Annotated in this window: 52 protein-coding genes, 1 tRNA gene and 3 pseudogenes (2 of these 56 cut by a window edge); 28 read left to right on the top strand and 28 right to left on the bottom strand. The window is 69.7% G+C overall.

From position 1 onward, the window contains the following. A protein-coding gene (locus StrepF001_RS27155) for a GNAT family N-acetyltransferase (RefSeq protein WP_129800849.1) crosses the window boundary here: on the top strand, positions 1–490 show its 3' portion. Its footprint begins 50 nt before the window's first position; only the last 490 of its 540 coding nucleotides appear in the window; the start codon falls outside the window, past its left edge; its stop codon occupies positions 488–490. A 45-nt stretch (positions 491–535) separates the two neighbouring features. Here StrepF001_RS27155 and StrepF001_RS27160 read toward each other — a convergent pair whose 3' ends face one another. Together StrepF001_RS27160 and StrepF001_RS27165 are read right to left on the bottom strand one after the other, a co-directional pair. After that, complete coding sequence (locus StrepF001_RS27160; protein WP_129800850.1) at positions 536–709, bottom strand: zinc-binding dehydrogenase; 174 nt, start codon at positions 707–709, stop codon at positions 536–538. Between the two features lie 187 nt (positions 710–896). Beyond that, positions 897–971: transfer RNA gene (locus tag StrepF001_RS27165), tRNA-Val, on the bottom strand. A 227-nt stretch (positions 972–1,198) separates the two neighbouring features. On the opposite strand from StrepF001_RS27165, the gene StrepF001_RS27170 reads away from it, so the two are divergent. The 4 genes from StrepF001_RS27170 to StrepF001_RS27185 all read left to right on the top strand — a co-directional run bounded on the left by StrepF001_RS27170 (position 1,199) and on the right by StrepF001_RS27185 (position 4,446). Continuing rightward, complete coding sequence (locus StrepF001_RS27170; RefSeq protein WP_129800851.1) at positions 1,199–2,035, top strand: DUF4097 family beta strand repeat-containing protein; 837 nt, start codon at positions 1,199–1,201, stop codon at positions 2,033–2,035. A gap of 74 nt (positions 2,036–2,109) precedes the next feature. Beyond that, positions 2,110–3,504 carry a hypothetical protein gene (locus StrepF001_RS27175; protein ID WP_129800852.1) on the top strand — a complete coding sequence of 465 codons (1,395 nt, stop codon included), beginning with the start codon at positions 2,110–2,112 and terminating at the stop codon, positions 3,502–3,504. A gap of 129 nt (positions 3,505–3,633) precedes the next feature. Further along, entirely contained in the window at positions 3,634–4,218 is a 585-nt protein-coding gene (locus tag StrepF001_RS27180; protein WP_129800853.1) for a DUF4383 domain-containing protein, read from the top strand. Between the two features lie 9 nt (positions 4,219–4,227). Beyond that, a complete protein-coding gene (locus tag StrepF001_RS27185) occupies positions 4,228–4,446 on the top strand; it encodes a zinc ribbon domain-containing protein (RefSeq protein ID WP_129800854.1) in 219 nt (72 codons plus the stop codon). A gap of 96 nt (positions 4,447–4,542) precedes the next feature. Here the strand turns inward: StrepF001_RS27185 and StrepF001_RS27190 are convergent, their stop codons facing one another. The 3 genes from StrepF001_RS27190 to StrepF001_RS27200 form a co-directional block, all read right to left on the bottom strand. Then, entirely contained in the window at positions 4,543–5,355 is an 813-nt protein-coding gene (locus StrepF001_RS27190) for an HAD family hydrolase (protein WP_129800855.1), read from the bottom strand. Further along, positions 5,355–7,832 carry a phosphoribosyltransferase gene (locus StrepF001_RS27195; protein ID WP_129800856.1) on the bottom strand — a complete coding sequence of 826 codons (2,478 nt, stop codon included), beginning with the start codon at positions 7,830–7,832 and terminating at the stop codon, positions 5,355–5,357. Before StrepF001_RS27195 ends, StrepF001_RS27190 begins: the two co-directional genes overlap by 1 nt. A gap of 139 nt (positions 7,833–7,971) precedes the next feature. Continuing rightward, entirely contained in the window at positions 7,972–9,141 is a 1,170-nt protein-coding gene (locus StrepF001_RS27200; RefSeq protein ID WP_129800857.1) for an HpcH/HpaI aldolase/citrate lyase family protein, read from the bottom strand. A 206-nt stretch (positions 9,142–9,347) separates the two neighbouring features. On the opposite strand from StrepF001_RS27200, the gene StrepF001_RS27205 reads away from it, so the two are divergent. Further along, positions 9,348–10,241, top strand: a complete 894-nt coding sequence (locus StrepF001_RS27205; protein WP_129800858.1) for a TerD family protein — start codon at positions 9,348–9,350, stop codon at positions 10,239–10,241. Between the two features lie 180 nt (positions 10,242–10,421). Here the strand turns inward: StrepF001_RS27205 and StrepF001_RS48320 are convergent. From StrepF001_RS48320 to StrepF001_RS27235, 6 genes and pseudogenes are all read right to left on the bottom strand, one after another. Next, positions 10,422–11,129 (bottom strand): annotated as a pseudogene (locus tag StrepF001_RS48320) (Tellurium resistance); the annotation flags it as partial. A gap of 121 nt (positions 11,130–11,250) precedes the next feature. Further along, on the bottom strand, positions 11,251–12,393 hold the full coding sequence (locus tag StrepF001_RS27215; RefSeq protein ID WP_129800859.1) for a DUF475 domain-containing protein: 1,143 nt from the start codon (positions 12,391–12,393) through the stop codon (positions 11,251–11,253). A gap of 125 nt (positions 12,394–12,518) precedes the next feature. Continuing rightward, positions 12,519–13,094: a TerD family protein gene (locus StrepF001_RS27220; protein WP_129800860.1), complete on the bottom strand. Its 576-nt coding sequence runs from the start codon at positions 13,092–13,094 to the stop codon at positions 12,519–12,521. 107 nt (positions 13,095–13,201) lie between these two features. After that, a complete protein-coding gene (locus StrepF001_RS27225) occupies positions 13,202–13,777 on the bottom strand; it encodes a calcium homeostasis/redox stress adaptation protein (protein ID WP_129800861.1) in 576 nt (191 codons plus the stop codon). Positions 13,778–13,891: 114 nt separating this feature from the next. Further along, a complete protein-coding gene (locus StrepF001_RS27230) occupies positions 13,892–14,350 on the bottom strand; it encodes a peroxiredoxin (RefSeq protein WP_129800862.1) in 459 nt (152 codons plus the stop codon). A 141-nt stretch (positions 14,351–14,491) separates the two neighbouring features. Beyond that, positions 14,492–14,929 (bottom strand): DUF3052 domain-containing protein, encoded by a 438-nt coding sequence (locus tag StrepF001_RS27235; RefSeq protein WP_165396382.1) that lies wholly within the window; start codon positions 14,927–14,929, stop codon positions 14,492–14,494. Positions 14,930–15,317: 388 nt separating this feature from the next. Here StrepF001_RS27235 and aceE point away from each other — a divergent pair, with 388 nt between their 5' ends. Next, on the top strand, positions 15,318–18,065 hold the full coding sequence (gene aceE, locus StrepF001_RS27245) for a pyruvate dehydrogenase (acetyl-transferring), homodimeric type (RefSeq protein ID WP_129800864.1): 2,748 nt from the start codon (positions 15,318–15,320) through the stop codon (positions 18,063–18,065). A 96-nt stretch (positions 18,066–18,161) separates the two neighbouring features. Beyond that, positions 18,162–18,923, top strand: a complete 762-nt coding sequence (locus StrepF001_RS27250; protein WP_129800865.1) for a potassium channel family protein — start codon at positions 18,162–18,164, stop codon at positions 18,921–18,923. 66 nt (positions 18,924–18,989) lie between these two features. Here the strand turns inward: StrepF001_RS27250 and StrepF001_RS27255 are convergent, their stop codons facing one another. Both StrepF001_RS27255 and StrepF001_RS27260 read right to left on the bottom strand, forming a co-directional pair. Then, positions 18,990–19,334 (bottom strand): small hydrophobic protein, encoded by a 345-nt coding sequence (locus StrepF001_RS27255; protein WP_129800866.1) that lies wholly within the window; start codon positions 19,332–19,334, stop codon positions 18,990–18,992. A gap of 270 nt (positions 19,335–19,604) precedes the next feature. Beyond that, on the bottom strand, positions 19,605–21,224 hold the full coding sequence (locus StrepF001_RS27260) for an MFS transporter (protein WP_129800867.1): 1,620 nt from the start codon (positions 21,222–21,224) through the stop codon (positions 19,605–19,607). 122 nt (positions 21,225–21,346) lie between these two features. On the opposite strand from StrepF001_RS27260, the gene StrepF001_RS27265 reads away from it, so the two are divergent. From StrepF001_RS27265 to StrepF001_RS27275, 3 genes are all read left to right on the top strand, one after another. Beyond that, complete coding sequence (locus tag StrepF001_RS27265) at positions 21,347–22,012, top strand: TetR family transcriptional regulator (protein ID WP_129800963.1); 666 nt, start codon at positions 21,347–21,349, stop codon at positions 22,010–22,012. Between the two features lie 70 nt (positions 22,013–22,082). After that, entirely contained in the window at positions 22,083–23,300 is a 1,218-nt protein-coding gene (locus StrepF001_RS27270) for an alpha/beta hydrolase (protein WP_129800868.1), read from the top strand. Positions 23,301–23,367: 67 nt separating this feature from the next. Continuing rightward, a complete protein-coding gene (locus StrepF001_RS27275; RefSeq protein WP_129800869.1) occupies positions 23,368–24,213 on the top strand; it encodes a DUF4429 domain-containing protein in 846 nt (281 codons plus the stop codon). Positions 24,214–24,291: 78 nt separating this feature from the next. Here StrepF001_RS27275 and StrepF001_RS27280 read toward each other — a convergent pair whose 3' ends face one another. Together StrepF001_RS27280 and StrepF001_RS27285 are read right to left on the bottom strand one after the other, a co-directional pair. After that, the gene (locus StrepF001_RS27280) at positions 24,292–25,308 is read right to left on the bottom strand and encodes an aldo/keto reductase (RefSeq protein ID WP_129800870.1); all 1,017 of its coding nucleotides are present in this window, start codon (positions 25,306–25,308) and stop codon (positions 24,292–24,294) included. After that, entirely contained in the window at positions 25,305–25,802 is a 498-nt protein-coding gene (locus StrepF001_RS27285; RefSeq protein WP_165396383.1) for a MerR family transcriptional regulator, read from the bottom strand. The genes StrepF001_RS27280 and StrepF001_RS27285 overlap by 4 nt, the downstream gene beginning before the upstream one ends. A gap of 97 nt (positions 25,803–25,899) precedes the next feature. On the opposite strand from StrepF001_RS27285, the gene StrepF001_RS27290 reads away from it, so the two are divergent. Continuing rightward, complete coding sequence (locus StrepF001_RS27290) at positions 25,900–26,370, top strand: GNAT family N-acetyltransferase (RefSeq protein ID WP_129800872.1); 471 nt, start codon at positions 25,900–25,902, stop codon at positions 26,368–26,370. Positions 26,371–26,390: 20 nt separating this feature from the next. Beyond that, positions 26,391–27,206: pseudogene (locus StrepF001_RS27295) on the top strand (serine hydrolase domain-containing protein); the annotation flags it as partial. A gap of 137 nt (positions 27,207–27,343) precedes the next feature. On the opposite strand, the gene StrepF001_RS27300 reads toward StrepF001_RS27295, so the two are convergent. Beyond that, entirely contained in the window at positions 27,344–27,994 is a 651-nt protein-coding gene (locus StrepF001_RS27300) for a pirin family protein (protein ID WP_129800964.1), read from the bottom strand. A gap of 74 nt (positions 27,995–28,068) precedes the next feature. Here StrepF001_RS27300 and fasR point away from each other — a divergent pair, with 74 nt between their 5' ends. From fasR to StrepF001_RS27325, 5 genes are all read left to right on the top strand, one after another. Then, the gene (gene fasR, locus StrepF001_RS27305; RefSeq protein WP_129800873.1) at positions 28,069–29,274 is read left to right on the top strand and encodes a fatty acid biosynthesis transcriptional regulator FasR; all 1,206 of its coding nucleotides are present in this window, start codon (positions 28,069–28,071) and stop codon (positions 29,272–29,274) included. An 89-nt stretch (positions 29,275–29,363) separates the two neighbouring features. Continuing rightward, positions 29,364–30,299 (top strand): ACP S-malonyltransferase, encoded by a 936-nt coding sequence (locus StrepF001_RS27310; RefSeq protein ID WP_129800874.1) that lies wholly within the window; start codon positions 29,364–29,366, stop codon positions 30,297–30,299. Positions 30,300–30,321: 22 nt separating this feature from the next. After that, on the top strand, positions 30,322–31,323 hold the full coding sequence (locus StrepF001_RS27315) for a ketoacyl-ACP synthase III (protein ID WP_129800875.1): 1,002 nt from the start codon (positions 30,322–30,324) through the stop codon (positions 31,321–31,323). Positions 31,324–31,428: 105 nt separating this feature from the next. Further along, positions 31,429–31,677 (top strand): acyl carrier protein, encoded by a 249-nt coding sequence (locus tag StrepF001_RS27320; RefSeq protein ID WP_129800876.1) that lies wholly within the window; start codon positions 31,429–31,431, stop codon positions 31,675–31,677. Positions 31,678–31,762: 85 nt separating this feature from the next. Further along, entirely contained in the window at positions 31,763–33,034 is a 1,272-nt protein-coding gene (locus tag StrepF001_RS27325; RefSeq protein WP_129800877.1) for a beta-ketoacyl-[acyl-carrier-protein] synthase family protein, read from the top strand. A 70-nt stretch (positions 33,035–33,104) separates the two neighbouring features. On the opposite strand, the gene StrepF001_RS27330 is transcribed toward StrepF001_RS27325, so the two are convergent. Further along, positions 33,105–33,599, bottom strand: a complete 495-nt coding sequence (locus StrepF001_RS27330) for a DUF3145 domain-containing protein (RefSeq protein ID WP_129800878.1) — start codon at positions 33,597–33,599, stop codon at positions 33,105–33,107. Positions 33,600–33,884: 285 nt separating this feature from the next. On the opposite strand from StrepF001_RS27330, the gene StrepF001_RS27335 reads away from it, so the two are divergent. Both StrepF001_RS27335 and StrepF001_RS27340 read left to right on the top strand, forming a co-directional pair. Continuing rightward, positions 33,885–34,778: an SGNH/GDSL hydrolase family protein gene (locus tag StrepF001_RS27335; RefSeq protein ID WP_129800879.1), complete on the top strand. Its 894-nt coding sequence runs from the start codon at positions 33,885–33,887 to the stop codon at positions 34,776–34,778. Positions 34,779–34,793: 15 nt separating this feature from the next. Beyond that, entirely contained in the window at positions 34,794–35,762 is a 969-nt protein-coding gene (locus tag StrepF001_RS27340; protein ID WP_129800880.1) for an aldose epimerase family protein, read from the top strand. 68 nt (positions 35,763–35,830) lie between these two features. On the opposite strand, the gene StrepF001_RS27345 is transcribed toward StrepF001_RS27340, so the two are convergent. Next, entirely contained in the window at positions 35,831–38,275 is a 2,445-nt protein-coding gene (locus tag StrepF001_RS27345; RefSeq protein WP_129800881.1) for a glycoside hydrolase family 3 C-terminal domain-containing protein, read from the bottom strand. A 104-nt stretch (positions 38,276–38,379) separates the two neighbouring features. Between StrepF001_RS27345 and StrepF001_RS27350 the strand changes: the two genes are divergently transcribed. Together StrepF001_RS27350 and StrepF001_RS27355 are read left to right on the top strand one after the other, a co-directional pair. Then, entirely contained in the window at positions 38,380–38,955 is a 576-nt protein-coding gene (locus StrepF001_RS27350; protein ID WP_129800965.1) for a TetR/AcrR family transcriptional regulator, read from the top strand. A gap of 111 nt (positions 38,956–39,066) precedes the next feature. Continuing rightward, positions 39,067–40,317 (top strand): pyroglutamyl peptidase, encoded by a 1,251-nt coding sequence (locus StrepF001_RS27355; RefSeq protein ID WP_129800882.1) that lies wholly within the window; start codon positions 39,067–39,069, stop codon positions 40,315–40,317. Positions 40,318–40,327: 10 nt separating this feature from the next. Here the strand turns inward: StrepF001_RS27355 and StrepF001_RS27360 are convergent, their stop codons facing one another. Together StrepF001_RS27360 and StrepF001_RS27365 are read right to left on the bottom strand one after the other, a co-directional pair. Beyond that, the gene (locus StrepF001_RS27360) at positions 40,328–41,125 is read right to left on the bottom strand and encodes an EI24 domain-containing protein (RefSeq protein ID WP_129800883.1); all 798 of its coding nucleotides are present in this window, start codon (positions 41,123–41,125) and stop codon (positions 40,328–40,330) included. A 191-nt stretch (positions 41,126–41,316) separates the two neighbouring features. After that, complete coding sequence (locus StrepF001_RS27365) at positions 41,317–42,180, bottom strand: hypothetical protein (protein ID WP_129800884.1); 864 nt, start codon at positions 42,178–42,180, stop codon at positions 41,317–41,319. 360 nt (positions 42,181–42,540) lie between these two features. On the opposite strand from StrepF001_RS27365, the gene StrepF001_RS27370 reads away from it, so the two are divergent. Then, entirely contained in the window at positions 42,541–43,689 is a 1,149-nt protein-coding gene (locus StrepF001_RS27370) for a serine hydrolase domain-containing protein (protein ID WP_129800885.1), read from the top strand. 109 nt (positions 43,690–43,798) lie between these two features. On the opposite strand, the gene StrepF001_RS27375 is transcribed toward StrepF001_RS27370, so the two are convergent. Further along, positions 43,799–44,821 (bottom strand): NADP-dependent oxidoreductase, encoded by a 1,023-nt coding sequence (locus StrepF001_RS27375; protein ID WP_129800886.1) that lies wholly within the window; start codon positions 44,819–44,821, stop codon positions 43,799–43,801. A 120-nt stretch (positions 44,822–44,941) separates the two neighbouring features. On the opposite strand from StrepF001_RS27375, the gene StrepF001_RS27380 reads away from it, so the two are divergent. Further along, positions 44,942–45,391, top strand: coding sequence for a MarR family transcriptional regulator (locus tag StrepF001_RS27380; protein ID WP_129800887.1), 450 nt, complete (start codon positions 44,942–44,944; stop codon positions 45,389–45,391). A 127-nt stretch (positions 45,392–45,518) separates the two neighbouring features. Here StrepF001_RS27380 and StrepF001_RS27385 read toward each other — a convergent pair whose 3' ends face one another. Beyond that, positions 45,519–45,989, bottom strand: a complete 471-nt coding sequence (locus StrepF001_RS27385; RefSeq protein WP_129800888.1) for an NUDIX domain-containing protein — start codon at positions 45,987–45,989, stop codon at positions 45,519–45,521. A gap of 139 nt (positions 45,990–46,128) precedes the next feature. Beyond that, positions 46,129–46,539, bottom strand: coding sequence for a DUF6228 family protein (locus tag StrepF001_RS27390; RefSeq protein ID WP_129800966.1), 411 nt, complete (start codon positions 46,537–46,539; stop codon positions 46,129–46,131). Between the two features lie 1,428 nt (positions 46,540–47,967). Here StrepF001_RS27390 and ltrA point away from each other — a divergent pair. Both ltrA and StrepF001_RS48325 read left to right on the top strand, forming a co-directional pair. Further along, positions 47,968–49,386, top strand: a complete 1,419-nt coding sequence (gene ltrA / locus StrepF001_RS27400; protein ID WP_129798244.1) for a group II intron reverse transcriptase/maturase — start codon at positions 47,968–47,970, stop codon at positions 49,384–49,386. A gap of 812 nt (positions 49,387–50,198) precedes the next feature. Next, positions 50,199–50,324: pseudogene (locus tag StrepF001_RS48325) on the top strand (IS5/IS1182 family transposase); the annotation flags it as partial. Between the two features lie 168 nt (positions 50,325–50,492). Here StrepF001_RS48325 and StrepF001_RS27405 read toward each other — a convergent pair. Both StrepF001_RS27405 and StrepF001_RS27410 read right to left on the bottom strand, forming a co-directional pair. After that, positions 50,493–50,954 carry a pyridoxamine 5'-phosphate oxidase family protein gene (locus StrepF001_RS27405; RefSeq protein ID WP_129800889.1) on the bottom strand — a complete coding sequence of 154 codons (462 nt, stop codon included), beginning with the start codon at positions 50,952–50,954 and terminating at the stop codon, positions 50,493–50,495. A gap of 134 nt (positions 50,955–51,088) precedes the next feature. Then, positions 51,089–52,315: an IS701 family transposase gene (locus StrepF001_RS27410; RefSeq protein WP_129800890.1), complete on the bottom strand. Its 1,227-nt coding sequence runs from the start codon at positions 52,313–52,315 to the stop codon at positions 51,089–51,091. Positions 52,316–52,480: 165 nt separating this feature from the next. On the opposite strand from StrepF001_RS27410, the gene StrepF001_RS27415 reads away from it, so the two are divergent. Further along, complete coding sequence (locus StrepF001_RS27415) at positions 52,481–52,885, top strand: type II toxin-antitoxin system PemK/MazF family toxin (protein ID WP_129800891.1); 405 nt, start codon at positions 52,481–52,483, stop codon at positions 52,883–52,885. Between the two features lie 457 nt (positions 52,886–53,342). Here StrepF001_RS27415 and StrepF001_RS27420 read toward each other — a convergent pair whose 3' ends face one another. Together StrepF001_RS27420 and StrepF001_RS27425 are read right to left on the bottom strand one after the other, a co-directional pair. Then, positions 53,343–54,122, bottom strand: a complete 780-nt coding sequence (locus StrepF001_RS27420) for a GntR family transcriptional regulator (RefSeq protein ID WP_129800892.1) — start codon at positions 54,120–54,122, stop codon at positions 53,343–53,345. Next, a complete protein-coding gene (locus StrepF001_RS27425; RefSeq protein ID WP_129800893.1) occupies positions 54,119–54,661 on the bottom strand; it encodes a UTRA domain-containing protein in 543 nt (180 codons plus the stop codon). The genes StrepF001_RS27420 and StrepF001_RS27425 overlap by 4 nt, the downstream gene beginning before the upstream one ends. Positions 54,662–54,816: 155 nt before the next feature. On the opposite strand from StrepF001_RS27425, the gene StrepF001_RS27430 reads away from it, so the two are divergent. Further along, positions 54,817–55,248 (top strand): ATP-binding protein, encoded by a 432-nt coding sequence (locus StrepF001_RS27430; protein WP_129800894.1) that lies wholly within the window; start codon positions 54,817–54,819, stop codon positions 55,246–55,248. A gap of 108 nt (positions 55,249–55,356) precedes the next feature. Here StrepF001_RS27430 and StrepF001_RS27435 read toward each other — a convergent pair whose 3' ends face one another. Next, positions 55,357–55,890: the 3' portion of a hypothetical protein gene (locus StrepF001_RS27435; RefSeq protein ID WP_129800895.1), read on the bottom strand. It continues 216 nt past the right edge of the window; 534 of the gene's 750 nt are visible here — the last part of the coding sequence; its start codon lies beyond the right edge, outside the window; its stop codon occupies positions 55,357–55,359.

Raw genomic sequence — 55,890 nt, forward strand, 5'->3', positions numbered from 1 at the left:
ACGGCTCGTGCTCCGCGAGTCCGAGGCCCGGGACCGTGCGGCGTTCATCGAGCTGCACGCCTCGCCGGAGGTGCATACCTACCTGGGCGGCCCCCGGCCGCGTGACGAGCTTGAGCGCGAGATGCCCGAGGTGCCCGGGCGGTGGCCGGGGAGTTTCGTCGTCGATCTCGACGGGGCAATGATCGGCCAGATCCTGCTCAGGAGAGCAACGGAGCACCGTCGCCCGGCTGCCGTGGGGAAGGCCGATCTCGGCTACCTGTTCCTGCCGCGGGCGTGGGGATTCGGGTACGCCGCCGAGGCGTGCGCGGCGGCACTCGACTGGTTCGACGGCGTCCTTCCCGGCGAGCCGGTGGTGCTCGCCACCCAGACCGCCAACGTCGCCTCGATGCGCCTCGCGGCAAAGCTGGGGTTCACCGAGGTGGAGCGGTTCGAGGCATGGGACGCCGAGCAGTGGCTCGGCATGCGGTCCCCGGTCACGCCGTCCGGTTGAACCAGGCGGTCTCGTTCGGATCACCGTTCAGTCGACGCCGGTGCTCTACAGGGTCACGAGGATCTTGCCGGTGTGCGTGTCGGACTCCATCAGCCGGTGCGCGTCGGCGACGCGGTCCAGCCCCTCGAAGGTCTCGGCGATCACGGGCGCCGGCGTGCCGTCGGCCAGTCCCGAGCCGATGTACGCGGCGGCGCGCCCTCGGAAGTCGGCATGCTCCACGAGAGGGCCGTCGTGGCCCTGTCCACCCGTGACGGCAGGGCCACGGCACGGTCATCATCCGCAACGCCGACGGTCACGGTCCTTCTGGCGCGTAAGTGGCACGGCAGCCCGGCTCCGCCGAGAAAGACCGAGGCCCAGGTCTCCGGGTTCACACCCGCTGACCTGGGCCTTCGTCGTGTCCTGCAACTGGTGGGCGCGGACGGTTTCGAACCGCCGACATCCGCCTTGTAAGGGCGGCGCTCTACCGCTGAGCTACGCGCCCAGGACGAGTCGACAGCCTACCTTGCCCAGGGCACTGTCCTGCAAACGCGTATCGCGGGGCAGGCGACCCCGTGGGGGCGTCCCGGGCGGGGGATAACCCCACCCCGGATTCGGGAGTGGTCCGGATCCCCCGGATGAGGCCCGGTGCCTACGGTCGAGGAGTCGCCTTCCCGGCACCCACAGGCCGGGACCGGGGCGTCTCGCAGTCCGTCTCAGGGGGAGATCCTCATGGCCCGTACCGTTTCCGTTTCCGTTGGCGCTCGTGCGGCCGCTGTCGTCGGCGCCGTCATGGTCGTCGTCGCGGGGGTCGCCGGCTGCGGGGCGTCCGCCGGGGAGGACACGGACCCCGAGCAGCGGTCGTTCTCGCTGCGGGGTTCCACGCTCACCGTCGACTCCGACGACTCCGCCCTCGAGATCGTCGCCGCGGACGACAACCCGGCGGGCCGTATCGAGGTCACCCGGTGGTTCGAGGGCTCGGTCGTTGCGGGCAGCGATCCGAAGGTGACCTGGTCCATGGAGAACGACCGGCTGGTGCTGCGGCTGAAGTGCTCCGGGTTCATCGCCGACTGCTCGGCCAAGCACCGCATCGAGGTGCCGCGCGGCGTCGACGTCAAGGTCGAGAACGGGGACGGCAGCGTACGGGCCCGCGGCTTCGAGGACGCCCTGAACATCCGTACGGGCGACGGCTCGGTCCGGGTCGAGAAGACGACCGCGGCGCTGAAGGTGCGCAGTGGCGACGGGTCCGTGCACGTCAGTGGCGCCACCGGACCGGTGGAGCTGCGTACCGCCGACGGCTCCGTCCGCGCCGACGTCAGCTCCCGCGAGGTCCGCACCCACACCGGCGACGGCTCGGTCCGGCTCGAACTGGGCGCCGTACCGGACCTGGTGGAGTCCAGCAGCGGCGACGGCTCCGTCACCGTCTCGCTGCCCCCGGCCACGTACCGCGTGAGCACCGAGACCGGCGACGGCGCGGTCGATGTGTCCGTGCCCCGCGACGACTCCAGCGACCATGTGGTGTCCGCCCGCACCGGCGACGGCAAAATCACGGTCCGGACTGCGAACTAACAGGCCCGTGTGTTCGTCCTTAACCGGTGGGAGAATGACACCGGGCAGGGCGGATGACAACACGGGAGAGGGATGTGACGGCGACACCACCTCAGCCGGAATCGCCGTCGATGCCGCGCGCGCACCGCCCTGGGCAGGTGTCCGCCGCGGTCCGTGACGCCCTCACCCTCATGAGCCTGCCCCTGGTCGCCGCCCTCGCGCTGCCGGCCGCGTTCGCCGGTGGCGGCACCCGGCGGTGGTTCGGCGGGCGTGCCGAGAGTCAGCGTGCCGAGGCGCAGGCCGCCAAGGACGCCGCCGCGGCCGCCTTCTACGAGCTCGACACCGCCCAGCGTGATCTGCGGATCTCGATCGAGACGATCGCAGCCGTCGACGACTCCCCCGCCGCCCGCCGCGCCGCCGCCGACTTCGAGGCCCTCGGCCACCGCATCGACGAGGCCAGCCACCGCTACATCGAAGCCGTCGACGCCCACGACCTCGACCGCGACGATCTGGAGGCCTCGGCCGCCGGCCGTGCCCGCACCGAACTGACCCGGGCCAAGGACGAACTCGGCCGGGTCAAGCAGGACCTGGACCGGTTCGCGGACGGGCTCGGTCCGCTGCTCGGCAAGGCCGAGACCCAGCTCGCCCGGCTGGCGCCCGCCGTCGAACGCGCCCGGCAGTCGCTGCTCGCCGCCTCCAACGCCCTTGACACGGTACGGGGATCAGGGCTGCGGGCGGACGATCTCGCCGCCCGCCTCGCCGCCCTCGCCCCGGAGCTGACCAAGCTGAACCAGGGCGCCGGACAGCATGGCGTACCCCAGACGCTCGAGCGGGCCGAGCGCGTCGCCCGGGAGGCCGAGGCGATCCGCGCGGAGGCCGAACGGCTGCCGGAGCGGGCCGCCGAGATCGACCACCGGCTGGTCTCCCTGCGCACCCGCGCGCAGGCCCTCACCACCCGGGCCGGTCAGGTGGAGCCGGTGCTGAGCGAACTGCGGCGGCGGTTCACCCTCGCCTGCTGGCAGGACCTCCAGCATGTGCCCGGGCAGGCCGCCGAGACCGTACGGCAGGCCGAGCTGAAGCTGACCGAGGCGCAGGCCGCGCGCGACGCCCAGCGCTGGCCGGACGCGACGGCTCTGCTGTCGACGGCACGGGCACTGCTGAACTCCACCGACGAGGCCGTCTCGGCCGCCGGTGACCGGCTGCAGCGGCTGAACGCCGTGCAGAAGGACCCGCAGCAGGAGATCGACCGGACCCGGTTCGCGATCCGGGACGCACAGCGGCTGGCCATGGCCGGCCGCCACACCCCGGACCCGCGTCACGCCCGCCCGCTGGACGACTCCGTCGGCCGGCTGGAACGGGCGATCGCCACGCTGGACGGCCGCCACCCGGACTACTGGCACTTCCTGACCGAGACGGAGGCGGTGCGGCAGACGGTGGCCGGGGTGGTCGCGCAGATCCGGGAGGAACGCGGGGGCGCCGCCGGTCACTGAGCGTGGCCCGGTCGCTGACCTGCTGTGGAGCCCGGATGCGGCTCGGACGTGTTGCCCGGCGGGGCAGAGCGGGCAGATATTGAAGGGCAAGGGAAGTATGGCCTCCGCTCACGCCCAAGGGAGGCGGACATGGCCACACACGCAGCGCACGGGGGAACACGGCGGCGGATCCGGTTCGACGATCACCTTCCCGTCGACCACCGCCTGAACCAGGTCTACCGCGTCGGCGCGGGTCTGATGGGTCTGGTGCTGATCGCCTTCGGCATCCTCGGCCTGATCGACAAGGTCGGCTTCTTCGACACCCGCGGGGACCAGGTCGCGGGCCTGAACACCAACGGCGCGCTGAGCGTCCTGTCGATCTGCGTGGGGCTGCTGCTCTTCGTCGGCATGGTGATCGGCGGGAACTTCGCCTCGACGCTCAACATGATCGTCGGCATCGCCTTCATCCTCAGCGGCTTTCTGAACCTGGGGCTGCTGGACACGGAGTACAACTTCCTCGCCTTCCGCATCCAGAACGTGCTGTTCAGCTTCGTGTTCGGTGTGGTGCTGATGTTCTTCGGGATGTACGGGAGGGTCGGCTCGGCGCTGCCGCACGACAACCCGTACTGGCGGGCCCGCCATCCCGACCTGGTCGAGCCGGAGCCGCGGGAGCAATCGCGGGCGGCGGCCGTGGCGCGCGACGAATCCCGGCGGCCGCCGGAGAGCGCCCGTTAACCTGTGCGTATGCCTCGCTACGAGTACCGCTGCCGGACCTGCGGCGACACCTTCGAACTGAGCCGCCCCATGGCCGAGTCCTCCGCCCCGGCCACCTGCCCGACGGGCCACGACGACACGGTGAAGCTGCTGTCGACCGTGGCGGTGGGCGGCTCGGCCACCGCCCCTGCGCCGGCTCCGCGAGCCGGCGGCGGGGGCGGGTGCTGTGGCGGAGGCTGCTGCGGCTGACGGCGTTGCCCGGACGCGGGCCGCCACCTCCTACGGCCGTTCCCGGACGCGACCGCCACGCCGCCTACTGCCGTGCCCGGACGCGGCCGTCACCGCCTACGGCCGCTCCCGGGACGCTCGCAGGAACTCGCGCAGGATGCGCTCCCCGGCCAGTACCCCGCGCTCGGGCAGAGAGGTGATGTCGGGGGCGCTCCACCCGCTGTCGGCCAGCTCGCCGTGCCCCGGACGCCAGCCCTTGTCCACCGCGAGCAGCAGGTCGGCGTCGAGAAGGGAGTCACCCGCGGCGAGCGTGAGGTCGGCGCCGGTGCGGAGGGCTATCTCCCGCATGGCCGCGCTCTTGGTGAGCGGCTTCGGCACGGCGTAGATCTTGCGGCCCTGCAGAGAGACCGTCCAGCCGCGGTTCTCCGCCCACACCGCGAGTTCCTTCACCCACTCCTCGGGGAGCAGCTCGCGCTCGACGACGAGGTAGGCGAAGAGGTCGTCGGCGACCCGGTGCTTGCGCACCCAGACCGGGTCCGCGGCCCTCAGCAGATGTTCCTGCACCTCGGCCAGCGACGCGCACTCGTCGGCCAGGCGGGCCGTCACGCGCGCGTACCAGTCGGGGTCCGACACCCCGTCCACCAGCAGGTGCCCGCCGTTCGCGCAGATCGCGTACTTCGGCGTGGGGCCCGGCAGGTTGATGCGGTGGTACTGCTTGCGGGTGCGGGTCGTGGTCGGCACGAAGACCGCGGAGTCGGCGAGGTCCGCGAGCAGTGCCGCCGACGTCTCGGTCATGTACGAGAGCGGCTTGCTCTCATGCACCTCGACGCACAGCAGCCGTGGCGCCCGCGCGTCCGGCATCGTCAGCGACAGGGCCGCTGCGGAGTAGATGAGCGTACGGTCGAGGTCGCTCGCCACCAGCACCGGCATCAGACAGCCACCGCCCTTCCGTCGGCGCCCGTCGCGCCGCGCGTGTACTTGGGATGGATCAGCCCCACGCAGGTGTAGGGGAGCTCGGCGACCTCCTCGACCGGTACCCCGCGCTGCTCGGCGAGCAGCCGGACGTGGTCCAGGTCGGGGCCGGCGCCGGCGCGGGCCAGGATCTTCCACGGCACGCGGCGCAGCAGGACCCGCGTGGTCTCGCCCACGCCGGGCTTGACGAGGTTGACGTCGTGGATGCCGTACTCCTCGCTGATGCGCTCGACGGCCGCCCAGCCTTCCCAGGTCGGGGTGCGGTCGGCGGCCAGCAGTTCCTTGACGGCGGCGTCGACCGCGTCCACGGCCTCGTCGAAGCAGGCGGAGACGGCGTCGAGGAAGGCCGTGGAGACGTCGGCGCCGGCGAGTTCGCGGTAGAACTTGGCGCCGTGGAAGTCGTTCGGGCCGACCAGGTCGGCTCGCAGCACGGTGCGCGATATCAGGCCGGACACCGTGGAGTTGAGGCAGGCGGACGGGATGAGGTAGTCCTCGCGGGTGCCGTAGGTCCGGACGCAGGAGCCGGGGTCGGCGAGCACGGCGATCTCCGGGTCGAACCCGGTGACGCCTTCCGCTTCCTCGAACTCGCGCAGTGCCGCGGCCAGTTCGCGGGTGATGGCGCCCTTGCCCGTCCAGCCGTCGACGAAGACGACGTCGCGCGGGTCGTGCCGGGCGGCCAGCCAGCGCAGCGCGTTGGCGTCGATGCCGCGGCCACGCACGATGGACACGGCGTAGTGGGGCAGGTCGAGGCCGTGCCGGTGCTGCGCCCAGCGGCGCATCAGGATGCCGACGGGTGTGCCCGCGCGGGCCAGGGAGACCAGGACCGGGCGCGGCGACCGTTCTGCGAGGACGGTCTCGGTGACCACGCCGACGGCGTGGGCGATGCGCGCCGCGGAGGTCTCCAGGGCGGCGTGGAAGAGCTCCTGGTACTGCTCGCTGGGCTGGTACTCCACCGGCAGGGACTCCGCGTAGTGCGCACCGCCGCTCTGGATGGCCTCCTCGCGCTCCTCGGTGGGTGCTTCCAGCGTGACGTCCGACAGGTCCTGCAGCAGCCAGCCGACCTCTTCGGGCGCGTACGAGGAGAAGGCGGGGCCGCGAAGGGGCTCGGGCAGCATGGCGGGCCTTTCGGAGGCATGCGCGGCCTCGGGAACGTACGACGGTACGACCGCGAGCAGAACGTGCGGAGTGTGCGCGGCAAGCTGGGTGAGGAGCCCGTCGGGTGCGTGCAGGGCGGGGGTGTCGGCGGTCGAGTCGACGACGGCGACGACGGCGTCGAAACCGCCGCCCGCGACGTTGTAGGCGTAGCGCTCGCCGGGGCCGTCGGCCGGGTTGTCGTGCGCCGGGAAGACCAGGCGGGTGCGTATGGCGTAACCGGGGTCGTCGACGGCGAGGACGGGAGAGCGGGTCGTGGTGGAGAACCGTATGTCGGCGGGCGGGACGAGGTGTTCCAGCTCGCGGGCGAGGCGCAGCGGCGCGTACATCAGCTCCTCGCTGCCGAGGACCAGCACGCGCCGGGCGCCCGGTGGCAGGGTCTCCGCGAGGCGGGCGCCCATGGCGGGCAGAGCGGCCTCCAGGCGCCTGCGGTGGGCGGCGGTGAAGCCGTGCCGGCCACCGTCGGGCACCCCGGCGGGCCAGCGCAGCTCGACCCGGGTGACGGCGCCCGCGGAGCCACGGGCACCCACCGGCCCCGTCTGTTCGTGTGCGGCGACCAGGGCCCGGCCCTTCTCCAGTACACCGTCCGGCAGGCGTACGGTCCCCTGGGCCGTTGCGACGAGGTCCACGCGGGCGCCTATCTCGTCCGCGAACTCCGCGAGGCGGTCCTGGTCGGTGGGCGAGCGCATGTCGACCAGGGCGACGACGACGTACCGGCCGCGGGGATAGCGCTCGTGCAGGGCGCGCACGGTGTTGAGGACGGTGTTGCCGGTGGAGAACTCGTCGTCGACCAGGACCAGTGGCCCGTCCCCGGCGAGCAGTTCCGGGTCCTCGGGGAGCAGCAGATGGGAGGTGGCGTGCGAGTGGGACTCCTCGAAGCCGCCGGCCTGCGCGACGCCGGGCACGGGGCGCCGGGTGGAGTGCAGGTACGGGGCGTGGCCGAGGCCGTCGGCGACCGCGTGGCCGAGCCCGGTGGCCGTCTCCGCATACCCGACGACGACCGCGGCGCTCGCCCCGGCGTCCCCCAGCAGCTCCCGGACCCTCCGCCCGAGGGCGAACCCGGAGCCGTAGACCACCGACGGGGACTGCGGTACGTGCTTGCCGAGCACGTTCGACACGAGCAGGTGCGCCCGCTTGGGGTTGCGTCGCAGGGCGAGCCCCAGCAGGTCGGCCAGCGTGTCGTCGCCGGCGAGTTCGACCCCGAGCCGCTCGGCGACCCAGGTCCCGGACCAGGTCCCGTTCCCGTCGGCTCGGTTGTCCCCGTTGTTCACTGCCTTGTCCATGCGTTCCTTGTGTTCACCGGTGTTCGGCACCTTGTGTTCGGCGGCTTCAGTGGTTTCGGCGGTTCTCGGCGGTTTCAGTTATTCCCGGCGGTTTCAGCGATTTCGGGGTTTTCAGGCGTTCCGGCGGTGTCCGGCGGCATCAGCCGGGGATTCCCGCGGCCAGCAGTTCCACGAAGCCGATGTCCTCGTTGGCCACGCCGAACACCTCTGCGCGCAGCAGCGTCCGCTCGGCCCAGGCGCGGTGCGGCTTCACCTCGTTCATCTTGTTCGTGTACGCCGACCTCAGCACGCCACCGCCCAGCCGCTCCGGCCGCAGGATGTCCTGGGCGTCGCTGAACTCCTCGTGACTGACCACCGACAGAGCGTGCACCGGCAGCACGTGCGAGGGATGGATGCAGGTCTTGCCGAGCAGACCGTTGGCCTGATCCAGCGTAATCTCCCGCAGCAGCCCGTCCATGGCGTGCTCGATCAGTGCCTCGCGCAGTTCCTCGGCCTGTCCCTCCAGGAAGGGGCTGCGCCGCAGCTGGGGCTTGAACATACGTTCCTGCACGCGGAAGTACTCCCACACCGGCCCGGTCACCGTGAATCCGGTGCCGTCGGCCCGTCCCAGCATGTTCACCACGTCGGCGATCACGGAGGCGACGATCTGGACGTCGTAGGCGGTCATGTCGGGGGGTCTGCGCAGCCCGTACGAGGAGCAGAAGTCCGTCACACCGAGGCGCAGCGCGAGCACGCGGTCGCGGTACTTGTCGACGGCCCGGAAGATGCCCTCCAGGGTCTCGACCCGCGACTCGCGGTACAGCAGCTCGGGCGACTCCAGCACCGGCATGGCGTAAAGCCGCTGCCCGCTCGCCGCCTCTGCGGTGGCCACGGCCTCCAGGAAAGGGATGCCGCGTTCCTCCGTGAACTTCGGCAGTACGAATCCGGACAGCAGCCGGACGGCGGGGCCGAGGCGGCGGACCAGGTCGGGGATCTGCCCGGGTGTGCGGACGCGGATGAACAGCAGGGGCAGATCGGTGTCGTCGACGCGGCGGGCGAGCTCGGTGAACTGGCGGACGAGGTTCTCCTCGCCCGCGCAGACGTCCGCGTCGTCGATCGAGTCCTCCAGGCACAGCACCATCGAGACCACGCCGCGTCCGGTCTGCTTGACGATGTCGTCGGCGAGCCGAGGGCGGGTCGCCGGACTGTACAGCGTGGCGCCCAGGGCCGCGGAGAGCAGCCGGGCCGGGGAGCCGGCGGTGAAGTCGCACGGCTCCTGATGGAAGAGGCGCTGCCGCACCTCAGGGGCGATGTGCCCGAAATGACGCATAAAGCTCCCCCGTGGTGACTGAGCGGCCGATGTGCCGAGTAAAGGTGGCCGGTAATAGTACGTAGAAGGCCATGTCAGGGGTTCCCGCTGGGCATGAATTTCAGGTAACGCAGGGCAAGCAGGGCCATGTCGGCGGCACTGCGGGGCGGCCCCGGAACCCCGACCCCGCGTTGTCGTGACCAGGACGGAGAGGGCAGGATGACCGCATGACGCACGCGATGCTGAAGGGGTCGAACGTCCCGCTCGAAGCCACGACGGTGCGCGCCGTGCTGCGCTGGATGCCCGGGCAGGGGGTCCCGGATGTCGACGCCTCGGCGCTGCTCCTCGGCCCCGACGGTCGTGTGCGCTCCGACGAGGACTTCGTCTTCTACAACCAGCCCCGGCACCCCTCCGGGAAGGTCTGGCGGCTCGGCAAGAAACGGGTCACCGAAGGCCTGACCGACACGATCCAGACAGACCTGTCCGGTGTCGAGTCCGACGTCGGCCGGATTCTGCTGGTCGCTTCGGCGGACGGCGTCGCGTTCGACTGCGTACAGTCACTGCGCATCCTGCTGTACGACGCGGCTGCGCCGGACGGTGAGCCGCTGGCCTACTTCGACGTCAAGCCGGAGACCGGTGAGGAGACCGCACTGATCTGCGGTGAGCTGTACCGGCGGGGCGAGGGGTGGAAGTTCCGGGCACTCGGCGAGGGGTATTCCAACGGGCTCAAGGGGCTGGCGACGGACTTCGGGATCTCGGTGGACGAGTCGGAAGCCGCTCAGGAGCCTGCCCCGGCCGCCGACACCACGTCCGCTCCGGCACCCCGGTCGGCACCCGAGGTGTCGCGTCCCCTGCCCCCGGAGCAGCCGACGACGGCCGCACCGGCGCAGACCGCGCAGCCTGCGTACGGGTATCCGCAGCAGCAGCCCGCGGCAGCGGCGAGTCAGCCGGCGTACGGGTATCCGCAGCCGACCAGCCAGCCTGCGTACGGGTATCCGCAGCCCGCTCCGGCGACCGCGCAGTCCGGATACGGATATCCGCCACCGGTGCCGGTGCCGGCCGCCGCACCGGACCCCGACTTCCGGCTGCCGCCGCAGGGGCCGCAGTTCATCGGGCGCTGAGCGCTCCGCCGGGTGCCGCGATATCGCTCCGCCGGGTGCCGCGGTATGCCGTCGGTCGGCTGCGGCACCGCTGTGGCTTGTCGCGCCCACGCGGCGGTAGCCGCATATCGAAACAGCCCCGCACCCCTTCGGGGGCGCTGCCCAACCGCCCTCAGCGCTGCGACTTCGTCTTGTGCCCCCGCCCCACTGCAGCCCCCATCCGTACAGCCGGTCCAGCTCCGCCTGGAAGCCGTACACGAACTTCACCTCGCGTCGGACCCACACCTCGTTCTTGACGTTCTCGATCATCACCACGGCGCAGGAGCGGGCCTGGGGGTGGCGTTCGTCGAGGCCGATCTCGATGCGGGGGCCGTTGCTGGGGTAGAGGGTCACGATGGCGTGGGTGCGGTCGAACGCGGGGGTCTGGTCGTAGATGTAGACGAAGACCAGGAGGCGTTTGATCGCCTCGCGGTGGTCCAGGTTGACGTAGATCGTCTCGCCCGACGCCGAGCCGAAGCGGTCGTCGCCGCTGAGCTTGACGTAGGGCGGTGCGTTGACGTCACCGAAGTATCCGCCGAGGGGCTGGACCACGCCCCGGGTGCCGTCCTGGAGCTCGTACAGACACCCCAGGTCGAGGTCGACGTTGACCATGCTCTGGCTGTGGCCCACGACCTCCGGCGGCTTGAGCGCCTTGAACGGGTGCCGCAGCAGACTCTCCCGCTGCGGCCCGCCTATGTCGGAGCTGCGCATCCGCCACGCCAGGTTGATCCGCAGATGCCCGTTCGCCGCCCCCTGCTTGGTGAGGGACACCTGGCTGTGCCGTTTGGTCAGTTCGATCGCGTTGGTGGCCGCGTTGCCCGAGTCGAACTCGGCCGCGCGTCCGCGCCAGAGCCCGTCCAACAAGCCCATTTCCGCCCCCACATTCGCTTGCCCCACACCTGCGCCTGACAGACCGGCGGGGCGGCCGTCGAGGACATCCAGCCGTCCTCAATGACCGCCCCGCACAGAGCGTTCCTCACCCGGAGGGGTGTCACACCCCGGACGAGACCTCAGTCTTCTCGTCCGAGCCCGCTTTTCCCTCGGCCGCCGCCAGCGCGCGGTTGCGGCGCACCGAGGACCAGAAGGACCAGGCGATCAGGGCGACGCCGATCGAGCCGGTGATGACCTCGTGGATCTCGTACTGGATGGTGACGAGGAGGAGCACGGCGAGAGCACCGATCGCGTAGTGCGCGCCGTGCTCCAGGTAGACGTACTCGTCGAGGGTGCCCTGGCGGACCAGGTAGACGGTCAGCGACCGGACGTACATGGCGCCGATACCGAGGCCGAGGGCCATCAGCACGATGTCGTTGGTGATGGCGAACGCGCCGATCACACCGTCGAAGGAGAAGGACGCGTCCAGGACCTCGAGGTAGAGGAACATGAAGAACGCGGCCTTGCCGGCCAGCAGGACGGCGGACTTGGGCTTGCCGGTGCGCTTGGCCTCTTCCTCCGCCTCGTGCTCGCGCTCCTCCTCTTCCTCGAGCTTGTCCTCGAAGAAGCCGGAGAGACCACCGACGATCATGTACGTGATGAGGCCGGCGACGCCGGAGAGGAGCACCGTCGCCGACTTGTCCGCGGGCCCGGCGTGCAGATGGGCGTGGGTCGCGAAGGTCATCGAGGTGACCAGCAGGACGATCAGCGCGATGCAGACCGACAGCATGTCGACCTTGCCGAGCTTGGCCAGCGGCCGCTCCAGCCAGGTCAGCCACTTGATCTCCCGGTCCTCGAAGATGAAGTCCAGGAAGATCATCAGCAGGAACATGCCACCGAAGGCCGCGATCGCCGGGTGGGCGTCGGTGACGAGCTCCTGGTAACGCTCCTTGTCGGTCAGCGCGAGGTCGACGGCCTCGATCGGCCCCAGCTGTGCACTGACGGCGACGATGACGACGGGGAAGATCAGCCGCATACCGAAGACGGCGATCAGGATGCCGATGGTGAGGAAGATGCGCTGCCAGAAGGCGTTCATCTTCTTCAGGATTCCGGCGTTGACCACTGCGTTGTCGAAGGACAGCGAGATCTCGAGGATGGAGAGGATCGCCACGATGCCGAAGGCGGTCCACCCCCCGTAGAAGACCGCCGCGACGAGGCCGAGCGCGGTGACCGCGAACGACCAACCGAAGGTTTTCAGAACCACTGGCTACCCAATCCTCTGTGTACGGGGCTGCCCCGCGACACGCTCGGCTTTACGAAACTTTGAAGCCGAAGTCTAGTCGGCCGCCCCCAGCGCCCCGCGCGGCCCCGACTTTTGCTCATATCGCGTCAAGAGACGTTGACGCCGAAGTCCAGGGCGATGCCCCGCAGCCCCGACGCGTATCCCTGTCCTACCGCACGGAACTTCCATTCTCCCTGGTACCGGTAGACCTCGCCAAAGATCATGGCGGTCTCCGTGGAGGCGTCCTCACTGAGGTCGTAGCGGGCGAGCTCCTGGCCGTCGGCCTGGTTGACCACCCGGATGAAGGCGTTGCTGACCTGGCCGAAGGTCTGGCCGCGCTCGTCGGCCAGGTGGATCGAGACCGGGAAGACGATCTTGTCGCACTGGGCGGGCACCTTGGAGAGGTCGATGAGGACCGACTCGTCGTCGCCGTCGCCCTCACCGGTGAGGTTGTCGCCGGTGTGCTCCACCGAGCCGTCCGGGCTCTTGAGCTGGTTGTAGAAGATGAACCACTCGTCGCCCAGCACCCGTCCGCTGCTGCACACCAGGGCGCTGGCATCGAGGTCGAACGGGGCTCCGGTGGTGGAACGCGCGTCCCAGCCGAGCCCGACCATCACCTGTGTGAGGTTCGGCGCGGCCTTGGACAGGGAGACGTTGCCCCCCTTGGCGAGCGTGACGCCCATGATGCTGGTCCTCCCCTGGGTGCTGCTGCCTGATGTGGTTGTCCTGCGCGTCCGGCGCCGCACGCAAACGCGCGGCGCCGGACAGGACCTTGCGGCGGGGGCGTGGCTCAGACGTTCACGCCGAAGTCCTGCGCGATGCCGCGCAGGCCGGAGGCGTAACCCTGGCCGATGGCGCGGAACTTCCACTCCGCGCCGTGGCGGTACAGCTCGCCGAAGACCATGGCGGTCTCGGTCGAGGCGTCCTCACTGAGGTCGTACCGCGCGATCTCCGCACCGCCGGCCTGGTTCACGACGCGGATGAACGCGTTGCGGACCTGGCCGAAGGACTGCTGGCGGTTCTCGGCGTCGTAGATCGAGACCGGGAAGGTGATCTTCTCGATCTCGGCCGGGACGGCGGCGAGGTTGACCTTGATCTGCTCGTCGTCGCCCTCGCCCTCACCGGTGAGGTTGTCGCCGGTGTGCTCCACCGAGCCGTCCGGGCTCTTCAGGTTGTTGAAGAAGATGAAGTGCTGGTCACTGCTGACCTTGCCCGAGTTGTTCAGCAGCAGCGCGCTCGCGTCGAGGTCGAAGTCCGTGCCGGTCGTGGTGCGCACGTCCCACCCCAGACCGACGATGACCGCGGTCAGGCCCGGGGCCTCCTTGGTCAGCGATACGTTGCCGCCCTTGCTGAGGCTGACTCCCACGAGTCCCTCCATTGGTGTCCGGGGGCGGGAAGCCCCGTCGTGCGTTGCTATCGGATCAAACGAGTCGATCCTAGTGACGGGTTCCCGGCCCTCGTAGAGCCTTGAACCGAAGAATCACAGGGTGTCGAGCGCCTTGACGTACTCGTTCAGGTCGCGGGCGTCCGGGAGCCCGTTGCGGACGGTCCAGCGGACGACGCCGTCCTTGTCGATGACGAAGGTGCCGCGCACCGCGCAGCCCTTGTCCTCGTCGAACACGCCGTACGCGCGCGAGGTGGCGCCGTGCGGCCAGAAGTCCGACAGCAGGGGGTACTCCAGGCCCTCCTGCTCGGCGAAGACGCGCAGGGTGTGGATGGAGTCGTTGGAGACGGCGAGCACCTGGGTGTCGCGGTCCTCGAACCTGGGGAGGTTGTCCCGGACCTCGCACAGCTCGCCGGTGCACACGCCGGTGAAGGCGAAGGGGTAGAAGAGCAGGACCACGTTCTTCTCACCGCGGAAGTCCGAGAGCCTCACGTCCCGGCCGTGGTTGTCCTTCAGCTCGAAGTCGGGCGCCTTGTCGCCGACCTGGATCGCCATCGTGCATCCCTTCGGTGGGGCTGTTCGGGTGGACCCACCCTACGCAGAGATCACCGAAGAAGCGCCGGACGGGCTGACCGACCAGCCCGTCCGGCGTTCGAGGACGAGGCCGTTCAGCCCGTCCTGACGTTCAACGAACGGTCACCGCTTGGACTTCGCGGCCTTGGGCGTCGCCAGGCGGCTGCCGCTCCAGTCCTTGCCGACGCTGACGCTCTTGGACGCCGTCAGTCCCGCCGTGGTCGCGGCTTCCGAGATGTCGCTCGGCTCCACGTATCCCGTACGGCCGGTCTTCGGCGTGAGGAGCAGGATCGCGCCGCCTTCCTCGATGTACGTGGTGGCATCCACCAGCGCATCCGTCAGGTCGCCGTCGTCGTCACGGAACCACAGCACGACGGCGTCGGCCACGTCCTCGTAGTCCTCGTCCACCAGATCGCCCTCGATGGCTTCCTCGATGGCCTCGCGGAGCTCCTGGTCGACGTCGTCGTCGTAGCCGATCTCCTGGACCACCTGCCCGGGCTGGAACCCCAGCCTGGCGGCAGGGTTCGTCCGCTCCTCCGCGTGGTCCGCGGTCGCGCTCACGGGTTGCCTCCTGATCATGTCTTGATGAATATCTCAGCCACGCGCGTGCGCGAAGCATTGGCCGTAGTCCACACGGGCGGGGCGGATCGCGCAAGTACCCGGCGGTTCGGGCCGCCTAAACGGTGACGATCCCGGCCGTGTCGCCGCAACTCCAGGCATGGCGCTGCGATCAAGGGTGACACACACCACACCTATCTGCCCCCTTTGTGCGTTTAGGAACCGCCTGTGGGTACGAAATTCGCATGGCTTTGCGCCGAGAGCAGACGAACGTCTCGATTACCTCTCAGTAGAGATGACGTTTGCGGTCCCGAGGTACACGATGGGGATCGGTGCAGGTACACAGACGAAAACCGGCCTCAGACAGCCCCTCTGACAGGTAAGGAACAGCGTGGCTTCCGGATCCGATCGCAATCCGATCATCATTGGCGGCCTTCCGAGTCAGGTTCCTGACTTCGACCCCGAGGAGACCCAGGAGTGGCTCGACTCCCTCGACGCCGCCATCGACGAGCGCGGCCGTGAGCGGGCCCGCTATCTGATGCTGCGGCTGATCGAGCGGGCCCGCGAGAAGCGCGTGGCCGTGCCCGAGATGCGCAGCACGGACTACGTCAACACCATCGCCACCAAGGACGAGCCGTTCTTCCCGGGCAACGAGGAGATCGAGCGCAAGATCCTCAACGCGACCCGCTGGAACGCGGCTGTCATGGTCTCCCGGGCCCAGCGGCCCGGCATCGGAGTCGGCGGCCACATCGCGACGTTCGCGTCCTCCGCCTCCCTCTACGACGTCGGCTTCAACCACTTCTTCCGCGGCAAGGACGAGGGCGACGGCGGCGACCAGGTCTTCTTCCAGGGGCATGCCTCCCCGGGCATCTACGCGCGCGCGTACCTGCTCGACCGCCTCAGCGAGCGGCACCTGGACGGGTTCCGGCAGGAGAAGTCCAAGGCGCCGTACGGGCTGTCCAGCTATCCGCACCCGCGCTCGATGCCGGGCTTCTGGGAGTTTCCGACGGTCTCCATGGGCCTCGGCCCGATCGGCGCGATCTACCAGGCGCGGATGAACCACTACATGCACGCGCGCGGGATCGCGGACACCTCCAACTCGCACGTGTGGGCCTTCCTCGGCGACGGCGAGATGGACGAGCCGGAGTCGCTCGGCCAGCTGTCCATCGCCGCCCGTGAGGGCCTGGACAACCTCACCTTCGTCGTCAACTGCAACCTGCAGCGCCTCGACGGCCCGGTGCGCGGCAACGGCAAGATCATCCAGGAGCTGGAGTCGGTCTTCCGCGGCGCCGGCTGGAACGTGATCAAGCTGATCTGGGACCGCACCTGGGACCCGCTGCTCGCGCAGGACCGCGACGGTGTGCTGGTCAACAAGATGAACACCACGCCGGACGGCCAGTTCCAGACGTACGCGACCGAGACCGGCGCCTACATCCGCGACCGCTTCTTCGGCGACGACCACCGGCTGCGCGCGATGGTCGAGGGCATGACCGACCACCAGATCCTGATGCTGGGCCGCGGCGGCCACGACCACCGCAAGATCTACGCGGCGTTCTCGGCGGCCAAGGCGCACAAGGGGCAGCCGACGGTCATCCTGGCCAAGACGATCAAGGGCTGGACGCTGGGCCCGAACTTCGAGGGCCGCAACGCCACGCACCAGATGAAGAAGCTGACGGTCGACGACCTCAAGCGCTTCCGGGACCGCCTCCACCTGCCGATCGCCGACAAGGACCTGGAGTCCGGCCTGCCGCCGTACTACCACCCGGGCCGGGACTCGGAGGAGATCCAGTACATGCACGACCGCCGCAAGGGGCTCGGCGGATATGTCCCGACGCGGGTCGTGCGGTCGAAGCCGCTGGCGCTGCCGGACGACAAGACGTACGCGACCGTGAAGAAGGGCTCGGGTCACCAGTCCATCGCGACGACCATGGCCTTTGTCCGGCTCCTCAAGGACCTCATGCGGGACAAGGAGATCGGCAAGCGGTTCGTGCTGATCGCGCCGGACGAGTACCGCACCTTCGGTATGGACTCCTTCTTCCCGAGCGCGAAGATCTACAACCCGCTGGGGCAGCAGTACGAGGCCGTGGACCGGGACCTGCTCCTCGCGTACAAGGAGTCGCCGACCGGGCAGATGCTGCACGACGGCATCTCCGAGGCCGGCTGCACGGCGTCGCTGATCGCGGCGGGTTCGGCGTACGCCACGCACGGCGAGCCGCTCATCCCGGTGTACGTCTTCTACTCGATGTTCGGTTTCCAGCGCACCGGCGACCAGTTCTGGCAGATGGCCGACCAGCTGGCGCGCGGTTTCGTCCTGGGCGCGACCGCTGGGCGTACGACGCTGACCGGTGAGGGTCTTCAGCACGCGGACGGCCACTCGCAGCTGCTCGCCTCGACGAACCCGGGCTGTGTGGCGTACGACCCGGCGTACTCGTACGAGATCGCGCACATCGTCAAGGACGGTCTGCGCCGGATGTACGGCGGCGACGAGGAGCACCCGCACGGCGAGGACGTCTTCTACTACCTCACCGTTTACAACGAGCCGATCCAGCACCCGGCCGAACCGGAGAACGTCGACGTCGAGGGCATCCTCAAGGGCGTCCACCGGCTCAGCGAGGGCACGTCGGGCTCGATCCCGGCCCAGATCATGGCCTCGGGTGTCGCGGTGCCATGGGCGGTCGAGGCGCAGCAGATCCTCGCCGAGGAGTGGAACGTGAAGGCCGGCGTCTGGTCGGCGACCTCCTGGAACGAGCTGCGGCGCGAGGCCGTGGCCTGCGAGGAGCACAACCTGCTGCACCCCGAGGAGGAGCAGCGGGTGCCGTACGTGACGCGGAAGCTGAACGGTGCGGAGGGGCCGTTCGTGGCCGTGTCCGACTGGATGCGGTCGGTTCCGGACCAGATCGCACGGTGGGTGCCGGGGACGTACCAGTCGCTGGGTGCGGACGGCTTCGGCTTCGCCGACACACGCGGTGCGGCGCGGCGGTTCTTCCACATCGACGCGCAGTCGATCGTGGTGGCGGTGCTGGCCGAGCTGGCGAAGGAGGGGAAGGTCGACCGGTCGGTGCTGAAGCAGGCGATCGACCGGTACCAGCTCCTCGACGTCGCTGCGGCCGATCCGGGGGTCGCGGGCGGCGACGCGTAGGGCTTTATGGGCCTGCTTCGAGGGCGGTGGGGCTGTGGTTCCGGCTCCGCCGCCCTCGTGCGTCCGTCGGCCGGGCGGGTTCTTTACGATGCGGACATGAAGGAGCAATCGGCGCAGGAGCGGTGGGAGCGGCGTACCCAGACCCCGTTGCTGGCGCTGGCCGTCGTGTTTGCCGTCGCTTATGCCGTGCCGATCGTGGACGGCTCGCCGAGCCGTTCGACAGAGGTCGCCTGTCTGGTGATCGAGTGGGTGGTGTGGGGCGCGTTCGCGGCGGACTACGTGGTGCGGGTGGTGCTGGCGCGCGATCGCCGGGCGTTCGTACGGCGGCACTGGCTGGACCTGTGTGCGGTGATCCTGCCGTTGCTCCGGCCGTTGCGGCTGCTGCGGCTGGTGTCCACGTTGCTGCTGGTGGGGCGGCGGGCGCGGATGGCCACGCAGATCCGGCTGACGACGTATGTGGCCGGGACGGTGATCGGGCTGCTGATGTTCGGGTCGCTGGCCGTGCTGTCGGTGGAGCGGGACGCTCCCGGCGGGAACATCCGGACGCTGGGTGACGCGGTGTGGTGGTCGTTCACGACGATGACGACCGTGGGGTACGGGGATCATGCGCCGACCACCGGGGCGGGGCGGTTGCTCGCGGTGGGGCTGATGCTGTCCGGGATCGCGCTGCTGGGTGTGGTGACGGCGAACATCGCCGCGTGGTTCATCTCCCGGTTCGAGAGGGACGACGTGGAGGAGCGGCGGCAGACGGAGGCGATCGCGGCGCTGACGGAGGAGGTCCGGGCGTTGCGGGCGGAGGTTGCGATGTTGTCCGGGTCGGCGGTTCCGCAACCGGTCGGGGAGGACCAGCGGCGTTGACCGGCTGACCGGCGTTTACGGGGCCTCCGGCGGCGACGCCGGAGGCCCCTCCTCACTCCCCCCGGCTCAGAACATGCCGGTGCCCGGGGTGGTCGCTCCGGCCAGCCAGATGATCGCCAGGAGCGTGTCGATGGTGCCCAGGACGACGGCAATCAGGGCCGGGACCGAGCGGGAGCCGGTCCATGTGCGGCCCATGGACAGCCAGCCGCAGACGATCGCCACCGGGCCGAGGAAGATTCCCAGCACGAAGAAACCGGCGATCGCACAGATGGCACCGATGATTCCGAGCGTCGCGCGATCCGGCCCTCCCCCAGCCTCGAATCCGCTCGGCCGGGGGGACCCCCATCGTGACCACGTCCGGCCACGTGAGCGGGGGTACCTGCGCGTTCCCTGTCCGAAGCCCGCCATCATCAACTCCCTGGATCATCCGGGCTGTTCGGGTTCGGTAGGGCGAGTACCCGCCGTGCGCGCCTCAATCAGGTCTGCCGGCGCGCCGCCCCCCTCCGGCAGCGCGCCGCAGCCCCAGGCCGCCCTCCTCGTCGTACGAACTTGCCACGGGAACATGCCGTGCGAAGGGCTTGAACCAATGTGGACTGCGGCGTGTGCCAGGTGGGCGGAATCTTTAGGGTTGTCACTCTGATAGGGGAAACAGGGGCCAGAGAGACCCCTGTTGATCCCGCGTCAGATGTGGGCGGCTCCCGCGCCCGCCTCCGCGTTCTCGCCGCGCTTGGTCAGGAAGGCGACCAGGACCGCCACCGCGGCAACTCCGGCGGCGACCAGGGACGCCAGGCTCATGCCGGAGATGAAGGTGTCGTGTGCGACGCCCGTGATCTTCGCGGCAATGGCGTCCGGCGTGCCCGGCGGGACCGGCGCGGCGCCCTGCTGGACGGCCTCGGCGGCCTGCGCCTCCTGGGCCGGGGTGAGTTCCGGAAGGCCGGCGTCCGCCCAGTTGCCGGGGAGGTCGCTGTCGACCTTGGAGGCCATGACGGCGCCCAGGACGGCCGTACCGAGACTGCCGCCGATCTGCATCGCCGCCTGCTGGAGACCGCCGGCCACACCGGAGAGCTCCATCGGGGCGTTGCCGACGATGACCTCGGTGGCGCCGACCATGACCGGCGCGAGGCCCAGGCCGAGCAGGGCGAACCAGAGCGACATGATGCCGCTGCCGGTGTCCGTCTCCAGGGTGGACATGCCGTACATGGCGATCGCGGTGAGCGCCATACCGCCGGCCAGCGGGACGCGCGGGCCGAGCTTGGTGATCATCACGCCCGCGAGCGGAGAGCCGACGATCATCATGCCGGTGAGCGGCAGCAGGTGCAGACCGGCGTCGATGGGACTCATGCCGTGCACGTTCTGCAAGTAGAACGTCACGAAGAACAGGCCGCCCATGAACGCGATGGCCATCAGGACCATCAGGACGACACCGGCGGACAGCGCGACCGAGCGGAACAGGCCCAGCGGGATCAGCGGCTCCCGCACTTTCTTCTCCCAGAGGGCGAAGAAGGCGAAGCCCAGCGCGGACACGCCGATGAAGGTCCACGTCTGTCCGTCGCCCCAGCCCCACTCGGGGGCCTTGATGAGCGCCCAGACCAGGCAGAACATCGCGCCGGACAGCAGGCCGATGCCGAGCAGGTCGAAGGAGCGCGGGGCGTTCTCCGCGCGGTGGTCGTTCAGGATGAGCAGGCCCAGAACGAGGGCGAGGACGCCGACCGGCACGTTGATGTAGAAGACCGACTGCCAGCTGACGTGCTCGACCAGGACACCGCCGAGGATCGGGCCGCCGGCCGTGGAGGCACCGATGACCATGCCCCAGATGCCGATGGCCATGTTGAGCTTCTCGGCCGGGAAGGTGGCGCGCAGCAGACCGAGCGCGGCCGGCATCAGCAGGGCGCCGAACAGGCCCTGGAACACGCGGAAGGTGATGACCGTGGCGATGGAGTCGGACAGGCCGATGGCACCCGAGGCGGCGGCGAAGCCGACCACGCCGATGAGGAAGGTCTGCCGGTGGCCGAAGCGGTCACCGAGCTTGCCCGCGGTGATCAGGGAGACCGCGAGGGCGAGGAAGTAGGCGTTGGTGATCCACTGGACCTCGGCCCAGCTGGCCTTGAGATCGGTGGCGATGGCCGGGTTGGCGATGGCCACGATGGTGCCGTCGAGGGCCACCATCATCACGCCCACGGCGACGGTTATCAGGGTGAGCCAGGGATGACCGCGCAGGCCCTTGGCCGGCGCCGGGTCCGACGGGGCTGATGGTGCCTTGTCCCCCGGCCCCGTCTTGTCGATGGTGGTCTGACTAGTCATGTGTTCGAGGTTAGTGTCACCCTCTGACAGTTGACAAACCAGTTCACAAGTCGGTAACTGTCACGTCACTCCCATATAGCCTGAACTGGGAAAACAGTTCGAGGAAAGGCCTGGTGGACACGGTGAACAGTGCGGGCACGGCATCGGCACCCCGGCCGGGACTGCGCGAGCTGAAGAAGCGGCGGACCCGGGACGCACTGCTGCGCACCGCGGTCGAGATGTTCACCACGCGCGGGTACGACCACACGACCGTCGACGACATCGCCGCGGCCGTCGACGTCTCGCCCCGCACCTTCTTCCGCTACTTCTCCGGCAAGGAGGACGCCGCTCTCGCCCTGGAGACGATGACGGTGGCGCACTTCCTCGACGCAGTGCGCGCCCGCCCCGCGCACGAACCGCCGATGGAGGCGATGCGCCGGGCCGTCATGGAGGGGTGGGACACGCTCAGCGCGGTCGTCGAGTCCGTCGCTCCGATCGAGCAGTATCTGCGGATGTACCAGGTGATCGAGTCGACGCCCGTCCTGCTCGCCGCGCATCTGCGCCGCTCCGCGGAGACGGAGGAGCAGATGGCGCTGCTGATCGCGGAGCGCGAGGGCCTCGACGTGGACGCCGATCCACGACCGCGGGTGGCGGTGGCCGTTTTCAGCGGGGTGATGCGGGTGACGGAACGTCAGTGGAGCGCGGGCCCGGACTTCAGCCTGGCGGCGATGCGCGAACTGACGGCCACCCACCTGGATCAGGTGGGACCGGCACTGGCCGGCAACTGGCGTGCGCCTCAAGGAGCGTGACTTTACCCAAACGTGATCCGCGTCACTCGGTTCACGCGAGACCCTCTCGTTCTCCTAGTGTGTCCTCCCAGTGACTTCCTTCGACACCTCTCCCTCCCTCAGCGTCTGGCGCGCACTGCTCGCCCTGGCCGTGGTGTTCGTGATGCTGGCGACCACCGGCTGGACCGCCCTGCGCAGCGGGCGGGCCCAGTCACCGTTGCAGGCCTCGCTCTCCGCCTGGGAGCACGGCCGTCTCGACGGACACCGGCTGCCGGACCCGGACGCCGCGCCCGCCCGGCTGGCCCGCTTCTTCGCCTCGCTCACCGACCGGCAGCGCGCCCACCTCGCCCACCGCTATCCACTGGCGGTCGGCAACATGAACGGCGCCCCCGTCCGGCTGCGTTACCGCGCCAACCGCATCGCGCTCGATCAGGCCCGCAAGGTCGAACTCAAGCGCATGCACGACAACCGGCTCAGTCCCACCGGGCAGCAGGAGGCGGGCCGGCGTATGCACCGCTTCGCGTCGCTCATGAGGGCCGACCGGCACATCCTCGCCTTCGACCCGGCCGGCTCGGGCCGGATCGCCGAGGTCTTCGGCAATCTGACGAAAGCCCAGCGGGTCTCCGTCGTCGTCCCCGGCGTCGACACCGACCTGCTCACCTTCCAGCGCACCCGCCGCAGATACTCGGCGCCGGTCGGCATGGCGAAGTCCCTGTACGCGGCCGAGCGCGTGGCGAGCCCCTCGACCCGCACGGCCGTGATCGCCTGGGCCGACTACACCGCGCCCAGCGGCATCGGCATGGACGCGGCCACCGCGATGCGCGCCGAGGACGGCGCGGTCCGGCTGAACGAGATGGTGCGCGCGTTGCCCGGCCGGGCGCCCGTTTCGCTGTTCTGCCACAGCTACGGCTCCGTGGTGTGCGGGGTCGCCGCGCACACACTGCCGCGCCGGGTCGCCGACATAGCGGTGGCCGGCAGTCCTGGCATGCGAGCGGCGACGGCCTCGCACCTGCGCACCTCGGCGCACGTGTGGGCGATGCGGGACGCCGACGACTGGATCCAGGACGTGCCGTACATGGAGTTCGGCGGTCTCGGACACGGCGCCGACCCGATGTCCACCGCGTTCGGGGCGCGGGTGCTGTCGGCGCGCGGCGCCGCGGGACACGCCGGCTACTTCGAACCGGGCACACAGAGCCTCGCCAACTTCGCCGAGATCGGGGTTGGCGCGTACCGCGCGGTGGACTGCGCCGACGATGCCGGCACGTGCCGGGCGGGTTTGTCCGGCACCACCGCGGTCGGACGCGCGTAGAGGCGCAAGAAACTGCGGTCTGCGCAGGGAGGGGACGAAAGAGCGCGTGCCGCATACGATGAGCCGCATGGGTGACGTACTGGCCGGATTTCATGCCGCCTGGGAGTTCGAGTCCGACTCCGTGCTCATCCGTTACGAACGGGGGATTCGAACACCCAAGCTGTTCCAGGCGCTCGGGGAGCGCCGTGTGCCACTGGCGGCTCTGCAGGGGGTGACGCTCTCCCCCGGGCGGCGCGGGACCGTGGTGCTGCGTGCCGAGCCACGGGCGGGCGCCGATCCGCTGATCGACGCGGCCGCAGGCCAGCTCAAGGAAGGCAGCGACCCCTATCGTCTGGTGCTGCCTGCCGAACGGGAGACGCTCGCCGAGTACTACGCCGATGAACTACGGGGCCTGCTGACCGAGTCCGGTCCGGCCGAACGCCATCTCGTGGCGGCGCCGGAGCCACCGTTGCAGTTCAAGGCGTACGACGCGAAGGCGTCCTTCGACGGTACGTCCGTGTCCTTCCGGTGGTTCTGGACGGGAGCGTCGTCGGCGAAGTGGAAGGCCGGCGACCAGAAGTTCACGGTCGCCGACCTCAGCGGGGTCGAGTGGCGCTCCCCCGAGGTCTTCGAGGGCCATCTGCGGCTGCTGCGGCGCGACGCGCACGATCAGCCTGCGCAGGCCGATCAGGATCCGGCAACGGTGGTGTTCGGGCTGGGGTACGGGCCTGTGCATGAGTCACTGCCGTTCGCGGCGGCTGTATTGGCTGCGGTTCGCACCGCGGGTCCGGCGGCGGCGGTGGTGGCCGCTCCGCGGCGGGATCCCGCGGATATTGCGGAGCGGATTCGGCACCTTGGGGAGTTGCATCAGGCTGGGTTGGTGACGGATGAGGAGTTCTCCGTCAAGAAGGCGGAGTTGTTGGCTGAGCTTTAGCGTGTGCCGGGTTCGGTTTGGTGTTTGGTGCGGGTTGTGGGGGTTGCTCGCGCAGTTCCCCGCGCCCCTTAGGTATCTCTACTCGCGTCCGGCGGAAGTGAACGTCATGTCTGCGTAGCGGTTGCCTGCGACCTTCGCGGCGATGGGCTCCAGCAGGACCATGTCCTCCTCGCCCAGCACGATCCGCGTCGCCGCCGTGTTCTCCTCCACCCGGCTCGGCTTGCGGGTGCCCGGGATGGGGATGACCGGGAGGTCGTGGACCGTCGACTGCTGCTGGGCCCAGGCCAGGGCGATCTGGCCGAGCGAGGCGCCGTGGGCGTCGGCCACCTTGCGGATCGGTTCCAGGAGGCTTGCGTTGGCCGTCGCGTTGTCGCCGGTGAAGCGGGGCATCTGGCGGCGGAAGTCGTCGGCCGCCAGGTCCTTCTCGGCGCTGGTGAAGGAGCCCGTGAGGAAACCCCGGCCCAGCGGCGAGTACGGCACGAGGGCCACGCCCAGTTCGCGGGCCGTCGGCACCACGCCCGCCTCGATGTCCCGGCTGAACAGCGACCACTCCGACTGCACGGCGGCGATCGGATGCACGGCCTGCGCGGCCCGCAGTTCGGCGCCGGTGACCTCGCTCAGCCCGAGGTGCTTGACCTTGCCCTCGCGGACCAGCTCCGCCATCACGCCGACGGTCTCCTCGATCGGCACGGTCACATCGCGGCGGTGCATGTAGTAGAGGTCGATCACGTCGACGTCCAGGCGCTCGAGGCTCGCCTCGACGGCCTGGCGGATGTACGGCGGGTCGTTGCGGATGATCCGCCGGGTCGGGTCGTCCGGCGGGATCGCCAGGGCGAACTTGGTCGCGATGACCACGTCGTCCCGGTGCGCCTTGAAGAACGGCGACAGGAACCGCTCGTTCTCTCCCTGGCCGTAAGCGTCCGCCGTGTCGTAGAGCGTGACACCCAGCTCCAGCGCCCGCTCCAGGGTGGCCCGGGACTCCTGCGTGTCGGAGGGGCCGTAGGCGAAGCTCATGCCCATGCAGCCGAGGCCCTGCACACCGACCTCGGGGCCGCCGTCGCCGAGTCGTACCGTCGGGATCCTGCTGTCGTTCATCGGGTCGTCTCCGCTTCGCGGACGCGGCCGGCGTCCGTATAGAAACTGATCTTCCGGTCGAGCACGGCCAGCGTGTCCTGGAGTTCCGCGATCCGGGCCTGTACGTCCCGGCGGGTCTCCTCCAGCAACGCGCACCGCTCGCCGTAGGTACCGTCGCCCTCGCGCACCAGCTCCGCGTACCGCACCATGTCGGCGACCGGCATGCCGGTCAGCCGCAGCTTGCCGACGAGGTCGAGCCAGTCCAGGTCGCGGTTGGTGTAGCGGCGCTGACCGGTGTGGGAACGGTCGATGTGGGACATCAGGCCGATCCGCTCGTACCAGCGCAGGGTGTGGGCCGACAGGCCGGTGAAGGCGACGACCTCACTGATCGTGTACTGGTCCTGGCCGTCGGGCCGCGGATGCCGGCGGGGTGGGGCGGAGCAGATGTCCGTGCGGGTGAGGGCTTCTTCCGTGCGTTCTTCGGTGGCTGCTGCCGTGGTCTGCATCACCGTCATGCGCTCCACGCTATGACCTTGGAGTGCACTCCAGGCAAGCGCAGACGGTAAGAAATCGGCAGGACGCGCCTGAGGCCGGCTGGCTAGCGTTCGGGGCATGAGTCTTGTACGCCGTGCCGTGCCGGAAGATGCCGAGGAAGTCCTGCGACTGCGCCAGGTGATGATCGATTCGGTCTTCGCGACGGACGGGTCCAGAGACTGGCATACGGAGTCCCTGCCGACGCTGCGCGCGCGGCTGGGCGAGCCGGACGGGGACTTCACGGCGTTCGTGGTCGACCATCCGGAGCGGCCGGGGGCACTGGCGGCGCTGGTGGCCGGGACGCTGGAGTACCGGATCGGGAAGGCCGGCAATCCGCACGGCAGGATCGGCTTCGTCTTCAGCGTCGCCACCGACCCGGATGCACGGCGGCGGGGGTACGCGCGCGCGTGCATGGAGGAACTGCTCCATTGGTTCCGGGAAAGCGGCGTCGGCCAGGTCGACCTCACCGCCTCCGCCGAGGCCGAGCCGCTCTACGCATCGCTGGGCTTCACGCGGCAGAAGGACCCCTTGATGCGGCTGAAGCTCTGAGCGGCCTTAGGCTCGATGGCATGTCCTTGAAGAGCTTGGCGTTGATCGACAACTGGCCGGTTTCTGCTGCTGCGGCGGGTGTCGTACGGGCGGATGGCGCGGTGCTGGGGCGGCACGGGGCGGTCGGGGAGCGGTTTGCGCTGGCCTCGGTCACCAAGCCGCTCGCGGCGTACGCCGTGCTCGTCGCGTACGAGGAGGGGGCGATCGAGCTCGACGAACCGGCCGGGCCGCCCGGCTCGACGGTCCGTCATCTGCTCGCGCACACCTCCGGGCTGGCCTTCGACGAGCACCGGGTGACGGCCGCGCCCGGGGAGCGGCGGCTTTACTCCAACGCCGGGTTCGAGCAGCTCGGGGACCATGTCGCCAAGGCGACGGACATTCCGTTCGCCGAGTATGCGCGGCAGGCGGTGCTGGAGCCGTTGGGGATGGCGGCGACCTCGCTGGAGGGTTCCCCCGCGAAGGACGGCGTGTCGACGGTCGGGGATCTGCTGCGGTTTGCGGCCGAGGTGCAGGCGCCGCGGCTGCTGGACCCGCGTACGGTCGCTGAGGCGATGACTGTGCAGTATCCGGGGACGAAGGGGGTCCTGCCGGGGTACGGGCATCAGAACCCCAACGATTGGGGGCTCGGCTTCGAGATCCGTGACGGCAAGTCCCCGCACTGGACGGGGTCTTCGTCCTCGCCGCGCACCTTCGGGCACTTCGGGCAGTCGGGGACGTTTTTGTGGATCGACCCGGAGGCGGGGGTGGCCTGCGTCGCGCTGACGGATCGGGCGTTCGGGGCCTGGCGGTGGAGGCGTGGCGGTGTCACGGATGCGGTGTTGGCGGAGTTGCGGGGTGAGGCCGGCTGCGGGCCGGGGGTGGGGTGCGCAGCCCGGCGCTTACGGGTGCCGCCCGCGCCCACCCGTGCCGCCCTGGGCGGCACGACTGCCCGCGGCATGACGGCGTGGTGCCGCCCGCGGACTGACGGCGTCGGCTACCCCATCTCCCAGATCAGCAGTTCCGCCTCCGTCGTCCCCACCCCCTCCACGTCCTTGGCGTCCGTGATGCGGGCCGCGTCGCCCGGGCCCAACGGCTCGGCGTTCAGGGTTACTTCGCCGTGGACCACGTGGACGTACACGTGCCGGCCGTCGGGGATCGCCGTCCGCTCCCCCGCCGTCAGGCGGCGGACGTGGAGTATTGCGCCCGCCTCCGGGACCGCGTAGGGCGTGGCGTCGGCGATGCCGTGGACGATCTCGTAGGACGGGTCGCCGCCGGGGGTCAGCGGGGCCAGCCACATCTGGACGAAGGTCAGCGGGTGGCCGGCGTCGTTGCGTTCGACGTGGCGGACGCCGGACGCCGAGCTGAGCCGCTGGACGTCCCCGGCGCGCACGACCGTCTCGTGGCCCGCGGAGTCGCGGTGGGTCAGCTCGCCCTCGGCGACCCAGGTGACGATCTCGGTGTGGCTGTGCGGGTGCTCGTCGAAGCCGGCGCCGGGGGCGAGCCGCTCCTCGTTGCAGGCGATCAGCGCGCCGAAGCGGAGGTTGTCGGGGTCGTAGTGGGGGCCGAAGGAGAAGGCGTGCCGGGACACGATGCCGGTCTGCGGGTCGCCGCCGGGATAGCGCTCTTCGGCGCGCCGTACGTCCATCACGGACACCACCGTAGACCTCACCTGAGACCCGGCGGAGCGCACTCGCGTACCGATAAGGCAGTCTTGTCCCCGTGCCCGAACCCGAAGCCCGTCACCCCGACGCCCCTGTACCCGGCGTGCATGCGCACGCCGCGACCCTGAAGCGGCTGGAGATGTCCTCCGGAAGTCTCGCTGCCCAGGCCATCGCGCGGATGGACGAGACGCTGCCGTGGTACCGGGCCATGCCCCCGGAGAACCGTTCCTGGATCGGGCTGGTCGCGCAGGCCGGTATCGCCGCGTTCACCGAGTGGTTCCGGCACCCGGATGCCCCGCAGGCCATCTCCACCGATGTCTTCGGGACCGCGCCACGCGAGCTGACCAGGGCCATCACGCTGCGGCAGACCGTCGAGATGGTGCGCACCACGATCGAGGTGATGGAGAGCGCGATCGACGAGGTCGCCGCTCCCGGCGACGAGCACGTCCTGCGTGAGGCGCTGCTGGTGTACGCGCGTGAGATCGCGTTCGCGACCGCGCAGGTGTACGCGCAGGCCGCCGAGGCGCGCGGTGCCTGGGACGCCCGGCTGGAGTCACTGGTCGTGAACGCGGTGCTGAGCGGCGAGGCCGACGAGGGCGCCGTGTCGCGGGCGGCCGCGCTGGGCTGGAACTCACCCGAGCATGTGTGCGTGGTGCTGGGAACCGCGCCCGACGGTGACTCCGAGCTGACGGTGGAGGCGATCCGGCGGGCGGCGCGGCACGCCAAGCTCCAGGTGCTGACGGGCGTGCTCGGGGACCGGCTGGTCGTGATCGCGGGCGGCAGTGACAATCCGCTCGCTGTCGCGAAGTCGCTCATCGGGCCCTTCGCCGCAGGTCCCGTCGTCGCGGGGCCGATCGTGACCGATCTGCTGGCCGCGACCCGGTCCGCGCAGGCCGCCGCCGCGGGGCTCAAGGCGTGTTTGGCCTGGCAGGATGCGCCACGGCCGGTTCTGGCGGACGACCTGCTTCCGGAACGCGCGATCGCCGGTGACCCGAGCGCGCGCGAGCAGCTGGTGGAGGAGATCTACAGACCGCTGGAGGAAGCCGGTTCGGCGCTCCTGGAGACCCTCAGCGTCTATCTGGAGCAGGCGAGCAGCCTCGAAGGAGCGGCCCGGATGCTGTTCGTGCATCCCAACACCGTGCGCTACCGGCTTCGACGTGTGACTGACGTCACCGGTTGGTCGCCATCCGATGTACGTTCCGCGTTCACGTTGCGCATCGCACTGATCCTGGGGCGTCTGGCGGATGGAGATCTCCAGCCCTAGCCTTTTGTCGGGGGCCCACAAAACCCCTTCGTGTTCTTCGTCCTTGTCCCCACGGGCGGCCATGGCCGTCCCCAAGAGAGAGTGTGAGAGTGCTCGTACTCGTCGCTCCCGGCCAAGGCGCCCAGACGCCCGGCTTCCTGACTCCCTGGCTCGAACTGCCCGGTGCCGCCGACCGCGTCGCCGCCTGGTCGGACACCATCGGACTGGACCTCGCCCACTACGGCACGAAGGCCGACGCGGACGAGATCCGCGACACCGCCGTGGCGCAGCCGCTGCTCGTCGCCGCCGGAATTCTCTCGGCCACGGCACTGGGTGCCTACCCGTTCGCCGCCGATGCGGCGGTCACCCCGGGCGCGGTCGCCGGCCACAGCGTCGGTGAGATCACCGCCGCCGCGTTCGCGGGCGTCCTCGACGACACCGCCGCTCTGACGCTCGTACGCAAGCGGGGCCTGGCCATGGCCGACGCCGCCGCGATCACCGAGACCGGGATGTCGGCGCTGCTCGGCGGCGACCCCGAGGTGTCCGTCGCGCACCTGGAGAAGCTGGGCCTGACCCCGGCGAACGTCAACGGCGCCGGGCAGATCGTGGCCGCGGGCACCCTGGAGCAGCTCGCCGCGCTGAACGAGGACAAGCCCGAGGGTGTCCGCAAGGTGGTCCCGCTGAAGGTGGCCGGCGCGTTCCACACCCACCACATGGCGCCCGCGGTCGACACGCTGGCCGAGGCCGCCAAGGCGCTCACGCCCGCCGACCCGAAGGTCACATACGTCTCGAACAAGGACGGCCGGACGGTCGCCTCCGGCGCCGAGGTCGTCGAGCGGCTGGTCGGCCAGGTCGCCAACCCGGTGCGCTGGGACCGGTGCATGGAGACCTTCCAGGAGCTCGGCGTCACCGCCCTGCTCGAGGTGTGCCCCGGTGGCACGCTGACCGGTCTCGCCAAGCGGGCCCTGCCCGGCGTCAAGACGCTGGCCCTGAAGACCCCCGACGACCTCGACGCGGCCCGCGAGCTCGTCGCAGAGCACGCCTGAGCCCCTGAAGGAGCCCGACCGAATGCCGAAGATCAAGCCCAGCAAGGGCGCCCCGTACGCGCGCATCCTCGGCGTGGGCGGGTACCGGCCCACCCGAGTCGTGCCGAACGAGGTGATCCTCGAGAAGATCGACTCCTCCGACGAGTGGATCCGTTCGCGCTCCGGCATCGAGACGCGGCACTGGGCGAACGCCGAGGAGACCGTCGCCGCGATGTCGGTCGAGGCGTCCGGCAAGGCGATCGCCGACGCCGGTGTCTCCGCCGAGCAGATCGGCGCCGTGATCGTCTCGACCGTCACCCACTTCAAGCAGACCCCGGCCGTGGCCACCGAGATCGCCGACAAGCTCGGCACGGCCAAGGCCGCCGCGTTCGACATCTCGGCCGGCTGCGCGGGCTTCGGCTACGGCCTGACCCTCGCCAAGGGCATGATCGTCGAGGGCTCCGCCGAGTACGTCCTCGTCATCGGCGTGGAGCGGCTGAGCGACCTGACCGACCTGGAGGACCGGGCGACGGCCTTCCTGTTCGGCGACGGTGCGGGCGCGGTCGTCGTGGGCCCGGCCACCGAGCCCGGGATCGGCCCGACCGTCTGGGGCTCGGAGGGCGACAAGTCCGAGACCATCAAGCAGACCGTGCCCTGGACCGACTACCGCGAGGGCGAGGTCGAGCGGTTTCCTGCGATCACGCAGGAGGGCCAGGCGGTGTTCCGCTGGGCCGTGTTCGAGATGGCGAAGGTCGCCAAGGAGGCCCTGGAAGTCGCCGGACTTTCGCCGGACGAACTGGACGTCTTCATCCCGCACCAGGCCAACGAGCGGATCATCGACTCGATGGTGAAGACGCTGAAGCTGCCGGAGAGCGTCACGGTCGCCCGTGACGTGCGCACCACCGGCAACACCTCGGCCGCCTCGATTCCGCTCGCGATGGAGCGGCTCCTGGCGACCGGCGAGGCGAAGAGCGGCGACACCGCGCTCGTCATCGGATTCGGGGCGGGTCTCGCTTACGCCGCCACGGTCGTTACCCTCCCCTAGGCACTCCGTGCCGGATCGTGCTGATCCGGTGCGGGCACCGCAAGCACCTGCCGCTCACGCGGTGGGCGCCACACCCTCTGGAACATCTACGAAGGAGCGCCTGACATGGCCGCCACTCAGGAAGAGATCGTCGCCGGTCTCGCGGAGATCGTGAACGAGATCGCCGGCATCCCGGTTGAGGACGTCCAGCTGGACAAGTCCTTCACCGACGACCTGGACGTCGACTCGCTGTCCATGGTCGAGGTCGTCGTCGCCGCCGAAGAGCGCTTCGACGTCAAGATCCCGGACGACGACGTCAAGAACCTCAAGACCGTGGGCGACGCGACCAACTACATCCTCAAGCACCAGGCCTGAGACACCCCTTAGGCCGGGAGCTGCCGGCCCCGCCACCCGGCGGTGGCGCCGCTGAATCCTCGTATCCGTTGGAGAAAGAATTCCCGTGAGCCCGACCAATCGCACTGTGGTCGTCACCGGTATCGGCGCAACCACACCGCTGGGTGGCGACGCAGCCTCTACTTGGGAGGGCCTGGTCGCCGGACGTTCCGGCGTCAAGGCCCTGGAGCAGGACTGGGCCGCCGACCAGGCGGTCCGTATCGCCGCGCCGGTCGCGGTGGAACCGACCGAGACCATCCCCCGGCCGCAGGCCCGCCGCCTGGACCGCTCGGCGCAGTTCGCGCTGATCGCCGCTCAGGAAGCCTGGGCCGACGCCGGTTTCACCGCAAAGGCCGGTGAGGACACGGCCGTCGACCCGGACCGGCTCGGTGCGGTCATCGCGTCCGGCATCGGCGGTGTCACGACCCTGCTCGACCAGTACGACGTGCTCAAGGAGAAGGGCGTCCGCCGCGTCTCCCCGCACACCGTCCCCATGCTGATGCCGAACAGCCCGTCCGCGAACGTGGGTCTGGCCGTGGGCGCCCGGGCGGGCGTGCACACGCCGGTCTCCGCGTGCGCGTCGGGCGCCGAGGCCATCGGCTACGCCATCGAGATGATCCGCTCCGGCCGCGCCGACATCGTCGTCGCGGGTGGCACGGAGGCGGCGATCCACCCGCTGCCCATCGCCGCCTTCGGCAACATGATGGCGATGTCCAAGAACAACGAGAACCCGCAGGGCGCCTCGCGCCCGTACGACGTGGCCCGTGACGGCTTCGTCCTCGGTGAGGGCGCCGGCGTGGTCGTCCTGGAGTCCGCCGAGCACGCCGCGAAGCGCGGTGCGCGCGTCTACGCGGAGGCGGTCGGGCAGGGCATCTCCGCCGACAGTCACGACATCGTGCAGCCCGAGCCGGAGGGGCGCGGTATCGCGCACGCCCTGCAGAACCTGCTCGACCGGACCGACCTCGACCCGGTCGAGATCATGCACGTCAACGCGCACGCGACGTCGACGCCGGCCGGTGACATCGCCGAGCTGAAGGCGCTGCGGAAGGTGTTCGGTGACGACGCCGACCACATCGCGGTGTCCGCGACGAAGTCGATGACCGGGCATCTGCTGGGTGGTGCGGGCGGGGTCGAGACCGTTGCGACCGTGCTCGCTCTGTACCACCGGGTTGCTCCGCCGACCATCAACGTGGAGAACATCGACCCGGAGGCCGAGGCCAACGCCGACGTGGTCCGCGGTGAGGCACGCAAGCTGCCCGTCGAGGGCCGTATCGCCGCGCTGAACGACTCGTTCGGGTTCGGCGGGCACAACGTGGTACTGGCGTTCCGGACGGTCTGACGGCCTGCCCCACACGTACGAAGGGCCCCCACCGGCCGGTGGGGGCCCTTCGTACGTGTGGGGCAGGGAATCACACCACCTGATGCAGCCAGCGGACCGGCGCTCCCTCGCCTGCATACCGGAACGGCTCCAGCTCGTCGTCCCACGGCTTTCCGAGGAGCCTGGACAGCTCGGCCTCCAGATCCGTCTCCCCTCGCTGACTGCGGAGCAGCGCCGCGCGCAGGCGGTCCTCGGGGATCAGGATGTCGCCGTGGATGCCGGTGACGGCGTGGAAGATGCCGAGGTCGGGGGTGCAGCTGTAGCGCTCGCCCTCGGCGGTCGGGCAGGGCTCGGCGGTGACCTCGAAGCGGAGGAGATGCCAGCCCCGTAGCGCGGAGGCGAGTTTGGAGGCCGTGCCGGCCTCGCCCTGCCAGGAGAACTCCGAGCGCCAGGTGCCGGGCGCGGCGGGCTGCCGGATCCAGTCGAGGTTGACGCGTGTGCCGAGCACCCCGGCGACGGCCCACTCGACATGCGGGCACAGCGCGCGCGGCGCGGAGTGCACGTACAGAACTCCACGTGTCGTCACCGGGACCTCCGGGCAGAGCGGGCATGGTGCGTTCGGGCGGGGAGGTGGCTGTCAGCCACGTTGATGGCGAGGCTACCGTGCGGCGGCGCAAGGAGTGTGACGTACCGTCGGTCCAGGTGCCGGGAAACTCCCGCCATTCACCCGGCAGGACGCTTGTACGGCCGTGCGCCGTTGCCCGCCGCGCGGCCGGGAACTCTTGCGCGTTGTTATGGAGGGAGACCGTCGCGCGGTCTTGAGGACGACCGTCGCACACCGGCGCACGAGGACCGAGGGGATCAGCAGCGTATGCGGAAGACCGGAGAACGCTCGCGGGCCTGGCTTGCCGTGCTCACCGCGGCCCTCCTCTGTGTCACCGGATGCGATGCGGTGGGGGGCGACTCGTCGGGCCCGGCGGGTACCGGTGCGCAGCGGGCGAAGCCGAGTCCGACGCCGGCCTGGGACCGCAGCCCCCGTTCGATCGCCGCGATCGGCGACTCGATCACCCGCGGTTTCGATGCCTGCGAGGTCCTGTCGGACTGTCCGGAGGCCTCCTGGGCGACCGGCAGCAGCCCCGACGTCGACAGTCTCGCCGTACGGCTGCTGGGGGGTGCGCGGGCCGCCACGCACAGCTGGAACTACGCCGTGACGGGGGCGCGGATGGCGGACCTGCCCGGGCAGATGGCGCGGGCGGTGACCCGCGAGCCGGAGTTGGTGACGGTGATGGCCGGGGCGAACGACGCCTGTCGGGCCTCGACGGCGAAGATGACGCCGGTGGCCGACTTCCGCGCCGACTTCGAGGACGCGCTGCACACCCTGCGCGAGGCCCTGCCCAAGGCGCAGGTGTATGTGGCGAGCGTGCCGGACCTGAAGCGTCTGTGGTCCGAGGGGCGTACCAATCCGCTGGGCAAGCAGGTGTGGAAGCTGGGCATCTGCCCGTCGATGCTGGGCGACGCGGACGCGCTGGACGCGGCGGCGAACCAGCGGCGCGAGACGGTGCAGCAGCGGGTGGAGGACTACAACGGCGTGCTGGAGGAGGTGTGCGCGCAGGACGAGCGGTGCCGCTTCGACGGCGGCGCGGTGTACGAGTACCGCTTCGGCACGGCGCAGTTGAGCCACTGGGACTGGTTCCATCCGAGCAAGAACGGGCAGGCGCGGCTGGCGGAGATCGCGTACCGGAAGGTCACCGGTAAGGAGGCGTGACCTAGGGTTTCGCTCATGAGCGAACACTTCGGCACACTTTCCGACGGCACCCCCATCGAGCGCTGGACCCTGGAACGGGCGGGCGTGCGGGTGCGGATCCTGTCGTACGGCGGAATCGTGCAGTCGGTGCAGGTGCCGGACCGGCAGGGGCAGGCCGCGGACGTGGTGCTGGGCTTCGCGGACCTGGACGGGTACGTCGAACATCCGGGGCCCTACTTCGGCGCCCTGGTGGGCCGGTACGCCAACCGGATCGCGGGCGGCCGCTTCCCGCTGGACGGACGGACGTACGAGCTCGCGCGGAACAACGGGCCGAACTCGCTGCACGGCGGCGAGCGCGGCTTCGACAAGCGGGTGTGGGAGGTGACGCCGGTCGAGCACGGCGTACGGCTCAGCCGGGTCAGCCCGCACGGCGAGGAGGGCTTCCCGGGCCGGCTGGAGGTGTCGGCGACGTACCGTCTCGACGCGACGGGCGCGCTGCGGATCTCCTACGAGGCGGTCACGGACGCGCCGACCGTGGTGAACCTGACGAACCACTCGTACTGGAACCTGAGCGGTTCCGGCACCGCGGGCGGCCATGCGCTGCGGATCGCCGCAGGGCGGTACACGCCGGTCGACGCGGACCTGATCCCGGCCGGCATCGCCTCCGTCGAGGGCACCCGCTTCGACTTCCGCACGCAGCGCAAGGCCGGCGCCGGCTACGACCACAACTTCGTGCTCGACAAGGGGGTGACCGGGACGCCGGAGGAGGTGGCCGAGCTGTACGACCCGGCGTCCGGGCGGGTCCTGACCGTGTCGACCACGGAGCCCGGCCTCCAGCTGTACACCGCCGACCACCTGGGCGAGCCCTTCGCCCCCGGCGACGGCATCGCCCTGGAGACGCAGGCCTTCCCGGACTCCCCGAACCGGCCGGAGTTCCCGAGCACGGTGCTGCGGCCGGGCGAGGTGTACCGGTCGGAGACGGTGTACGGCTTCTCGAACCGTTAGGTCCGGCACCACGAGCCCCGGCCCGGGTGTCAGGTCCCGGACCGGGGCTGCTCGTGGGTTGCCCCGCCTCAGACGTTAATCGCCGCGGTGAGGCGGCGGTCCGTGATCGAGTGGCCGACCTGGATTTCGTACGAACCCTTCACAAACGACCATGACGCGCTCATCTCGTCCCAGATCTCGAACGCGCGGCGCGGGAGCTCCACGATGACCTCGACGCGCTCGCCGGGCGCGGCCTCCACCCCGGCGAAGCCGGCCAGCCGGCGCGCGGGGCGCTCGGGGTCGGGCTCGCTCGGCGCCAGATACACCTGGACGACCTCGCGGCCCGGGCGCTCGCCGGAGTTGCGCAGGCGGACCCGGACACTGCTGCCCTCGACCTCGACGGACTCGTAGGTCCAGTCGGTGTAGCCGAGGCCGTGGCCGAAGGGGTACGCCGGGGTGCGGCCGTGCTTGTCCCAGGCGCGGTGGCCGATGAACACGTCCTCGGTGTACGGGAGTTCGCCGTCCGTCGGGACGACCTGGGTGACCGGGGCGTCCGCCAGGGAGCCCCATGTGGTCGGCAGGCGCCCGCCGGGCTCGTACGCGCCGGTCAGCACGTCTGCCAGTGCCGCACCGCCCTCCTGTCCCGGGAACCAGGTCAGCAGCACGGCCGCGACCTCCTCGCGCCAGGGCAGTTCCACCGGGGAGCCGGCGTTGACGACCACGACGGTGTGGGGATTGGCGGCGGCGACGGCGCGGACCAGGTCGTCCTGGCGGCCGGGGAGCCTGAGGTCGATGCGGTCGAAGCCCTCGGACTCGACGCGCTCGGTGGTGGCGACCACGACGACGGCCGTGTCGGCGTCGCGCGCGGCCTCGACGGCCTCGGCGATCAGTTCGCCGGCGTCGCGCTGCGGCTCCTGGTGGGCGAGGGCGAAGCTGACCCCTCCCATGGCGAGGTCCTCGGGGAGGTCGATGACGTGGGTGAGGGAGACGTCGACGGGTTCGCCCGCGGTGAGTTCGGGCCGGGCGCGGGGCACCGGGGCGCCGAAGAAGGCCTGGAAGGGGTCGTCGCCGGCGGGGCGCTGGACGTCGTCGTAGTGGGTCGTGCCGTCGATGGTGAGAGTGAAGGCGCCCAGGCCCTTGACGCCGAAGGTGTGCGGGCCGGTCTCGCGCGGGGTGAAGGTGCCGGTCAGTTCGACGGTGTGCAGGCGGTCGTGGGTGACGCCGTCGGGGAGGTCGTCGCCGATCCACTGGATCTGGCCGTTGGGCACTTGGGCGGTGCCGATGACGTTGCCGTCGGCGTCGCGGCAGACGGCACGCAGCTCGAAGCCCTGGTCGGCGACGGCCAGTTCGGTGTTCGGGTCGGCGCCGACGGTGTAGGTGAGGGCGCCGTCGGGGAGGGCGGCGGTGAGGCCCTCGAGCGGGGAGACGACGTGCGCCGGGAAGACGGTGGCGGAGCCGCCGCCGAGGACGCGGGCGTCGCGGGCGGCGGAGCCGATCAACGCGACCTTGCCCGGCCTGAGCGGAAGGGCGTCGTTCTCGTTGCGCACCAGGACGAAGGAGCGGCGGGCGATCTCCTGGGCCAGTGCCTCGCCGTCGACGGGCTCCGGCAGCTCGGTGACGGCCGGTTCGGCGCCCTCGAGGATGCCGACGCGGGCGGCCAGGCGCAGGACGTTGCGGACGGCCTCGTCGACCTCGGCCTCGGCGACCTCGCCGCTGCGTACGGCTCGGGCGAGGGCGGCGCCGTACACGGTCTGCGGGCCGGGCATGGCGACGTCGAGGCCGCCCTCGATGCAGGCGGTGGTGGTGCGGGCGGCGGTCCAGTCGGAGACATTGAAGCCGTCGAAGCCCCATTCGCCGCGCAGGACCTCGTTGACCAGGTGGTGGTGCTCGGTCATCGTCGTGCCGTTGACCGAGTTGTAGGCCGTCATGATGCCCCAGGGGTGCGCGTTCTCGACGATCGCCTCGAAGGGGGCGAGGTACAGCTCGCGCAGGGCGCGTTGGCCGACCTTGTTGTTCACCGTGAAGCGATCGGTCTCGGCGTCGTTGGCGACGAAGTGCTTGACGGTGGTGCCGACGCCGCCGGACTGGACGCCGGTCACATAGCCGGCGCCGATCCGCCCGGTCAGGTACGGGTCCTCGCTGTAGGCCTCGAAGTGGCGGCCGCCGAGCGGGGAGCGGTGCATGTTCACCGTGGGGGCGAGCAGGACGTGGACGCCCTTGCGGCGGGCCTCCTGGGCGAGGAGGATGCCGGCGCGCCGGGCGAGGTCGGGGTCCCAGGTGGCGGCCAGGGCGGTGGGTGAGGGCAGGGCGACGGAGGGGTCGTCGGCACTCCAGCGCACCCCGCGTACGCCGATCGGCCCGTCGGACATGACGAGGGACTTCAGGCCGATGGCGGGCAGGGCGGGCAGGGTCCAGGCGTCCTGCCCGGACAGCAGCCGGGTCTTGTCGTCCAGGTCGAGTGCGCCGAGGGCCGCTTCGACGGCGGCCTCGCGGGCCTGGTCGGCGAGCGTGCGGTGGGCCGGGGTCTCCGCCATGGCGGTGCCTCCTCGCGTTGGGTCCGTGCGGCTTCTCCATCCTGCATCGCCTACCTGTAGACCAGTAGGTTTCGTTATCTTTCCGTTATATCAAGTGGGTGGCGATGTCGTACGGTGACGCCATGAGCGCAAGGGTCAGGAGCGAGGAACGACGGGCCGAGATCGTGCGGGCCGCCCTGGAGGTGATCGCCGAGCGCGGTTACCGGGGCGCGAGCCTGGCCGCGGTGGCGGAGCGGGTGGGCCTGACCCAGCAGGGGCTGCTGCACTACTTCCCGACCAAGAACGCCCTGCTGGTCGCCGTGCTCGAGGAGCGGGACCAGTGGGACGCCGTCCCGGACACCACCTGGCGGGCCGACCTGCTGGCCTCGCTCGTCGAGTACAACGCGATGCGGCCCGGCATCGTCCAGACCTTCTCGGCGCTGCTCGGCGAGAGCGTCACGGAGGGGCATCCGGCGCGCGCCTACTTCACCGAGCGCTACAGGCGGGTGCGCGAGTCCATGTCGTGCATTCTGCGCACCGAGTACGGCGACCGCCTGCCGAACGGCCTCACCCCCGAACGCACCGCTCCCCTGCTGGTCGCGGTGATGGACGGCCTGCAGTACCAGTGGCTCCTGGACCCGGAGTCGGTGGACATGCCGGGCGCGTTCCGGGACTTCCTCACGTTGCTGGGCGAGCGCTGACAGCCGCAACTCCCCTCCCCCACGCACACCATGGCGTAGACCACTTCCGTCGCGCGATACTTCCGCCGTCCGGCACCCGCACCCCACTGCGACGGAAGGGCCCGAAACCCCTTGAATTCCATACGTGTTCACATCGGCGTACTCGGCTTTGCCTTGCTGGCCGGCCTCACGGCTCCCGCCCCGGCCTCCGCCTCTGCCTCCGTCGACTCAGGGACGGTCACGGCGACGGTCGAGGAGCAGCGGCTGGACCGGGCCGTGCCGCAGGAGATCCTGAAGCGATCCGGATTCGACGGCGTGGCACCGGAGTTGGCCGAGGCGCTGAGCCGGGCACGCTCGTACGCACAGGCCCGCGGGATCGTCGTACGTGAGGGAGCGGAGCTGTGGCAGCGGGCCGTCGACCGGGCGCAGGGCCGGGGGCCGGCCGACGGGGACCTCAGCCGGGACGACGACCGGCCGCTGTACTGGGCTCGGCTGGGGATGACGCGTGAAGTGCGGGGCTGGGAGCCGGGTTTCGGGCTCACCGACCACCAACGTGCAGCCCTGCTCGACGCGTTGGAGCGCACCTCGCGCGGTCAGACCGACATCCTCCCCCACGGCAAGGGTGTACGGCGCATCGTGGTCACCGGGTTCGATCCGTTCACACTGGACCGGGACGTGCGAATCTCCAATCCGTCCGGGGCGACCGCGCTCGCGCTCGACGGCACGGTGATCGACACGGCGGACGGCCCGGCCCGGGTGGAGACCGCCGTGTTCCCGGTGCGCTGGCAGGACTTCGCGGCCGGGACGGTGGAGCGGACGCTGCGGCCGTATCTGCCGAGGGCCGACCTGTTCGCGACCGTGAGCCAGGGGCGCGTCGGGCGGTTCGACATCGAGCGCACCAACGGGGCCTGGCGGGGCGGATTCCCGGACAACGAGAACATCGGCCGGACGGAGACCGTCCCCGTCACCGATCCGGCCACGCAGCCGCAGTGGACGTCGACCACGCTGCCGTACGAGGAGATCGTGGCCGCGGACACCGGCCGCTTCCCGGTGTACGACAACACGAGCGTGACCGAGATCCCGGCGGGCGGCACCGAGCCCGTCGTCCGGCCGGACGGGCCGACCCCGGGGTCGGTGGCGCGGGCCGGCGGCGGTGGGAACTACCTCTCCAACGAGATCGCCTACCGGGCGACGCTGCTACGGGACCGGCTGGGCCTGCACGACACACTGCCGGGCGGGCATGTGCACACGCCGGTGCTGCAGTTCGGGGCGGGCAACACCGATCCGGCGACGGGGGCGGTGACCGACCCGGAGTTCGTACAGAACCGGCTGGACATCATCGCGCAGGTCCGGGCGATCGTGGTGGCCGCGGCGTCCGCTTGAGGTTCGCGTGTCACTGACCGGCGTCGGCTCGCGACGCCGGTTCGTCCTCGGTCTCCTCCACGATCTCCTCGCCCCGCAGCTCCCGTGCGAGCAGTGTCGCGCCCGCAACCGCCCCCGGCATCAGGAAGACGGCGACGAACGGGACCAGGAAGGCAAGACCGAGCGGGGTGCCGAAGCCCCAGATCAGGGACTTGCGGGAGCGGAGGAGGGCGAGGCGGTCGCGGAGGACGACGCCGCGGCGTTGGAGGGCGACGGAGGTGAGTTCCTCGGTGAGGAAGAAGCCGGTGACGAAGAAGCCGATCACCGGGACGACCGTCTGGCCGATCACCGGGACGAAGCCGAGGGCGAACAGCAGCACGCCCCACAGGACGGCCCGGACGACGATACGGAGGCTGTCCCGGGCCGAGATCCACAGTTCCTTGTACAGGGGCAGGCCGGACTCGGGGGCGGTGCCGTCCGGGGAGACGTCACGGTCGACCGACTCGGAGAGGCTCTCGTAGAAGGGCTGCCCGACGAGCAACGTGACCGCGGTGAAGGTGAGGACCGCGAGCAGCAGGGACAGGGCGAACAGAACGGCCGTGAGGAAGCCGCGGAAGAGGCCCGGCCAGGGGCTCGACCAGTCGTCGGCGAACGGGGTCGCCCAGGCGACGAAGTCCTCGCCCCACAGCGCCAGTGCCACCAGGGCCGCCGCGTACAGGACCAGTGTGATCAGGCCGGGGAGCAGCCCGAAGCCGTACTGCTTGCCGTGCCGGGCCACCCATCGCTGGCCCTTCAGGAGATAGCGGAAACCCACCCCAAGATCGCGCATGGGGGAACTCTAGCCGGTGGTTTCCGGCCGCCCGGGACCCGGCCGCGTCGTCCCGCAGGCGGGTGGTTCCCCATCACCCGGGACCCGACCGCCGTCATCCCGCAGGCGGATGGTTCCCCATCGCCCGGGACCCGGTGGCCATCATCCCGCAGCCGGGTGGTTTCCGGCCGTCGGGGTCCCAACTGCCCTCGTCACACAGCCGCCACACTCACCACAACCCCCGGCTCCGCCGCCGGCGACACCGCCGCCGAGACGTGTACCGCCACCGCCCGGGCGATCCGGCCCGCGTGGGCCGCCCCGGCCAGCAGCAGTGGCTGTAACTGCTCCAGCCCGGCGACCAGCAGCTCCTCCCCGGCGACGACAACCGGCCGTACTGCCTTGGCTGTCGCGGCGGCTCCCTCCGTCAGGTCGGCGAGGGGCGGCACCGCGGCCCGTACGACGCCCGCCCCCGCCATGGCCGCGCGTTCCGCCAACGCCACCTGGAGCGGCATCACGGGAGCCACGGCCGCCGTCAACGCGTCGGCGGCGCGGCGGAGTTCGGGTGAGGAGTCGCGCAGGACCTCCGCGGCTGCCCGGATCACCGGCGTGAGCACGAGCAGGACCCCGGCCGCGACGCCGGCCGTGGCGGGCAGCAGCGGTGACATCGCGTCCGTCAGTTCCTCGACCGCCGCCGCGAGCTCCTCCACCGCCGGCTGCACCGCGTCGAGGACGGGCAGCAGGCTGTCCCCGAGCGCCACCAGCAGCGCCTGCGCCGGCTCGCTCACGGGATGGGCGGCGAGCGGCATTCCGCTCGTGCCGAGCCGGGTCAGCGTGTCAACCATCCGGGAGAACGCCTCCTGGGCCTGCGGAGACGCGCTCGCCTCGGCCAGCTCCGCGGTGGTCTCGCGCAGCACCCGTAGCATTTCGGAGCCCGAACCGTCCCGCGGGTCAAGCGTGTTGATCGCGATCCGGGTGATGTTCTGGGCTGTGTCCAGGAGTTGGCCGGTGATGTCGGTGGTGCTGCGGGCCATCCGCAGGACATCCTCCCTGCTGGGGAGCGACGGGATCGTTGCCACGGGTCCTCCTCGTCTCGAGTGCGCGCCACTGCCGAGCCCACTCAGCATGCCCCTTGTGAGCCGACCGCCATGCGCCATCCGGGGCAACGCCGGGCGTCGGCGACACCAAGACCCTCTTGGTGCGGTTGAGTCGAACAGGTACACCTCGCCGTACCGATCTCAGGAAGCCGAGGAGGTACGCGTGCGCACCACGAGAACCGCCCCAGCGAGACCCGTCCTGACCGCCGCCCTCATCGCGGGATCACTCCGGCTCACCGGGGGAGAATTCCCTCAGGTCGGACGGGCATTGTTCACCATGGCGACCATGTAGACCACGGCACACGCGAGCAGCGCTACGGCCGAGGAGGCAGAGGAGATCGGATGACGCAGCAGATCCACGGGACCGTCGCCGAGGGCTTCGAGGAGGTGCGCGAGGAGTTCGCCGCGTTCGTGGCGGCGGAACGGCCGGACTACGAGGGGCAGTTGTGCGCCTACGTCCATGGGCGGCGGGTCGTCGACCTGTGGGCGGGGCCGGACGACGTCTCGGCCGACTCGCTCTACGGCGTCTTCTCCTCCACCAAGGGCGCGGCGCACCTCGTCGTCGCGCTCCTCGTCCAGGACGGCACGCTCGAGCTGGACCGCAAGGTGACGTACTACTGGCCGGAGTTCGCCGCCGAGGGCAAGGGCGCGCTGACCCTGCGTGAGCTGGTCACGCACCGGGCGGGCCTGATCGGACTGGACGCCGGGTTCACCGAGGAGGAGCTGGCGGACGACCGGCTGATCTCCGAACGGCTCGCGGACCAGCGGCCGTTCTGGCGGCCCGGCACGGCCTTCGGCTACCACGCGCTGGTCATCGGGGCGCTCGCCGGTGAGGTGGTACGGCGCGCGACCGGCCGTACGCTCCAGGAGGTGTACGAGGAGCGAGTGCGGGCCCCCTACGGGCTGGCCTTCCACCTGGGCCTGCCCGCCGCCGAGGAGCCCCGCTTCCGGTCCGTGCAGCCGATGGCCCCGACGGCCGAGCAGCAGGCCGTACTGGACGCCCAGCCGACCGGGCCGCACACGCTCTCCTCGATCGCGTTCAACATGCATGTGCCCGGCACGGGCGGTCTGGAGGACCACGCCAACTCCCGCACCGTACGCGCCAAGGGCCCGGCGTCGGCGGGCGGCGTGGCGTCCGCGCGCGGGCTCGCCGGGATGTACGCGGCGGCGATCAGCGAGGTGGACGGCCGGCCGCCGCTGCTGAAGCCGGACACCGTCGCCGAGGTCGGGCAGATCCACTCGGTCGGCTACGACCTGGTGGCCCGCGCCCACAAGGCGTACGGGCTGGGCTTCCAGGCGACGGCGGAGAACTGGTACCCGTTCCTGGGCGCCGGGGCCTTCGGGCACAGCGGCGCGGGCGGCTCGCAGGCCTTCGCCGACCCGCGCAGCGGGCTGGCGTACGGCTACACGCGGCGCCGGTGTGCCTTCCCGGGCGGGGCGGCGCCGGAGAACGTGGGGTTCGTGCGGGCGGTGCACAGCGCTGCTCTGTGAGCGGGCGAGGTGCGTGGGTGAAGGCCGCACCCCACGTCCAAGGGCGCGGCCTTCGTCGTACGCAACGAGCGCCGTCGGACGAGCGTCACGGTGACCGCTGATCGTGTGATCAGAGCTTGACGATCATCTTGCCGGTGTTGTCGCCGCGCAGGACGCCGAGGAAGGCCTCCAGGTTGTTCTCGATGCCCTCGACGACGGTCTCGCGGTACTTCAGGGCACCCGAGGCGACCCAGGGGCCGACCTCCTGCACGAACTGCGGCTGGAGGTCGTAGTGGTCGCCGACCAGGAAGCCCTCCATGCGGCCGCGGGTCTGGATGAGGCGGGCGAGGTTCCTCGGGCCGGGGGCGGGCTCGGTGTTGTTGTAGACGGAGATCATGCCGCAGACGGCGATCCGGCCACCCTGGTTGAGGGACCCGATGGCGGCCTCCAGGTGATCACCACCGACGTTGTCGAAGTAGACGTCGATGCCGTCGGGCGCGGCGTCGCGGAGCTGCTCGCTCACCGACCCGTTCTTGTAGTTGAAGGCGGCGTCGAACCCGTACTCCTCGACGAGCAGCTTGACCTTCTCGTCGGATCCGGCGGACCCGATGACCTTGGACGCCCCCTTCAGCTTGGCGATCTGCCCGACCTGGCTGCCGACAGCTCCCGCCGCGCCGGAGACGAACACGACGTCGCCCTCCTTGAAGGCGGCGGTGCGCAGCAGACCGGCGTAGGCGGTCAGGCCGGTCATACCGAGCACGCCGAGGTACGTCGACAGCGGCGCGGCGTCCGGGTCCACCTTGACGGCGTTCTTGGCGTCCACGGCGGCGTACTCGCGCCAGCCGAAGAAGTGCAGCACATGGTCGCCGACGGCGATGCCCTCGGCGTTCGAGGCGACGACCTCGCCGACCGCGCCGCCCTGCATGACCTTGCCGAGCTCGAAGGGGGCGACGTACGACTTGGCGGCACTCATACGGCCGCGCATGTACGGGTCCACGGAGAGGTACAGGTTCCTGACCAGCACCTGGCCCTCACCCGGCGTGGGCATGGGCGCCTCGACCAGGGCGAAGTCCTCGGGCTTGGGCCAGCCGACCGGGCGGCTGAGCAGGTGCCATTCGCGGTTGACGGCGGGGAGTGCGGGGGTGTCGGCCATGAGGGCGCCTTTCCTGCGGGCCACATGCGGGTGCGGCGGGCGGAGCAAATACTTCAGAACCTGAAACAACAATGCTCTGGAATATTTCAGGATGTCAAGTAACCGAGTACCCTGGAGAGCATGGCCGTACCGCAGACCACCCGCCCCGATGAACTGACCATGGAGGTCGTCGACCTGATCGGCTCGGTCGTGGCCCTCTACCACGAGGAGTACGAGGAGGCCGCCGGCGAGCACGCACTGACCGGCGCACAGGCCAAGCTGCTGAGCCTGCTGTCGCTCGAGCCGCTGCCGATGCGGAAACTCGCCCACAAGCTGAAGTGCGAGCCCTCCAACGTCACGGGCATCGTGGACCGCCTGGAGGCCCGGGGCCTGGTGGAACGCCGCCCGGACCCGGCCGACCGCCGGGTGAAGCTGGCGGTGGCGACGGACGAGGGGCGGCGGGTGGCGCGCAGTCTGCGGGAGTCACTGCGGTTCGCGCGGGAGCCGCTGGCGGGGCTGAGCGAGGAGGAGCGGCTTACCTTGCGGGATCTGCTGCGGCGAATGCTGGGGGCGGGCTCCCGCAACGGATAACCACGCCCTTTCATGACACCGCCATGTCTGCCTTTCCGCGGGCCAAGCGCGGTTTGCTGGTCCGGTGAAGTGCGTGGGTGTCTGTGGTTGTGCGGGTTGTTGCCGTCAGCTACTGCCGTCAGCCGGTTCAGCCCAGGTACGGCTTCTCGCGCTGTTCCAGGAAGTGCTGGAGCCTGAGCCGTTGGGTGTGGTGCATCGGCAGCTGCTCAATCTCTTCCGGCGGTACGAACCGGAGCTCGGTGGACTCGTCGGAGATTGCCAGCTTGCTGCCGGTGATGCGGGCGGTGAAGCAGACGTTGAACTGGCGCCGGACCTCGCCGTCCGTGTAGGCGATGATGTGTTTCGGGTCGGTATAGGTGCCGACCAGGCCGGTGATCTCGACGTCGAGGCCGGTCTCCTCCTTGACTTCGCGGACGACCGTGCCGGGCAGGGAGTCGGTGAGGTCCATGCCGCCGCCGGGCAGTGCCCACAGGTCGTTGTCGCGTCGGCGCTGGAGGAGGATGCGCCCGCGGTCGTCGGTGACGACGGCGGAGGCGGCGACGACCATGCTGTTCGGCTTGGGCGCGCTGGGGTCGTCGTAGTACTCAGTGCGGGCCACGGTCAGCCTTCCTCTCATACGGGGGTCGCCGTCGCCCACACGACGTCGAAGCTGTCGGCGTAGGTACCGGAAGGGCTTCCGCCTGAAACTTTTAAGGCGTCATCTCATGTGGTGGGGGTAGGGATCCGGGATCGTTCAGCTACTCCGCGACGCTCGCGATGAACGTGTGGATCTCGGCAGTGAGGTTGCGCATGCCCTCTCCCGCCACGTGCACCGTGGTGGTCTCGAACTGCCATTCCTCCGAGGGTGCCCGGTCGCGGATCCCCCAGGTCAGTCGGACGTGGCCACCAGGGTGGTGTTCCGCTGAGAGAGTCAGGTCGTAGCAGAGGGAGTGCCACGTGCGCGCTCCTTCCCAGCCCCGGAAGTCTTCGGCAAGTGAGGCGAGGAAGGTGTCGAGACCGTCGCCGTCCCAGGTCACCACCGAGGTCTCGACACTTCCCCAGGGTCCGCGGGCCCTGATGAGGAAGTCGAGTGTTGGTTCGTCCTCGTACCGCCGGGTCGGCTCCGAGAGCAGTAGGCACGCGGGCCCGGAGTCCCCCACCTGGACCATAGGGCGGCCGGAATCGTCGTAGTCGATCACGCGGTCAGGTTAGAAGACCGGGCTGGGCAGCCGTCGCGCTCCCAGCTGGGGCCGGCATCGGACGTAGCCGCTTTGAGGCATGATCGCCAGCTATGGCTGTGGATCTTGAGCGTGATCTCGTTCCTGACGGGCTGTGGGAGATTGCGGCGCCGCTGATACCGCCGTTCAAGCCACGTCGACAGGGCGGTGGAACGGCTCCGGTGGCGGACCGGAAAGTGTTCTGCGCGATCGTGTACGCGCTGACCACATCGTGTGCTTGGCGTCGCTTGCCGCCCTGCTTCGGCGTGAGTCCGGCCACTGCGCACCGCCGGTTTGCTGCCTGGACAAGGGCTGGCTTGTGGCGGCGCCTCCACAACGAAGTCCTTGACCGGCTGGGTGCCGCAGGGGTGATCGACTGGTCCGCTACTCTGGTCGACTCTGCCTCGGTCCGGGCGAAAAGGGGGGCCAGCTCGTAGGGCCGAATCCGGTCGACCAGGGCAAACCCGGCGCAAAGATCCACATCCTGACTGACGCCCAGGGCCTACCGTTGGTCACCGCGGTCTCTGCCACGAACACCCACGACAGCCTTGCTCTCAAGCCTTTGGTCATGGCTCTCCCCGCCGTGCGCTCGCGGCGCGGACCCCGACGCCGCAGACCCGCCAAACTCCGCGCAGACAAAGGGTACGACTACCCGGAGATCCGCCACTGGTTGCGGAACCGGAACATCACACCCAAGATCGCGCGACGTGGCGTCGAGTCGAGCGAACGCCTGGGCCGTTACCGCTGGAAAGTCGAACGCAGTATGTGCGCCACGAGGCGCTCGTGCGCCGTGAGGCGCGGTGAATCGAAGGAGGTGCAAGACCTCCTCGCCAGGCTGTCGCAGCAGCCTGGTGGGAGCTGAGCGCAGTCCGACCCGGGAGGCGCCGGGGAGGGCGGGAAGCAGCGCTGACAAAGCCGGGACTGCCCGGAACTACCAGACGGGCCGGGTCCGGCGAGCGAGATCAGAGGGGCGTACGAGAGGAACAGTGTAAAGCTCCGTAAGCGTGGCACCGGCTCAAATCTGGTGGATATGGGCCGGGTTGCAGTGCACAGTCCGTTCGCTGAACGGACTGACTCCGTAACCGACTTGGCGTGTCGGTGGGGAGGCCACGGTGAAAGCCTGCGGCGTAACCGTGGCGATGCTGCCGGGGCAAAGCTGGGCGCCGGACTGATCGATCGATTCACCGTGAACACGGGAACCGTCCCACGTCGTTCCCCGGGCCCGGAATCCATCCGGGCCGGTGGGATAGATACGTCGTCTGTCGAAGGCGCGGGACGGGGCGGAGGCCCCGTAGTAGTCCGAGCGGACGAGAGGTCCGTGCATGGCGAAGGGGGCCAGCAAGTCGGCAGTAAGGACGCTGGAATGCCGGGAGGCCGTTGGTGAATACCGACGAACTGGAATACGTCTTACTCAAGGCGGAACGCCGGGTACTGGAAATCCAGACCAAGCTGCACCGTTGGGCCAGTGATGACCCTCATCGCAGGTTCGATGATCTGTACAACCTCGCCACGGACCCGGGCTTCCTGCTGGTGGCCTGGGACCGGGTGCGGAACAACAAGGGCGCGCGCACGGCGGGAGTGGACGGCGAGACCGCCTACTACATTGAGTCCGTGCGCGGGCTGGAAGGGTTCCTTTCGGAACTGCGGGAAGACCTCAAAGCCCGCACTTTCCGGCCTCTACCGGCTCGGCGGCGCGCGATTCCCAAGGCTGGCGGCAAGGTCCGCTATCTGGGGATCGCAACCATCCGTGACCGGGTCGCTCAGGCGTCCTTGAAACTGGTGTTGGAGCCAATTTTCGAGGCGGATTTTCTCCCGTGTTCCTACGGATTCCGCCCGAATCGCCGGGCTCACGATGCGGTGGCTGAGGTGCATCATTTCGCATCCCGCTCGTATGAGTGGATTGTTGAGGGTGACATCAAAGCCTGCTTCGACGAAATCTCGCACTCCGCTCTCATGGACCGGGTGCGGGAACGTGTCGGAGACAAACGCGTCCTGGATCTGGTGAAGGCGTTCCTTAAAGCGGGCATCCTCGATGAGGACGGCTCCCTGGTGGATACCAACGCCGGGACTCCGCAAGGGTCGATTCTTTCCCCGTTGCTGAGCAATGTGGCTCTCTCGGTCCTGGACGAGCATATCGCCCAAGGTCCGGGCGGCCCCGGAGCCAGCCCGTATGGAAGGGCAAAGCGGCGCCGTCAAGGTCTGCCCAACTATCGCCTCGTGCGGTACGCGGACGACTGGTGCCTGCTCATTTCTGGCACCGAAGCGCATGCCGAATCCCTGCGGGAAGAAATCGCCGGGGTCCTCTCCGAGATGGGCCTGCGCCTGTCTCCAGAGAAGACCCTGATCACCCATATCGACGAGGGCCTCGTCTTCCTCGGCTGGTGCATCCAGCGCCACCGGAAGCGAGGCACCGGCAAACGGTACGTCTACGTCTATCCGGCCAAGAAGGCCCTGGCGGCCGTCATGGCCAAAGTGAAGACGATCTGCCGGCGGAGCATGAACCTGTCGCTCGAAGACCTACTGCGTCAGCTCAACCGGATGCTGCGGGGCTGGACCGCGTACTTCAAGTACGGATGCTCGAACGCGACTTTCAGCTATCTGAGGGCCTACCTCTGGAAAGAGATCATCAGATGGCAGGAGCGCAAGCACAAGCGCGTGCCTTGGAAGGTACTGCGCCGACGCTACGGCATCTGGCCCGCCGAGGGCGGGATGGAACTGTTCGATCCGGCAAGGGTGAGCGCCAAGCGCTACTACTACCGGGGAACACGCATCCCGACACCATGGCCGAGCACGGCATGAAGTGAACACCGACTCACGGGACTTGTGGAGAGCCCGGTGCGCTTAGCGGCGCACGCCGGGTTCGGGAGGCGACCCGGAGAAACGGGCTGGTCGAGAGGCCAGTACCGCGCTCCGGGTCGACCTCACTGTTTGTATCCCCGGCTCAGCCGGGAGGAACTCGGAAGGAGGTTCCTGGGCCGGATGACTTACCTGGATCCGAAAGGTGAAGGGGACAACAGCATGTCAGCAAACCAGCAGCTGGGCTCAGTTGTCGGAGACAGGGTGCTGGGAGGCCCGCGCGATATGGCGAAGACTGGATTGTTTGAAGCCCAATCTCCAGCAGATGCAAGTTCTCATCCGCCGGAAGGACAGCTGAAACCGGCGTCGCGCCCTGCACGGGGTTCGATTGTGCCCCCGTGCACCTCCGGGGTGCGGAGCGATGCCCAGCGAGGGCATTCAAGGAGATGAGTGGGACGCCTAACTCGCGCTAGAACGTACAGCAGAGACGAACGTGGGATCGCCTACGGGACGCGAGTCCTATGGCGACGGAGGCCCCGTAGTAGTCGCCGGAGTAACGACCGGCCAGGGAGGACGGGAAAGCCGTCCACATCGGGCGAAGGGGGCCAGGTGACTCGGACACATCAGACCCGGGAGGTATGCGAAATGCAGATCGCCGCAACGGTGTTGTGCGTCCTGCGCGAGCAGCCTGAATCGCTCACGCCGTAGTCACTGGAGAGCCGGATGATCGGGAAACCATCACGTCCGGTTCGGCGGGAGGCCGCGCGGAAAAGGACCTGCCACGGCAGACACCTCGCCGCGCGGCCGACCCAACCTCCTGGCTGTTCAGCTACCGGCGCCTGAGCATCCGCTACGAACGCGAAAGCCGACACTTCGCCGCCTTCCTCAGCCTTGCCGCCACCCTGATCTGCTACAAGCGGCTTGCCAAACTCGCCACGTGAGATGACGTCTTAACCGTGGACAACTCCTCAAGGAGCCGAAAATGCTCTCGTGAGATGTTTCTTTCCGCCATCCACTGGACCGCTCGCTCTACCCAGTGGCCGCTTCGACTCCTAATACTCCAGCTGTAGATCGTGATCCGAGAGAGGCGCGTCGGCGAGGGACGGCCGTTATTCCAGCCACATTCCGTCGCGCATGATGACTCTCCCCCGTAGTTCCGGCTCGCCGCGCCAAGCGCGCACAGTCCTCGGGGCCACGCGTACATACAGAAAGGAACCCTCTTCCACGCGCGGATCCCACCCGAACTTGTCGGCGAAGGCCTCCGCTGCGTCTCCGGGCACCTCCTGGTCCGGGAAGCACTCCGCCTCCCCCTGGAGGAGCACCACGTCGAAGGTGTCCGGTAGCGCCAGGCGCACGCGCGGCTCTTTGCGGACGTTCCGCGCAGTCACGGAAGTGGCGCTGGTGCACATCCACACTGCTCGCCCATCCCACAAGAACCACAGCGGCACCTGGTGGGGCCCGTGATCAGGGTGAGCCGTCGACACCCATACATCCCGCTCGGTAACGAGCCGCTCCAGAGCGTCGCACATACGCTCCGCCGTCTGGCGGCGAACGATTCCCGTGGTCTCCATGAGGACCGACCCTAGCCAGCAGGCGCGAAGCGCGCCTGAGGCGCAGGACCTACTCCCAGCGACCGATGAACCCCTCAGCTTTTGGCTGGGGGCGACCCACTTCGGTGCTCAGGGTGGCCAGCTGAAGTGCTCAGTCACGCTTGTCTCCGGTAGTGGCTGGCTTGTGATCGCGCCTGGTGGCTGCGTCGCCAGGCGGACCAACTGAGCCGGTGGGCCGGGCCGTGAGCGGGCCGGACAACAACACTGATGAACAGGCGCTGGATCTCGTTGCAGGTCAGCGGGATCAGGTTGGCCAGCGTGGGGCGTTGTGCGTGTTCGTCGGCGCGGACGACGGCGAGGAAGGCATGGGCCAGCATCGCGAGGGTGACCCAGCGGGCCCAGGAGGGGTAGCGGCGGACCTGATGCTCATCCAGTCCGGCCAGCCCCTTCTCGCTTTGGAAGGTTTCCTCCACCCGCCATCTGGAACCTGCGACCTTGACCAGGGTGGCGAGGGATGCCGACGTGGTGGAGTGACAGCGGTAATAGGCGAGTTCACCGGTAGTGCGGGTGCGACGGATCAGGAGCTGGTGGCGGCCCGGTGCCGCTTCGGCGAGGTCGATGACGGCCCAGTCGTAGAACCGCTGTCCCTTCGCGCCGCGTCCGGCCGACAGCTTCTGCCAGGCCCGCTTGGGCACCTTCTTCGCCAGGGCATCGGCGCGGAACGTGCCGGCGCCGGTGGGCACTTCGGCCGAGCAGGCCACCGCGAGGACGTAACCGATGCCGCGGTCCTCCAGCGCGGATCGCAGTTTCGGGTTGCCGCCGTAGACCTCGTCCCCCGTGACCCAGCCGACGCGGTGTCCGGCGGCAAGAAACCGTTCGATCATCACCCGGGCCAGTTCCGGCTTGGTCGCGAAGACGGTGTCCTCGCCGAGCCCCGCGGCCCGGCAGCGGTCCGGGTCGCACGTCCAAGAGCGCGGGATGTACAGCTCCCGATCCACCGCCGCGTGCCCGCGCTCGCCGGCGTAGACGAGGTAGACGGCGACCTGAGAGTTCTCGATCCGCCCGGCGGTGCCGGTGTATTGGCGCTGGACCTCGACGGTGCGTGTGCCCTTCTTCACGTCGCCGGTCTCGTCGACGACCAGCACAGCGGCCTCGTCGTGGAGGTGCTCGACGACGTACTCGCGCACGTCGTCGCGGACGGCCTCGGTATCCCAGGCGGCCCTGCACAGCAGATGCTGCATGCCGTGCGGGGTGGCCTCCCCGGCCCACTCTGCGATCGTCCAGCAGTTCTTGCGCGGCAGATCCGACAGCAGGCCCAACACCAAGCGCTTGGCCCGGAGGCGGGGTTCGACCCGCGCGAACCGCCCGGCTATCCGGCTCATCAGGCCATCGAACGCCTCCTGCCAGCGGGCAGGGTCTACGCTGTGACCTGCGGCCACCGCGTGATCGTTTGTCTTCACACACCGATGATTAACGTGGCCGCACCCGTCTCCACAGCGCGTCAGGGTCGCGCAGCGTACGCATGCGGTCCTGTGTCAGGAGGACATGTGCAACGTGGCGAAGTCTGGTGGGTCGAGTTCGACGAGCGGCGGCCGGTCGTACTGCTGTCGGAAGGCGACGCGTCCGGGATCCGGGTAATGCAGGTCGTGGCTCCGGCGGGCGTCGACATCAGCGGTCTGGGCGTCGAAGTGGTAGTAGGCGCCATGGAAGGACTGCCCTTTGAAGGCGTGCTGCGGTTCGCGTTCCCGTGTCCGGGCTTTACCCCCTGCACCTGGCTGACCACCGTGTCCCGGGACGACCTGATCGAGCGGGCGGGCGCCCTGCCCTACGCGAAACTCAACGAGATTGAGGATGCCCTCCGACTCGCTGGACAGGCGAAGGAGCGGACCCCGGCGACGACCGAGAAGCTCAGCGAATTAAGGGACGCCCTCCGTCTCGGTGGACTTGAGTAGTCGGGTAGGCGGAGAAGGAACGGACACCCTCGGTGGCGTGGTCGATCTCGTCCAGATGATCGACACTGACCACCTGTCTCCTCGGCGCCCCTCACCATCGAGATCACGATCTACGGCTGGAGTACTAACCGCCATCGTCAGAACATCTTCGATGGGAATTAGGCGCTGAAGATTCTCAGGCAAGAAACTAAATCGTTCAGCCGCAGAGTCCAGCATTGCTCGCAGTGAATTCTCGTCCGTGTCCAGGATCGTTACCCAAGACGAGGGCAAGCTGTCCGCCGATGACTCGACTGCACCGTCCAGCCTCCCCAGCGTCCACACCCCCTGCCTGTCGAGCCCCAACCAGATTCCCGTGCCGCTGATCTGCACCAGCGTGATGGGCACACCTGGTCCGCGAGACTGCAGCGCGAGTGCATCCGGTCCCATACCAGGGCTACGGCCCACCCGCGGCGGCGAGTCACTGGGGCACGAACTCGTACTGCAACTCGTAAAGATGTCCCGCCTTCACCATGACCGTCGCCTCGACGGGCCGTTCGCCGTCGCTGTGCACAACGCGAAGGGTGCGCAGGACCGGCATGCCGCTCGTGAGACGAAGTGCCTGGTACTGCTCCTGCGTGGGGATCCTCGCGGAGACACGGTCCACGCTGCGGCGGGGCGGGTGGCCGAGTTCCGTCAGGAGTGCCGGAGTTCCGCCCTTGATTCTGCGACGGTCCATCAAGGCCGTGCCTCGGGCGATGGCCAACGGGTAGTAAGACGTCACGAGTTCGGCTGGCTCGTCGTCGACCAGAAGGAGCTGAGTCCGGACCAGGGCTGTGGCGTCCTCCGGGAGGCCGAGGGCCGCGCGGACGTCCGCGGGCGGGCGGCGCTCACCCACGTCGAGGACCGTGCTGCGCGCGTGGGTGCCGTGTTTGGCCGCCTCGGTGAGCCATGGGTATGGCTGCCCGGGGCCGGCCGGCGCCAAGGACGCGGCGGGGCGCACGGTGCGTTGGCGGTGCTCCCGTACCGTCACGGCGGCGCCCGCCCTTCCCACCACCAGGCGTTCGTCCTTGAGGAGTTGGAGAGCCTTCTGCACCGTTGCGTTCGAGGCGTCGAAGCGGGTCTTGAGCTGCGCCGTGGAGGGCAGGCTGACGCCCGGCGGCAGTTCTCCAGTCATGATGTCGTCCCGCAGATCGGCCGCGATCCTCTCGTGCAGCGAGCGGCGGTCGGTGGCGTCCGGTTCGGCCTTGGGCACGGTCATCCGATCCTGATCTGGTAGCGCAGTCTCTGCCGGTGAGCAGGCATCACCATACGGTCGACCTGGATCGGCTGGTCATCCCGGTCCAACGTGAGCCTGGTCAGCCGTAGAACCGGCTCTTCCGGAGCCGTTCGCAATGTCTTCCGCTCCTCCTCGTCGGGCACTCCGGCCGTTACGTCCTCACAGACGAGGGCTCCGACATGGCCGAGCCCGGCGAGGAACGTGACGGCTCCGCCGGGGATCTTGGCCGTCTCGACAAGCCTCGTACCCCGGGCGATGCCGATCGGGTAGTAGGTGTCCGTCAGTTCGTTCGGCACGTCGTCGAGGAGGATCAGGCGCCGGCGTACGACGACCGGTGCTCCCTCGGGAATCACGAACAGCTTCGCCACGTCGGTCGGCGCCGACACCTCTCCGGCCTGGAGGATCCGCTGGGTTCCGCGGCGGCCCTGGGTGGCCGCTTCAGCGCCCCAGGCGTCCCCGTTCCCAGCATCCCGCGGCTTCAGATACGGCAACGACGTGCTGACCCAACTGCTCGCGCTCACGACGCCCTCCTGTCCGGCCGACGGGCCTCCCGACTTGCTGACCCTCCACGTTAAGCGACACGCCGATGCTCACCCCAACATCCGAACCTTACCGCTTTTCGCGAATAGAAGTAATGTGAGCGGGCCGGATTGCCCACACACGGAGGTGGCCCACCGTGCCCTTGCCGCGGCAACGCCGTTTCCCGCGATCGCGCGCTTCCGTCCGCGACGCTCGCGAGTTCACGCTTCAGGTCTTGACAGAATGGGGCTGCACGGACCGGCTGGACGACATACGGCTTTGTGTATCGGAACTCGTCACGAACGCCTTGCTGCACGGAGTGCCACCAGGCCGGGAGTACTGCGTGAGTCTCGCGCGCGACGGCGCGGTGATTCGCCTTGAGGTCCGAGACAGCGGCGATCGGGATCTGCCGTCACAGCAGCCCCACTCTGAGATTCCGGACACCGGTGAGGAATCAGGACGAGGGTTGTTCCTGGCCCGGGAGTTAGCCGACGACCTCGGCATCAGTAAGCACGTCGTCGGCAAGACGGTGTGGGTGACCTTCAAAGCAGCCCTTCAACACGAACCATTCCCGGAGGCCGAGACGTGACCCACCAGGAGAACGTCTCAGCGGAGTGCCTGCACTCGCTGCACGACCGGTGCGACGGCAACCGTGAGATCAGACGCAAAGGCGCCGCAGAGTGGGAGCACCCGCTGCTCACCCTCCGATGCGACTGCGCCTGCCATCGCGTCGAAGCCTCGACTTCACGGGGCTGCCGCAGCCGCCGGGCCGGCTAAGTGCACCACCACAAGAACCGCTCGCACGTCTCCGACGGCGACGGGTCCGGGTCCGGTACCGAAGTCGTCGGCTGTGAGGTCGGTGTCGGGGTCGGGTCCGGGGCGGGTGGGGCGCGGGGTTGGGGTTCGACGGGTCGTCGGGGGCCGGGTCCGCGGGGGACGACTGGTCGTTCTCCGTCGGGGTCGCGGACTTCTTGTCGTCCTTCTCGTCCTTGTCCTTGTCGGACTTCGACGGGGAAGGGGACTTCGAGGCGTCCGCGGAGGCCGTGCCCGTGCCCGGGGTGGCGCCCGTGGAGCCGTCGGTCAGGGGGTCCGGTGAGGCGTCGGACTCCTCCGACGCAGCGCCGTCCGCCGAGGGGTCCCCGGCCGCTGCCGGCTTCGGGGACGAACCCGGGGCGTCCAGGCCGAGTTCGGCGAGGCTCAGGGCGCCGGCGGCCAGGACGAATCCCGCCGC

The organism is Streptomyces sp. F001, from assembly GCF_004187715.1.
Lineage (GTDB): Bacteria > Actinomycetota > Actinomycetes > Streptomycetales > Streptomycetaceae > Streptomyces > Streptomyces flavusporus.

What these genes read in the sequence shown, in the direction of transcription:
- StrepF001_RS27170 (WP_129800851.1), top strand. Translation starts at nt 1,199, where the DNA reads ATGGCCCGTACCGTTTCCGTTTCCGTTGGCGCTCGTGCGGCCGCTGTC.
- StrepF001_RS27180 (WP_129800853.1), top strand. Translation starts at nt 3,634, where the DNA reads ATGGCCACACACGCAGCGCACGGGGGAACACGGCGGCGGATCCGGTTC.
- StrepF001_RS27185 (WP_129800854.1), top strand. Translation starts at nt 4,228, where the DNA reads ATGCCTCGCTACGAGTACCGCTGCCGGACCTGCGGCGACACCTTCGAA.
- StrepF001_RS27190 (WP_129800855.1), bottom strand. Translation starts at nt 5,355, where the DNA reads ATGCCGGTGCTGGTGGCGAGCGACCTCGACCGTACGCTCATCTACTCC.
- StrepF001_RS27195 (WP_129800856.1), bottom strand. Translation starts at nt 7,832, where the DNA reads ATGGACAAGGCAGTGAACAACGGGGACAACCGAGCCGACGGGAACGGG.
- StrepF001_RS27200 (WP_129800857.1), bottom strand. Translation starts at nt 9,141, where the DNA reads ATGCGTCATTTCGGGCACATCGCCCCTGAGGTGCGGCAGCGCCTCTTC.
- StrepF001_RS27205 (WP_129800858.1), top strand. Translation starts at nt 9,348, where the DNA reads ATGACGCACGCGATGCTGAAGGGGTCGAACGTCCCGCTCGAAGCCACG.
- StrepF001_RS27220 (WP_129800860.1), bottom strand. Translation starts at nt 13,094, where the DNA reads ATGGGCGTCACGCTCGCCAAGGGGGGCAACGTCTCCCTGTCCAAGGCC.
- StrepF001_RS27230 (WP_129800862.1), bottom strand. Translation starts at nt 14,350, where the DNA reads ATGGCGATCCAGGTCGGCGACAAGGCGCCCGACTTCGAGCTGAAGGAC.
- StrepF001_RS27250 (WP_129800865.1), top strand. Translation starts at nt 18,162, where the DNA reads ATGAAGGAGCAATCGGCGCAGGAGCGGTGGGAGCGGCGTACCCAGACC.
- StrepF001_RS27255 (WP_129800866.1), bottom strand. Translation starts at nt 19,334, where the DNA reads ATGATGGCGGGCTTCGGACAGGGAACGCGCAGGTACCCCCGCTCACGT.
- StrepF001_RS27260 (WP_129800867.1), bottom strand. Translation starts at nt 21,224, where the DNA reads ATGACTAGTCAGACCACCATCGACAAGACGGGGCCGGGGGACAAGGCA.
- StrepF001_RS27275 (WP_129800869.1), top strand. Translation starts at nt 23,368, where the DNA reads ATGGGTGACGTACTGGCCGGATTTCATGCCGCCTGGGAGTTCGAGTCC.
- StrepF001_RS27280 (WP_129800870.1), bottom strand. Translation starts at nt 25,308, where the DNA reads ATGAACGACAGCAGGATCCCGACGGTACGACTCGGCGACGGCGGCCCC.
- StrepF001_RS27285 (WP_165396383.1), bottom strand. Translation starts at nt 25,802, where the DNA reads ATGACGGTGATGCAGACCACGGCAGCAGCCACCGAAGAACGCACGGAA.
- StrepF001_RS27290 (WP_129800872.1), top strand. Translation starts at nt 25,900, where the DNA reads ATGAGTCTTGTACGCCGTGCCGTGCCGGAAGATGCCGAGGAAGTCCTG.
- StrepF001_RS27300 (WP_129800964.1), bottom strand. Translation starts at nt 27,994, where the DNA reads ATGGACGTACGGCGCGCCGAAGAGCGCTATCCCGGCGGCGACCCGCAG.
- StrepF001_RS27315 (WP_129800875.1), top strand. Translation starts at nt 30,322, where the DNA reads ATGCCGAAGATCAAGCCCAGCAAGGGCGCCCCGTACGCGCGCATCCTC.
- StrepF001_RS27320 (WP_129800876.1), top strand. Translation starts at nt 31,429, where the DNA reads ATGGCCGCCACTCAGGAAGAGATCGTCGCCGGTCTCGCGGAGATCGTG.
- StrepF001_RS27335 (WP_129800879.1), top strand. Translation starts at nt 33,885, where the DNA reads ATGCGGAAGACCGGAGAACGCTCGCGGGCCTGGCTTGCCGTGCTCACC.
- StrepF001_RS27340 (WP_129800880.1), top strand. Translation starts at nt 34,794, where the DNA reads ATGAGCGAACACTTCGGCACACTTTCCGACGGCACCCCCATCGAGCGC.
- StrepF001_RS27345 (WP_129800881.1), bottom strand. Translation starts at nt 38,275, where the DNA reads ATGGCGGAGACCCCGGCCCACCGCACGCTCGCCGACCAGGCCCGCGAG.
- StrepF001_RS27350 (WP_129800965.1), top strand. Translation starts at nt 38,380, where the DNA reads ATGTCGTACGGTGACGCCATGAGCGCAAGGGTCAGGAGCGAGGAACGA.
- StrepF001_RS27360 (WP_129800883.1), bottom strand. Translation starts at nt 41,125, where the DNA reads ATGCGCGATCTTGGGGTGGGTTTCCGCTATCTCCTGAAGGGCCAGCGA.
- StrepF001_RS27370 (WP_129800885.1), top strand. Translation starts at nt 42,541, where the DNA reads ATGACGCAGCAGATCCACGGGACCGTCGCCGAGGGCTTCGAGGAGGTG.
- StrepF001_RS27375 (WP_129800886.1), bottom strand. Translation starts at nt 44,821, where the DNA reads ATGGCCGACACCCCCGCACTCCCCGCCGTCAACCGCGAATGGCACCTG.
- StrepF001_RS27380 (WP_129800887.1), top strand. Translation starts at nt 44,942, where the DNA reads ATGGCCGTACCGCAGACCACCCGCCCCGATGAACTGACCATGGAGGTC.
- StrepF001_RS27390 (WP_129800966.1), bottom strand. Translation starts at nt 46,539, where the DNA reads ATGGTCCAGGTGGGGGACTCCGGGCCCGCGTGCCTACTGCTCTCGGAG.
- StrepF001_RS27405 (WP_129800889.1), bottom strand. Translation starts at nt 50,954, where the DNA reads ATGGAGACCACGGGAATCGTTCGCCGCCAGACGGCGGAGCGTATGTGC.
- StrepF001_RS27410 (WP_129800890.1), bottom strand. Translation starts at nt 52,315, where the DNA reads ATGAGCCGGATAGCCGGGCGGTTCGCGCGGGTCGAACCCCGCCTCCGG.
- StrepF001_RS27420 (WP_129800892.1), bottom strand. Translation starts at nt 54,122, where the DNA reads ATGACCGTGCCCAAGGCCGAACCGGACGCCACCGACCGCCGCTCGCTG.